Source organism: Falsiroseomonas sp. E2-1-a20, from assembly GCF_051433195.1.
In the GTDB taxonomy this organism is placed as follows: domain Bacteria; phylum Pseudomonadota; class Alphaproteobacteria; order Acetobacterales; family Acetobacteraceae; genus Falsiroseomonas.
Map to the genome: position 1 here is coordinate 1 of NZ_JBHMFT010000031.1, position 42,893 is coordinate 42,893.

41 protein-coding genes and 1 tRNA gene are annotated in these 42,893 nt (G+C 70.3%); 22 read left to right on the forward strand and 20 right to left on the reverse strand.

Annotation, left to right across the window (positions count from 1 at the left end):
• The first annotated feature begins 285 nt into the window (after positions 1-285).
• Both ACFHPP_RS24630 and ACFHPP_RS24635 read left to right on the forward strand, forming a co-directional pair.
• Positions 286-801, forward strand: a complete 516-nt coding sequence (locus ACFHPP_RS24630; protein WP_437165888.1) for a DUF4760 domain-containing protein — start codon at positions 286-288, stop codon at positions 799-801.
• Between the two features lie 147 nt (positions 802-948).
• The gene (locus ACFHPP_RS24635) at positions 949-1,767 is read left to right on the forward strand and encodes an IS5 family transposase (protein ID WP_437165889.1); all 819 of its coding nucleotides are present in this window, start codon (positions 949-951) and stop codon (positions 1,765-1,767) included.
• Positions 1,768-1,811: 44 nt separating this feature from the next.
• Here ACFHPP_RS24635 and ACFHPP_RS24640 read toward each other — a convergent pair whose 3' ends face one another.
• The gene (locus ACFHPP_RS24640; RefSeq protein ID WP_437165890.1) at positions 1,812-2,789 is read right to left on the reverse strand and encodes a Bug family tripartite tricarboxylate transporter substrate binding protein; all 978 of its coding nucleotides are present in this window, start codon (positions 2,787-2,789) and stop codon (positions 1,812-1,814) included.
• Between the two features lie 107 nt (positions 2,790-2,896).
• On the opposite strand from ACFHPP_RS24640, the gene ACFHPP_RS24645 reads away from it, so the two are divergent.
• On the forward strand, positions 2,897-3,844 hold the full coding sequence (locus ACFHPP_RS24645; RefSeq protein WP_437165891.1) for a LysR family transcriptional regulator: 948 nt from the start codon (positions 2,897-2,899) through the stop codon (positions 3,842-3,844).
• A gap of 130 nt (positions 3,845-3,974) precedes the next feature.
• Here ACFHPP_RS24645 and ACFHPP_RS24650 read toward each other — a convergent pair.
• Positions 3,975-4,064, reverse strand: a tRNA-Ser gene (locus ACFHPP_RS24650).
• Positions 4,065-4,256: 192 nt separating this feature from the next.
• Here ACFHPP_RS24650 and ACFHPP_RS24655 point away from each other — a divergent pair.
• The 3 genes from ACFHPP_RS24655 to ACFHPP_RS24665 are packed head-to-tail and all read left to right on the forward strand — an operon-like array spanning position 4,257 to position 8,016.
• Positions 4,257-5,009, forward strand: a complete 753-nt coding sequence (locus ACFHPP_RS24655; RefSeq protein WP_437165892.1) for an SDR family NAD(P)-dependent oxidoreductase — start codon at positions 4,257-4,259, stop codon at positions 5,007-5,009.
• The gene (locus ACFHPP_RS24660; protein WP_437165893.1) at positions 4,997-6,547 is read left to right on the forward strand and encodes a hypothetical protein; all 1,551 of its coding nucleotides are present in this window, start codon (positions 4,997-4,999) and stop codon (positions 6,545-6,547) included. Before ACFHPP_RS24655 ends, ACFHPP_RS24660 begins: the two co-directional genes overlap by 13 nt.
• 23 nt (positions 6,548-6,570) lie before the next feature.
• Positions 6,571-8,016: an amidase gene (locus ACFHPP_RS24665; protein ID WP_437165894.1), complete on the forward strand. Its 1,446-nt coding sequence runs from the start codon at positions 6,571-6,573 to the stop codon at positions 8,014-8,016.
• Positions 8,017-8,038: 22 nt separating this feature from the next.
• Here ACFHPP_RS24665 and ACFHPP_RS24670 read toward each other — a convergent pair whose 3' ends face one another.
• Together ACFHPP_RS24670 and ACFHPP_RS24675 are read right to left on the reverse strand one after the other, a co-directional pair.
• Positions 8,039-9,337, reverse strand: a complete 1,299-nt coding sequence (locus ACFHPP_RS24670; protein ID WP_437165895.1) for a glycosyltransferase family 4 protein — start codon at positions 9,335-9,337, stop codon at positions 8,039-8,041.
• A gap of 144 nt (positions 9,338-9,481) precedes the next feature.
• The gene (locus ACFHPP_RS24675) at positions 9,482-9,787 is read right to left on the reverse strand and encodes a hypothetical protein (RefSeq protein ID WP_437165896.1); all 306 of its coding nucleotides are present in this window, start codon (positions 9,785-9,787) and stop codon (positions 9,482-9,484) included.
• On the opposite strand from ACFHPP_RS24675, the gene ACFHPP_RS24680 reads away from it, so the two are divergent.
• From ACFHPP_RS24680 to mazG, 15 genes are all read left to right on the forward strand, one after another.
• Positions 9,767-10,924 carry a hypothetical protein gene (locus ACFHPP_RS24680; RefSeq protein WP_437165897.1) on the forward strand — a complete coding sequence of 386 codons (1,158 nt, stop codon included), beginning with the start codon at positions 9,767-9,769 and terminating at the stop codon, positions 10,922-10,924. The two genes, ACFHPP_RS24675 and ACFHPP_RS24680, sit on opposite strands and share 21 nt — an antisense overlap.
• Positions 10,925-10,939: 15 nt before the next feature.
• Positions 10,940-11,782, forward strand: a complete 843-nt coding sequence (locus ACFHPP_RS24685; RefSeq protein WP_437165898.1) for a hypothetical protein — start codon at positions 10,940-10,942, stop codon at positions 11,780-11,782.
• On the forward strand, positions 11,685-12,401 hold the full coding sequence (locus tag ACFHPP_RS24690; RefSeq protein ID WP_437165899.1) for an ABC transporter permease: 717 nt from the start codon (positions 11,685-11,687) through the stop codon (positions 12,399-12,401). Before ACFHPP_RS24685 ends, ACFHPP_RS24690 begins: the two co-directional genes overlap by 98 nt.
• Positions 12,401-13,069 carry an ABC transporter ATP-binding protein gene (locus tag ACFHPP_RS24695; protein WP_437165900.1) on the forward strand — a complete coding sequence of 223 codons (669 nt, stop codon included), beginning with the start codon at positions 12,401-12,403 and terminating at the stop codon, positions 13,067-13,069. The genes ACFHPP_RS24690 and ACFHPP_RS24695 overlap by 1 nt, the downstream gene beginning before the upstream one ends.
• A complete protein-coding gene (locus tag ACFHPP_RS24700; RefSeq protein ID WP_437165901.1) occupies positions 13,062-14,246 on the forward strand; it encodes a hypothetical protein in 1,185 nt (394 codons plus the stop codon). The genes ACFHPP_RS24695 and ACFHPP_RS24700 overlap by 8 nt, the downstream gene beginning before the upstream one ends.
• Before the next feature lie 54 nt (positions 14,247-14,300).
• Positions 14,301-15,350: a lipid A deacylase LpxR family protein gene (locus tag ACFHPP_RS24705; protein ID WP_437165902.1), complete on the forward strand. Its 1,050-nt coding sequence runs from the start codon at positions 14,301-14,303 to the stop codon at positions 15,348-15,350.
• Between the two features lie 61 nt (positions 15,351-15,411).
• Positions 15,412-16,368: a lytic murein transglycosylase gene (locus tag ACFHPP_RS24710; protein WP_437165903.1), complete on the forward strand. Its 957-nt coding sequence runs from the start codon at positions 15,412-15,414 to the stop codon at positions 16,366-16,368.
• Complete coding sequence (locus tag ACFHPP_RS24715) at positions 16,368-17,285, forward strand: RlpA-like double-psi beta-barrel domain-containing protein (protein WP_437165904.1); 918 nt, start codon at positions 16,368-16,370, stop codon at positions 17,283-17,285. The genes ACFHPP_RS24710 and ACFHPP_RS24715 overlap by 1 nt, the downstream gene beginning before the upstream one ends.
• A 27-nt stretch (positions 17,286-17,312) precedes the next feature.
• Positions 17,313-18,518, forward strand: coding sequence for a D-alanyl-D-alanine carboxypeptidase family protein (locus tag ACFHPP_RS24720; protein WP_437165905.1), 1,206 nt, complete (start codon positions 17,313-17,315; stop codon positions 18,516-18,518).
• A gap of 5 nt (positions 18,519-18,523) precedes the next feature.
• On the forward strand, positions 18,524-19,147 hold the full coding sequence (gene tmk, locus ACFHPP_RS24725; RefSeq protein ID WP_437165906.1) for a dTMP kinase: 624 nt from the start codon (positions 18,524-18,526) through the stop codon (positions 19,145-19,147).
• Positions 19,144-20,211: a DNA polymerase III subunit delta' gene (locus tag ACFHPP_RS24730; protein ID WP_437165907.1), complete on the forward strand. Its 1,068-nt coding sequence runs from the start codon at positions 19,144-19,146 to the stop codon at positions 20,209-20,211. Before tmk ends, ACFHPP_RS24730 begins: the two co-directional genes overlap by 4 nt.
• Before the next feature lie 24 nt (positions 20,212-20,235).
• The gene (gene metG, locus ACFHPP_RS24735) at positions 20,236-21,765 is read left to right on the forward strand and encodes a methionine--tRNA ligase (RefSeq protein ID WP_437165908.1); all 1,530 of its coding nucleotides are present in this window, start codon (positions 20,236-20,238) and stop codon (positions 21,763-21,765) included.
• The gene (locus ACFHPP_RS24740; RefSeq protein WP_437165909.1) at positions 21,762-22,535 is read left to right on the forward strand and encodes a TatD family hydrolase; all 774 of its coding nucleotides are present in this window, start codon (positions 21,762-21,764) and stop codon (positions 22,533-22,535) included. Before metG ends, ACFHPP_RS24740 begins: the two co-directional genes overlap by 4 nt.
• Positions 22,535-23,326: an MBL fold metallo-hydrolase gene (locus ACFHPP_RS24745; protein WP_437165910.1), complete on the forward strand. Its 792-nt coding sequence runs from the start codon at positions 22,535-22,537 to the stop codon at positions 23,324-23,326. Before ACFHPP_RS24740 ends, ACFHPP_RS24745 begins: the two co-directional genes overlap by 1 nt.
• A gap of 281 nt (positions 23,327-23,607) precedes the next feature.
• Positions 23,608-24,414 (forward strand): nucleoside triphosphate pyrophosphohydrolase, encoded by an 807-nt coding sequence (mazG, locus tag ACFHPP_RS24750; RefSeq protein WP_437165911.1) that lies wholly within the window; start codon positions 23,608-23,610, stop codon positions 24,412-24,414.
• Between the two features lie 110 nt (positions 24,415-24,524).
• Here mazG and ACFHPP_RS24755 read toward each other — a convergent pair whose 3' ends face one another.
• The 12 genes from ACFHPP_RS24755 to dusB form a co-directional block, all read right to left on the reverse strand.
• The gene (locus ACFHPP_RS24755) at positions 24,525-25,469 is read right to left on the reverse strand and encodes a pirin family protein (protein WP_437165912.1); all 945 of its coding nucleotides are present in this window, start codon (positions 25,467-25,469) and stop codon (positions 24,525-24,527) included.
• 57 nt (positions 25,470-25,526) lie between these two features.
• Entirely contained in the window at positions 25,527-26,057 is a 531-nt protein-coding gene (greB, locus tag ACFHPP_RS24760) for a transcription elongation factor GreB (protein ID WP_437165913.1), read from the reverse strand.
• Positions 26,050-26,880: an inositol monophosphatase family protein gene (locus ACFHPP_RS24765; RefSeq protein ID WP_437165914.1), complete on the reverse strand. Its 831-nt coding sequence runs from the start codon at positions 26,878-26,880 to the stop codon at positions 26,050-26,052. Before ACFHPP_RS24765 ends, greB begins: the two co-directional genes overlap by 8 nt.
• A complete protein-coding gene (gene hflX, locus ACFHPP_RS24770; RefSeq protein WP_437165926.1) occupies positions 26,880-28,190 on the reverse strand; it encodes a GTPase HflX in 1,311 nt (436 codons plus the stop codon). The genes ACFHPP_RS24765 and hflX overlap by 1 nt, the downstream gene beginning before the upstream one ends.
• 25 nt (positions 28,191-28,215) lie before the next feature.
• Positions 28,216-28,551 carry an RNA chaperone Hfq gene (hfq, locus tag ACFHPP_RS24775; protein WP_437165915.1) on the reverse strand — a complete coding sequence of 112 codons (336 nt, stop codon included), beginning with the start codon at positions 28,549-28,551 and terminating at the stop codon, positions 28,216-28,218.
• Positions 28,552-28,729: 178 nt separating this feature from the next.
• Positions 28,730-29,395 (reverse strand): HAD family hydrolase, encoded by a 666-nt coding sequence (locus ACFHPP_RS24780; RefSeq protein WP_437165916.1) that lies wholly within the window; start codon positions 29,393-29,395, stop codon positions 28,730-28,732.
• Positions 29,392-30,264, reverse strand: coding sequence for a D-amino-acid transaminase (locus tag ACFHPP_RS24785; protein ID WP_437165917.1), 873 nt, complete (start codon positions 30,262-30,264; stop codon positions 29,392-29,394). Before ACFHPP_RS24785 ends, ACFHPP_RS24780 begins: the two co-directional genes overlap by 4 nt.
• A gap of 64 nt (positions 30,265-30,328) precedes the next feature.
• Positions 30,329-31,738 (reverse strand): nitrogen assimilation response regulator NtrX, encoded by a 1,410-nt coding sequence (ntrX, locus tag ACFHPP_RS24790; protein WP_430667393.1) that lies wholly within the window; start codon positions 31,736-31,738, stop codon positions 30,329-30,331.
• Entirely contained in the window at positions 31,728-34,016 is a 2,289-nt protein-coding gene (locus ACFHPP_RS24795; RefSeq protein WP_437165918.1) for an ATP-binding protein, read from the reverse strand. The genes ntrX and ACFHPP_RS24795 overlap by 11 nt, the downstream gene beginning before the upstream one ends.
• A 37-nt stretch (positions 34,017-34,053) precedes the next feature.
• A complete protein-coding gene (gene ntrC, locus ACFHPP_RS24800; RefSeq protein WP_430667395.1) occupies positions 34,054-35,514 on the reverse strand; it encodes a nitrogen regulation protein NR(I) in 1,461 nt (486 codons plus the stop codon).
• Positions 35,511-36,677 carry a two-component system sensor histidine kinase NtrB gene (locus tag ACFHPP_RS24805; RefSeq protein ID WP_437165919.1) on the reverse strand — a complete coding sequence of 389 codons (1,167 nt, stop codon included), beginning with the start codon at positions 36,675-36,677 and terminating at the stop codon, positions 35,511-35,513. Before ACFHPP_RS24805 ends, ntrC begins: the two co-directional genes overlap by 4 nt.
• Positions 36,674-37,717 (reverse strand): tRNA dihydrouridine synthase DusB, encoded by a 1,044-nt coding sequence (gene dusB, locus ACFHPP_RS24810; RefSeq protein ID WP_437165920.1) that lies wholly within the window; start codon positions 37,715-37,717, stop codon positions 36,674-36,676. The genes ACFHPP_RS24805 and dusB overlap by 4 nt, the downstream gene beginning before the upstream one ends.
• A gap of 144 nt (positions 37,718-37,861) precedes the next feature.
• On the opposite strand from dusB, the gene ACFHPP_RS24815 reads away from it, so the two are divergent.
• Positions 37,862-39,019, forward strand: coding sequence for a bifunctional 2-C-methyl-D-erythritol 4-phosphate cytidylyltransferase/2-C-methyl-D-erythritol 2,4-cyclodiphosphate synthase (locus ACFHPP_RS24815; RefSeq protein ID WP_437165921.1), 1,158 nt, complete (start codon positions 37,862-37,864; stop codon positions 39,017-39,019).
• Between the two features lie 13 nt (positions 39,020-39,032).
• Here the strand turns inward: ACFHPP_RS24815 and ACFHPP_RS24820 are convergent, their stop codons facing one another.
• From ACFHPP_RS24820 to ACFHPP_RS24835, 4 genes are all read right to left on the reverse strand, one after another.
• Positions 39,033-39,563 (reverse strand): Uma2 family endonuclease, encoded by a 531-nt coding sequence (locus ACFHPP_RS24820; RefSeq protein WP_437165922.1) that lies wholly within the window; start codon positions 39,561-39,563, stop codon positions 39,033-39,035.
• Positions 39,560-40,726 carry an acetyl-CoA acetyltransferase gene (locus ACFHPP_RS24825; RefSeq protein WP_437165923.1) on the reverse strand — a complete coding sequence of 389 codons (1,167 nt, stop codon included), beginning with the start codon at positions 40,724-40,726 and terminating at the stop codon, positions 39,560-39,562. Before ACFHPP_RS24825 ends, ACFHPP_RS24820 begins: the two co-directional genes overlap by 4 nt.
• Positions 40,727-40,751: 25 nt before the next feature.
• A complete protein-coding gene (locus ACFHPP_RS24830) occupies positions 40,752-41,549 on the reverse strand; it encodes an enoyl-CoA hydratase/isomerase family protein (protein WP_437165924.1) in 798 nt (265 codons plus the stop codon).
• Between the two features lie 77 nt (positions 41,550-41,626).
• A partial coding sequence (locus ACFHPP_RS24835; protein ID WP_437165925.1) for a lipase family protein occupies positions 41,627-42,893 on the reverse strand: 1,267 nt, incomplete at its 5' end.

Sequence of the window (42,893 nt, forward strand, 5' to 3'; positions counted from 1 at the left end):
CTAGGACAAGTGCGGCTGATTTGTGGAGCCGATGCCAAGGCTCGGCGGACTGGCGAGGTGAGGCGGCCGGTGCGACGGCTTCTCCACCTTCCCGCACATTCCGACAGACGCCTCCGCGGCAGATTTGGCTGCATCGGGCGATGATGCCGTTGCCTGCGCGCTCGACAAACGCATATGATGTGATGCAGGACAAGAGGAGGCAGGTATGATCCGGAGTGGGCACCGCGACTGAGGCTAGCATCTCTTCGAACTTTCAATACCATGGCGCTACGACGGAGATCTGTCATGGCGCCATTGGCTTTTTGGTGGGTACAACCAGCCGTAGTCGCGGTTGGCATTTTTGTAGCAGGCGTAGCTATCTACTGGAACAGACGCGTTGCACGACTTAAGGCAACGCTCGATTTGATAGAAGGCACCGAGTCGAAGGAATATTACCAAAAACGGTATCGGGCATTTCGATCCTATCGGCGAGACCCAGAGACTAAAGCGACAGTCCTAAATACCAATCTTGAGAACAATACATGCAGGGACGAATGTTTGGATTTTCTTAATCACTACGAATTAGTTGCAATATCATGTAAGAAAGGAATAATAGACGCAGATTTTTACAAAATGTGGATGGGCCCAGTGTTCATCAGGGACTGGAACGAGGCTTGGCAACTAATAAATTCGGCGCGTATGCCGGAGCCACTTGGCGGCAAGGTTGACCACCGGGCTGCATACTGTGAGTTCGAGACGTTGGCGCTAAGTTGGGGCGGTAAGTTCATCTCCAATCGCAGCGTCCACGAGCATGTTACTTAGCTTTTTTAGAAATCCCTAAGGCAGTACTTGAGATCCGCGCCTCCAATTGCGTTAAAATACTGTCCGAAGCCGCAGGTAATCCAGCGCACTAGGCATCTTAGGCCTTTAGAACTGGGGACATAACCCCAACTGGGGCGTTGAGGCCGGATGGCAGCGCCTTTTGTTCCTGATGATCTCTGGGCGGTGGTTGAGCCGCTCTTGCCGCCCGATCCGTCCCGGGTGAAGGGTTGCCGCCCGCGGGTGCCGGACCGGGTCGCCTTGGCGGGCATCATCTTCGTGCTGCGGACCGGCATCCAGTGGCGGGACGTGCCCGCGGAGATGGGCTGCAGCGGCAAGACGTGCTGGCGGCGGCTGGTGGAATGGCATGCGGTCGGGGTCTGGGCGGCGCTGCACCGGGTGCTGCTGGAGCGATTGCGCGGGGCGGACCGCCTGGACTGGCACCGGGCCTCGCTCGACAGCGCCGCGGTGCGGGCCCCAAGGGGGGGTGCGGAGACCGGGCCCAATCCGACGGACCGCGGCAAGGCTGGCACCAAGCGGCACCTGGTCGTCGATGCCGAAGGCACGCCGCTCGGCCTGACGCTGAGCCCGGCCAACCGGCATGACAGTCGGATGCTTGCGCCTACCTTGGATGCGATCCCGCCCGTCCGAGGGCGCCGAGGCAGGCCGCGTCGCCGCCCGAACAAGCTCCACGCCGACAAAGCCTATGATCATCGCCGCTGCCGCCGCGAGTGCCGCGCTCGGGGCATCATCCCGCGCATCGCCCGGCGCGGGATTGACAGTAGCGAGCGGCTCGGGGGGCACCGCTGGAAAGTCGAGCGCACTCTGGCCTGGCTTGCCCAGTTCCGCCGCATCGCTGTTCGCCACGAGCGCCGGGCGGATGTCCACCTCGCCTTCACCACGCTCGCCTGCGCCATCGTCTGCATGAGGCAGATAAGAAGGCTCGGCCCATCGCTTCTGCTGGTGTGAGGTGCTACGCAAGGGCGAGGTTGTTGAGACCGCGGCTTCGCGTCTTACCCCCCCCGGATGCCGGCGAGGCGGATGATCTCGGCGTAGCGGGCGGTCTCCGCGGCGACGAAGCGGGCGAAGTCGGCCGCCGATCCCGGCATCGCGGTCGCGCCGAGCCCGGCGAGGTCGCGCCGGACCGCCCCCTCGGCGAGCGCCTCGTTCACCGCTGCGTTCAGCCGCGCGATGGCCTCGGCGGGTGTGTTCTGCGGCGCGCCGAGCCCGTACCAGGAGCCCCCCTCGTAGCCCGGCAGCGTCTCGGCAAGGGCCGGGACATCGGGCAGGGCTTCGGCGCGGGACGGCCCCGTGGTGGCGAGCGGGATCAGCCGCCCGGCCCGGACGTGCGACATCGAAGAGGACGCGGGGTCGAACATGGCATCGGCCCCGCCGCGCAGCAGGTCGGAGAGCGCCTGCGCCGAGCCGGGATAGGGCACGAGGGTCAGGCGCACGCCCGCCATGTGCTGGAACAGCTCGATCGCGACATGCTGGGGCGTGCCCGTGCCGGCATAGGCGATCCGGAGCCGCCCCGGGTTCGCCCGCGCAAAGGCGACGAGCTCGGGTATCGAGCGCACCGGCACCGAGGGGTGCACCTCCACGATGAGCGGCACGCGGGCGATGCCGGCCACGGGCGCGATGTCCCGCCCGAAGTCGAAGTCCAGATCGGAGAACAGTGTGGCGTTGATCGCGTTCACCGGCCCGCAGAGCAGCAGCGTGCCTCCGTCCGGGGTGGATCGGACCACCTGCCGCGTCGCGTCATTGCCGCTCGCCCCCACCCGGTTCTCGACCCGCACGGGCACGCCGAGGCGTGCCGCGAGCGGGGGCGCGATCAGCCGCGCGGCGATGTCGAGCGCGCCGCCCGCCGGGAAGCCGACGACGATGCGGATCTCCCCCGCGGGATACGGCTGCCCCCGGACACCGCGCGGCAGGGTCAAAGCCATACCGCCGCCCGCGAGTGACTTCAGCACTGAACGCCGTCCGATCCGCATCTCAGGCCTCCTCCGTCGCCGGTGCCGCGCCCGGTGGCACAAAGAATGGAAGAGCCGGCCGCCCCGGAGCTATGCGGCTGTCGCGGCAAAAGCGATATGCTGCGCATATGGCACTGGACCTCAGGCAGCTCCGCTACTTCGTGACCGTGGCCGAGGAGGGGCACGTCACCCGGGCCGCGGAGCGCCTGGGCATGCAGCAGCCGCCGCTCAGCCAGCAGATTAAGGCCATGGAGGAGCAGCTCGGGCTGCAGCTCTTCCGCCGGAAGCCGCGCGGGGTCGAGCTGACCGAGAGCGGGCAGGTGCTGTTCGAGGAGGCGCGAGTGATCCTCGCCCGGCTCGAGCAGGCGGAGCGCGCGGCGAAGAGCGCGGCCCGGGGCGAGCAGGGTAGACTGCGCGTCGGCGTCTCCCCGACCGTGCCCTTCCACCCCTTCGTCCCTCAGGTGATTAGGGCTTTCCGAGAGGCGTTCCCCGGCGTCCTCGTCACGCTCGACGAGTGCCTGAGCCGTCAGGCCGTCCGGGGATTGGGCGAGATGTCGCTCGACGTGGCGTTGCTACGCGCAGAACTCCCCGAGCTCGCCGAACTCACGGTCCATCGGCTGATGGAGGAGCACATGGTCGTGGCCCTGCCGGCAGCCCATCCCATGGCGCGGGAGGGCCGGGGGGAGCCCCGGTCCCTGAGCGACTTCGCCGGCGAGAGCTTCATCGCCTACGCCCGGGTGGAAGGCCCGTCGATGTTCGCGGCGACCATGGCAGCCTGCCTGAGGGCGGGCTTCACGCCCCGCGTGGGACAGGAGGCACCCCGCATCACCTCCACACTGGGGCTGGTCGCGGCGGGGTTCGGGGTCGCCCTCGTCCCGGCGTCCATGCGCCGCCTGCAGATGGATGGCGTTGCGTATTGCGATCTCGTCCCGGCCCACCGGCCCAGCTTGCCGCTCCTCCTCGCGACGCGCCGGGGAAGCCGTTCAGCGGTCCTGCGGAACTTCGTGGATCTCGTGCGCCGAGCGGCGCAATGCATCACGCGAGACGGAGCTGAGGCAGCAACATCGGGCAACTGAGAACGTATTGTCCCCAGCCCTTAGTTGCTGCCGAACCTGCCGCGAAGAGGAGCCCTCCACACTGTGGTTGTGGACCAGTTTGTGGACCACAAGTCTCAGCCCAAATAAAGGTAGCGGGCACAGAGCTTTTTGGCGGATGGGGTGGGATTCGAACCCACGGTGGGCTTGCACCCACGGCGGTTTTCAAGACCGCTGCCTTAAACCACTCGGCCACCCATCCTTCGGGCCGCGCCGAGGCACGACGCCAACGAGATGCTGTATAGCCGCAACGCCGTCCTGGAGAAATGTCCCGGCCCAGCCCGCCCGGGGCTGATCGCGCGGCGGAAGCGTGACAGGTTGGCGGAGAGACCGGCCGCAGCAGCGCCTGCAGCAAATCCATGCCACGCCGGATGCCACAGCGGGAGACCGAATGATGTCAGAGAGAAGGAAGGTCGCGGTCGTCACCGGCGGCGCCCGCGGCATTGGCCGCGGCTGCGTGCTCGCCCTGGCGGGGTGCGGCCATGACATCGTCATCGTCGACCTGCTGCGGCCCGAGATGGAGCGCACGCAGGCGGAGGTCGAGGCACTCGGCGGAAGCGTGCTGATCGAGGAGGCGGATGTCGCGGACCATGCGCGCGCGCGGCAGGTCGCCGCCGCCGTGCAGGCGCGGTTCGGCCGCTGCGACGTGCTGGTGAACAATGCCGGCCGCGGCAACCCGGCCGGCATCCTGGAGATCACGGAGGACGCCTTCGACCGCACCATCGCGGTGAACCTGAAATCCTGCTTCAACTACATCCAGGCCTTCGCGCCGATGATGCTGGACGGCGGCGGCGGGCGGATCGTCTCGATGTCCTCCCTGAATGCCCATACCGGCGGCGTCACCAGCGCCGTCTCGAAGTTTTCCTACGCCGCGGCCAAGGCCGGCATCATCGGGATGACCCGCGCGCTGGCCAAGGAACTGGGCCCGACCATCGCCATCAACGCGGTCTGCCCCGGCGTGATCGAAACCGAGGTCGGCAACAGCCTGACCAGGGCGCGCGGCCCGGAACTGGCCGCGAAGATCACGCTGGGTCGCCTCGGCACGCCGGCCGATGTCGCGCAGCTGGTTGTCTTCCTGGCCACGGCGGAGCCCTTCTTCATCACCGGCCAGGCCATCACCATCGATGGATTCCAGTGGGAGATCTGACGCCGAGGCCGGGCCGGATTCTCATCGCCCTGCTGCCGGCGATCTTCTTCCTCGCCGTGGTCCTGGCGCCGCCGCTGAACCAGGACGTCGCGGCGGTGCTCAGCTTCGCCGAGCGGATGGTCGCGGGCGAGGCGCTGTACGCGCATCTCATCGACGTCAATCCGCCCCTCATCTTCCTGCTCAACCTCCCGGCCGCGTGGCTCGGCGCCTGGACGCCGCTCTCGGCCGTGCGGGCGCTGCACCTGCTGCTGCTGGCCTTTTGCGCCGGCATTCTCCTGCTGTGCCTGCGGCTGCGCCGTCCCGGCACGGGGCCGGTCGAGGACGCCATGCTGCTGGCGCTGCTGCCGCTGGCGCTCCTGCTCGCCGGCTATGATTTCGGCCAGCGGGAGCACCTGATGGCCGCGGCCGCCCTGCCGTACCTGTTCCTGGCGGAGCGACGGGCGGAGGGGGTGCGCACCGGGCCTGGCCTGGTCGCCCTGGTCACGCTGGTCGCGGCCACCGGCTTCGCGCTCAAGCCGCATTTCCTGGCGGTTCCGGCACTGGTCGAGGTGCTCCTCCTCGGCGTCGCGCTGCGGCAGGGTCGCCTGCGGCAGGCCCTGCGGGATCCCGTGCCATGGGGCCTCGGGTTGCTGTGGCTGGCCTACCTGGCGCTCATCGGCTTCGGCTTCCCGGCGTATTCCGGGATCATCCTGCCGCTGGTGCGGAGCGACTATCTCGGCTTCGCCGGTCCGTCCCTCGGCCAGGCGCTGACGACGGTGCATCTGTTCACGGCGACGGTGGCGACCCTCGCCCTGCTGGCCTTCGCGGTCGCGGCGCGTTCCGGCACGCTGGGGTGGCTGCCCCGGCTGCTGGCGGCGGCGGCCCTTGGCGGACTGGCCGCGGCGCTGGTTCAGCTCAAGGGCTGGAGCTACCACGTCGTCCCGGTCTGGATGTTCGCCGGCCTGTTCGGCGGCATCGTCGCGGCGCGCGCGGCGGACCGTGTCCTGGGATCGCGCGCCGCGTTCCGTCTCGCGCCACTGCTCGCCGCCGGCTTCTGCCTGGCCCTGGCGCTGTTCGTCATCCGGGCCGGGGAGGCGCCCTGGCGCCAGTTCGGCTACGGCGATGCGCCGGTCGGCCGCCTGGCCGCGTGGCTGCGGGAACGGGCGCCGGGGGACGCCGTCATGGCGCTGTCGCCGGACATCCATCCCGCCTATCCCGCGATGAACTATGCCGGCAACCGTCCCGTCCTGCGCTTCATGAGCACCTGGCTGTTGCAGGCCGTCTACGCCACCTGCCCGGCGGATGGCAGCCGCTTCCGCGCGGTGGCGCAGATGGGGGCGGCGGAGCGCTTCCTGTTCGATGCCGTCGCGCAGGATCTGGCAGAAGGTCGCCCCAGGGTCGTCCTGGTGGCGCGCGATGCGCACATCGCCTGGTGCGGTGGCCAGGCCTTCGAGATGACGGCGTACTTCGCCCGCCATCCGGTCTTCGCTGAGGCCTGGCAGGCCTATCGCCAGGTGGGCGAGATCGACGGCACCCTGCTGTTCCTGCGACCGGACTGACCCATGATGTCGGAGACCTCGGGATGACCTCGCTCTGTGACCATACGGCCGTCGAACTGCGGCGGATGATCGGCACGCGGAGGATCTCCCCGGTGGAGCTGCTGCAGGACTGCATCCGGCGCATCGAGCAGGCGAACCCGGCGGTCAACGCCATCGTCGCCACCGATTACGACGGCGGCCTCGCCACCGCCCGCGCCGCGGAGGCGCAGGTGATGCGTGGCGAGAAGCTGGGCGCCCTGCACGGGCTGCCGGTGGGCATCAAGGACCTGAACGACACCGCCGGGCTGCGCACCACCTATGGCTCGCCGATGTTCCGCGACCATGTGCCGCAGCGTGATGAACGCGTGGTGGCGGCGCTGCGGCAGGCCGGCGCCATCATCCTGGCCAAGACCAACACGCCGGAATTCGGCACCGGCGGCAACACCATCAACGACGTCTACGGCGCCACCGGCAACGCCTTCGACCCGGCGCTGTCCTGCGCCGGCTCCAGCGGCGGGTCGGGCGTCGCGCTGGCGACCTCCATGCTGCCTCTCTGCACCGGCTCGGACACCGGCGGGTCGCTGCGCAAGCCGGCGGCCTGGTCCGGCGTGGTGGGGTTCCGCCCAAGCCCCGGCCTGGTCGCCTCGGAACGGCGGCGCCTGGGCTGGTCGGTGCTGTCGGTGCAGGGGCCGATGGGGCGCGACGTCGCGGATACCGCGCTGCTGCTGGGCGCCATGGCCAGCACGGACAGCCGCGACCCAATGGCCAATCCGCGGCCTGAGGCGACCGCGGCCCTGGCGGCGCGGCGGCCGCTGGACCTGTGCTCGCTGCGCGTCGCGATCTCCGCCGACCTCGGCTTCGCACCTGTGGCACCCAGCATCCGACGCGTCTTCCTGGCGCGCATGGCGGCGCTGGCGCCGGCGCTCGGGCGCTGCGAGGCGGAGGACCCGGACATGGCGGGGATCGACCGCGCCTACCGCGTCATCCGCTGCACCAACTTCCTGGCCGCCTTCCGCAAGTACCACGAGCGCGACCCGCAACTGCTCGGCGCCAACACCCGCGGCAACTACGAGGAAGGCCTGCGCTACAGCCTGTCCGACCTGGCGGAGGCGCATGCCGAGCAGACCCGGATCTACCGCGCCTTCCAGGACTTCTTCAGCCGCCACGACCTGCTGCTGCTGCCCTGCCAGGCGCTCACACCGTTTTCGAAGATGCTGCCTTACCCGACGGAGATGGAGGGCCTGCCGCTGTCAGGCTACTTCGCCACCTCCGGCATCACCTACGGCATCTCCATGACCGGCCATCCCGCCATCTGCATTCCCTGCGGCCGCGACGAGCAGGGGATGCCGTTCGGGCTGCAGGTCGTCGGGCCGCGTGGCGCCGACGGTTTCACGCTGGATGCAGCGCTGGCGCTGGAGACGCATTTCCAGGCGGCGCCGGACTTCGCACGGCCTCTGCCGGACCTGGCCCGGCTCCAGGCGACCGCATAGGCAGGGGCACGGCGTCCCGCGCTCACGGCCGGGCCGGAAGCTCGGCCAGGAAGTTCAGCACCGCATCGATATGCGCAGGCCAGCCAGGCGCCTCCCACCCCGCCAGCCGGCGCAGCTGCGCGAGCCGGCGCGGTGCGGCCGGCGCGGCGTAGTGCTGCACGGCCCGAAGCCAGGCGAGGGTGTTCAGCGGGTCCAGGTATTCGGCGACGGGGCCGGCGATTTCGCGGTGCGCCGCGATGTCGCTGCACAGCACCGGCGTGCCGCGCGCCAGCGCCTCCGCCACCGGCAGGCCGAAGCCCTCGGCGAAGGAGGGCATGAGCAGGGCGCGGGCGTTGTCGATCAGCGCCGCCACCACGCCGTCCGAGACGCGGCCGAGTTCCAGCACATGGGGCCGTAGCCGCGCGCAGCGTTCCAGCAGGTCCACCACCTGTTCATTGTCCCAGCCGCGATTGCCGACGATGACGAGGCGCGGAACCGGTTGCCCGGCAGGCGTCGCCACGACCAGTTGCCGCCACAGATGCAGCAGCATCAGGTGGTTCTTGCGCGGCTCGATCGTGCCGAGACAGAGGAAGTAGGGCGCGCCGGAGACCAGGGCGGGCGGCAGCGCCGCGGCGTGGCGCGGCACCACGCCCAGGGGCACCGACAGCAGGGGCAGGCCGGGCGGCAGCAGCGGTCGCAGCGCATCCGCCGTCGCCGCCGAATTGGCCAGCACGGCGCTGGCATGCGTCGCGATGGTGGTCATGCGCCGGCGGTGCCGGGCGGTCTCCGCCGCCCCGACATATTCCGGCCATTCGAGCGGGATCAGGTCGTGCACCAGCGGCACCAGCGCGGCGCCGGTGCGGGCCAGCAGGCGGGCCACGGCCTTGGTTTCCGCCAGCGGGTGGTGCGAGACGTTGAGGTAGATGGGGCGCGGCCCGCCCGAGCCGCGCGGCGGCAGGCGGCGCCAGTTGACAAGGCTGCCGGCGAAGGTCGCAAGCGCGCGCGGAGCCAGCCGCCCCAGCGTCCCCGCCTCCCAGGCCGGACCGACGGACCGGACCAGTGCCGCGGTTTGCGCATGCGGCAGCAGTCCGAACTGCCCCCGGTAATCATAGGCCACGAAGCGCAGCCGGTCGCCGGCCTCGGCGAGCAGGTGCTCGGCATAGGCGAGTTCGACCCGATCCACCCCGGTCAGCGTGCCGCGGAAGACCCGCCAGAGCAGGCGCGACAGGTCGAGCCAGAGAGGTGCGCCGCCGCGGCAATGCAGGGCCGGCGCAGCGGATGTGATGCGATTGGGCAGCCGTCGGGTCTCGGCCTGGAGGCGCGTGAGGATGGCGGCGCTCACGTCACCACACTCCAGGCGATGAGGCGGATTTTGAGACAGTCTCGGAAATCTGCCCGACATTTTGTCGCTCCGGTTCCCGTTTCGTCACCAACGCCGTTGCAATGCGCCGATGCTGCGGTATAGATTTCTACCGGAAGTTGCTAATCAAATGTAAACAGGAACCTCCAGGCTGTGAAAATCAAAGCCGAATCCCGTCCTGCGGGTCATATCATGGCGCAACGCCCGCGCCTCGCAATCGTCAGCACCTACGACGAATTGTGCGGAATAGCGGGCTATACCAGGGCCCTGGAGCAGCAGCTTCAGGTCGATATGCAGGTCCAGGTCTTCGATCTCGATCAGTATCTGCTGCGCAGTCCGCATCAGCGCGTGCAGAAGCTCGGCGATCGACACATTCTCGATATCGCAAAAAAACTTCAGAATTTCGACAGTGTGAACATCCAGCTCGAACACGGGACCCTGGGCCTGACGATGCCGCAGATCCTGCGGCGGTTCCGCTGGCTCGTACGGGCGGCGCCCGCGCTCTCGGTGACCTTCCACACCATCCTGGACGAGGCACGATCCTCCACCGGTCAGCTGTCGGCACAGCTTCGGAGCCTGAAGCTGGCCAGCGCGGCAATGACCATTGCCGACCATGCCCGCTCGGCCCTGCTGGCGCATGGCGTCTACCGGGAATTGCACCGGCAGCAGTCACGCAAGCCGGTGCGGATCATCACCCACACCAGGCGGGACATGCGCCTGCTGCGCGACGTGCGCGGACTGACGGAGGTGCATCACCATCCGCTGTCCTTCGTGGCGCCAGCCCAGGCCGCGGAAATCCGCGCCGCGGCGACACGGGAGGCCTTCCCGATCCTCAAGCTGCTGCCGCCCGGTGCGAAGCTGATCGGCACCTTCGGCTTCCTGTCGCCCTATAAGGGCTTCGAGACGGCGGTGGAGGCGCTGCGCTACCTGCCGGCGGATCATCACCTGCTGGTCTTCGGCGGCATCCACCCGCAGGCCATCGCCCGCGGCCTGGCGCGGGATCCCTACATCTCGAAGCTGCTGGCGCAGGGCCATATCGGCCAGACCGCGTTGGAGGCGCTGCGCGCCAACGGCGCGACCAGCCTTGCAGTGGATGGCTCGGCGCGGGAGCTGCTCGCGCCGCATCCGCAGGACCTGCACCAGCGGCTGCATTTCATGGGCGTGCTCGAGGACAGCCAGTTCATGTCCGCGATGGCGCTGTGCGACAGCGTCGTGGTGCCCTACCTCGAGGTCGGGCAATCCAGCAGCGGGCCGATTGCGATGGCGCTGGAAATGGGCTGCCGCGTCATCGCCTCGCGCACCCGGGCCTTCCTGCAATACGCCCGCTACCATCCGGACCGGATCGAGTTCTTCGACATCGGCAACTTCGCCGAACTCGCCCGGCGTATCGAGGCCGGGCCACCACCCGCGCCGGCGGATCGGCGCCTGACACACGACACCACCAGCAATGCCGCGCTCTACCTCAAGGTCAGCCTGCCGCCCGGCATGGCACCACCCGGCATGGCCCCATCGGCACAGCGCGCGGAACCGGCGGAGGCTGCACCACGCCAGCCCGTCGCGGTCGCCTAGCAGGAGGGGGCAGGGATGGCGGCAGGGCAGAAGGCTCTGGCGGCGGTCGTCGCGGCGATCGAGGCCGGCCGGCCGGAAGCGGCGGCGGCGCAGTACGACGCCGCGGGGGCGCACGGCCCGGCGGAGGCGCTGGTGGCGCTGCTGCTGCTGGACCGGCGGGCGGCGCTGGCGGCGGTGCTGGCGCCGGCACTCGCGGACGCGGCGACGCTGGGTGCTGTGCTGCGGGACCTGGGATTGCGGGCGGAGGGCAGCGGCCCCGACCCGGTGGCGGCGGTGCGCAAGCTGGCGGGCCTGCCGGACGCTGAGAACCCGCGCGCCCATCTCGCCTCCCTGTTTCTCGACGCCGGCCGGCCCCGCCTGGCGGAGGCGCTTCTGCTGCCGGCCTGGCAGCACGCCGCGACCAGCGCACTCATCGCCCGTGCCCTCTCCGGCACCTGGATGCTGCTGGGCCAGGACTCCCGCGCGCTGGAGGCGGCGCGCATCGCCGTCGATGCGGCCCCCGAAGCGCCGGAGCCGCTGGAGCACCTGGCCGGCCTGCTGCTGCGCGCCGGCCAGCCCGGCCCGGCCCTGCTGGCGGCCGGGCGCGCCTGGGCCGGCACCGGAGGCGGGAAGGGGCCAGGTCCTGCCGCCGACCGGGCGCGTGGCCGCCTGGGCGCAGCTTCCGACGGTGCGGCCGGCGCCGAGCCGGATGCCGCTCGGGCGCGCACTGGCCGTGCGGGCGCGCGTGATCGATGCGCTGCTGCTGCGGGAGACGCGGACGATGTTCAGCGCCAGCCGCCTTGGCTACGCCTGGGCGCTGGTGGAGCCGCTGTCGCATGTGCTGCTGCTGAGCGTGGTCTTCATGTTCCTGGGCCGTGACAGTCGGCCGCCGATCGGCGACAGCATGCTGACCTTCTACATGACCGGCGTGTTGGCCTTCCTGTTCTTCGCGCACCTGACCGAACGCGCGATGGACCTGCCGGCCGCCAACCGGTCCCTGCTGCTGGTGCCGGCGGTCGGCATCTTCGACATCCTGGCGGCGAAATCGGTGCTGTCGGCGGTGACGGACCTGGTGGTGGCGGCGGCGACTTTCGCGCTGCTGATCGGCTTCGGCGTCGGCGGGCTGCCGGCGGACCCGGCGCAGATGGTGGCCTGCTACCTGGTGCTGTTCCTGCTGGCCTTCGGCATCGCCTGCGTGAACCTGGTGGTGTCCAGCTACTCCTCCGCCTGGGACAAGCTGTGGCCCTCGGTCCTGCGCGTGCAGTACTTCACCTGCGGTGTCTTCTACCACCCGCTGGACATGCCGGAGGACATCCGGTCGCTGATCCTGCTGAACCCGCTGCTGCATGTCACCGAATGGATGCGGCAGGGCTATTTCCGCGGCTATGAGAGCCCGTTCCTGGACATCCCCTACCTGCTGCAATGGACCATCGGCAGCCTGCTCCTGGGCACCCTGTTCTTCGCCGCGGCCGCGCGGCAGATGCGGCAGCCGGCCTGATGGTGATCCTGGAGGGCGTCAGCAAAAGCTACCGCACCGCGGAGGGTGGCCGCCGCGCCATCCTGCGGGATTCGACGATCGCCTTCCCGGCCGGGCTCAAGGTCGGCGTGCTCGGCCCGAACGGCGCCGGCAAATCCACCCTGCTGCGGCTGATCGCGGGGACGGAGCCGCCAGATGCCGGCCGCATCCACCGCCATGGCCGCGTGTCCTTCCCGATGGGCTTCGCTGGCACCTTCCACCCGCAGCTCAGCGGGCGGGAGAACCTGCATTTCCTGGCGCGGGTCTATGGGCTGGACCCGGCGGCGATGGTCCGGTCCGTCGCGGAGTTCACCGAGATGGCGCGGGAGATGGACGCGCCGCTGGAGCACTATTCCTCCGGCATGGCGGCGAAGTTCGCCTTCGGCGCCTCGCTGGCGATCGATTTCGACGTCTACCTGGTGGACGAGATCACGGAGGTCGGCGACGCCCGCTTCCGCGCGCGCTCCGTCACGGCCTTCCGCGAGCGGCTGCAGCACGCCGCGCTGATCCTGGTGTCACACAACAGCCAGACCATCCGCAGCCTCTGCGACTGCTGCGCCATCCTGTCGGATGGCGCGCTGGTCGCCTTCGACACGGTGGATGAGGCGCTGGACCGCTACGCAGAGCTGATGGGAGTGGCCGATGCTTGAGACCGTGGCGCGGCCGGCGCCGGCCGGTGACTTCATGCGGGAGCCCCGACGCGCGCCGGCGGCCCGTCCGGCACCCCCACCGGTGCGCAAGCCCCGGCACGGCATGCTTCTCGGTTTCCTGCTGTTGGTGGTGCTGCCAACGCTCGCCTTCGGCGGCTGGCAGTTGCGCGGCGCGGCCGACCAGTTCGCGGTGGAACTGCGCTTCGTCGTGCGTCCGGCGGATCCCTCGCGGGCGGCTCTGCCGGCGGGCATGCTGGCCGGCGCGGCGGCGGGCAATACCGATGCCTATGCTGTCGTGCAGCATCTGCAAAGCCGCGACGGCATCCTGGCGGTGGCGCGCCACGCCGATGTGCGCGGCATCCTGGGTCACGAGGCCGCGGATTGGCTGGCGCGGCTCGACCCTGCCGCGCCGCTGGAGACGGCGCTGCGCGCCTGGCGTCGCCAGGTGCAGGCCTATTACGACCGGGCCAGCGGCATCGTCTCCGTCGAAGTGCGCGCCTTCACGCCAGCGGATGCGCTGGCCCTGGCGCTGGCGGTGGAGACGGCGTCGGAGGAGCTGGTCAACGCCATGTCGGCGCGCAGCCGGGCGGAACTGGTGGCGGCCGCGGTGCGCGACGTGGACCAGGCCGAAGGCCGCTTCGCCGCTGCCCGCGCCGCGGTGCAGACGTTTCGCGACGGCCGCCAGGTGGTGGACCCACGGCGCAACGCGCAGGCCTATTCGGAACATCTGGTGCGCCTGCAATCGGAGCTGATCGCGATGCGCGCGCAGCTTGCCAACCTGCGCCGCGTGATGAGCGACAGCACGACGCAGGTGATGCAGCTGCTGGGCAACATCCGCGGCACGGAGGACCAGATCGCGGCGGTACAGGCGCAGCTGACGGATTCCGCGCCGGGTGCCGCGACCCTGACCCACAGCATCGGCGGCTTCGAGGCGGTGGAGACGGAAGTCATCTTTGCCCAGCGGGCCTATGAAGCGGCGATGGCAGCCCTGGAACGGGCGCGCGGCGAGGCATCGCGCCAGCAGGTCTACCTCGCGCCGGTGGTGCGGCCGGTGGCACCGGAACATGCGCTGTACCCGATGCGGCTCGCCAATACGGGCACCGTGCTGGCCGCGACGCTGCTCGCCTGGTTCGTCGGCCTGGTCGCGTTGCGGGCGCTGCGGGAACATCTGGCATAAGCCGGACGGAAAGCCGTCATTTGCACGGACCGAAAGGGGCGGATAGATCGGGGCATGAACCGAAACACCCCGCTGCTGATCTGCCTGTCCCTTGCCGCGCCCGTCCTGATGCTACCGGCCCAGGCACAGCCGATCCCGGCCCAGGCGCCGCTGGTCTCGGTGGCGGAGGTTCCGCCGCCGCTGCCGGACCCCTTCGGCAGCATCACGCTGAATTATGAGAACGATACGCTGGGCGGCACCGACCGCTTCTACAGCAGCGGCGTCCAGATCGCCTGGCGCTCGCCCTCCGCCGAACTGCCGGGCCTGCTGCGCTTCCTGGACCAGCAGGCCAACCGGCTGCTCGGGCCGGGGTCGGTGCGCTGGGGCGCCGGGCTGGTGCACAGCATCTACACGCCCTCCGACACCCAGCGCCGCAGCCCGGACCCCACCGACCGGCCCTATGCCGGCCACCTGTACGGCGCGCTGGTCCTGCAGCGGGACACCGGCAGCGCGCTCAGCACGCTGGAATTGCAGGCCGGCATCGTGGGCCCGGGCGCGCTCGGCGAATTCGTGCAGAACAGTGTGCATGACGCGATCCGCGTCGACACCACCAATGGCTGGGACAGCCAGTTGAAGGACGAACTGGCGCTGAACATGGTGTTCGAGCGCACGCTGCGGACCCCGACGCTGCGGGTTGGCGGGATCGAGGCCGACCTGCTGCCCTCCATGACCCTCGCGCTGGGCAATGTCTCGACCTACGGCGCGGCCGGGGTGACGTTCCGGGTGGGGCAGGGGCTGGATGCGGATTACGGCGCACCGCGGCTGCGGCCGGCGCTGGTGGGCTCGGCCTTCTTCCAGCCGAGGCAGGAATTCGGCTGGTACGGCTTCGTCGGCGGGCAGGGGCGCGCGGTGGCGCGGGACATCTTCCTGGATGGGAACACCTGGCGCGACGGCGGGCCTTCGGTCGACAAGCGACCGCTTGTCGCGGATGTCACGGCGGGGCTGGTGGTGCATTGGCGCGGCTTCCGGGCCGCCTACAGCCATGTCTGGCGCACGGAGGAGTTCTACGGCCAGCGCGGCGGGTTGCAGAGCTTCGGCTCCATCGGGGTCACCGCGCGGTTCTGAATTTGCACATGGCACAACCTTGCGTTGCCCCGGGCGCCCTGCCTGTGGCATCCAGCGCAGCATGGTCCAGACTCGACGACTGCTTCTTTCGGCCGCGGCCGGCCTGTTCGCCTCGAAAGCCCAGGCGGCCAGCCAGGGGTTCGAGGCGTTCCTCGATGGCGTGCGGGCCGATGCGCGGCGGGCCGGCGTTTCCCCGGCCACGCTGAACCGCGCCTTCGCCGGGCTGCAGCCCAATGCGCGGGTGCTGGAGCTGGACCGGCGGCAGCCGGAATTCACCCAGACCTGGGAACAGTATCGTGACGCCCGCCTGTCGCAGCAGCGGATCGAGGCCGGCCGGCGCGCCTTCGCCGACAACCGCGCGACGCTGGAGGCGGTGCAGGCCCGGTTCTCCGTCTCGCCCCGCATCGTCACCGCGATCTGGGGGCTGGAGACGAACTACGGCGGCTTCATGGGCAACATGAACGTCATCCAGTCCCTGGCGACGCTCGCCTGGGATGGCCGACGCGCCAGCTATTTCCGCAATGAACTGGTGGCGGCGCTGAAGATCCTGGAAGCCGGCCATGTGGCGCCGGACCGGATGCGCGGCAGCTGGGCCGGCGCCATGGGCCATCCGCAATTCATGCCGAGCAACTTCGACCGCCTGGCGGTTGACATGGATGGCGATGGCCGCCGCGACATCTGGGACAACCGGGCGGACGCGCTGGGCTCGATCGGCAACTACCTCGCCCGCTCCGGCTGGCGCGACGACGAGTTGTGGGGGCGGGAGGTGGTGCTGCCGGCGGGCTTCGACCCGGACCAGGCCAGCCGCACCAACATGCGCCCGCTGCGGGACTGGGTGTGGATGGGCGTGCGCCGGCCGGACGGGGAGGCGATTCCGCCGCTCGACATGCAGGCGGCGGTGCTGATCATGGGTGGCCAGTCCTTCCTGGTCTACCACAACTTCAACGTCATCCGCCGCTACAACCCCTCCAACTTCTACGCGCTGGCGGTCGGCCTGCTGTCGGATCGCGTCGCCTGATGCGGCCTGTCCTGGCGGTCCTGGTGCTGGCGGCCCTCGCCGGCTGCGCGCCGCGTGCGCCGCAGCCGCAGGGCCAGCCGCGCTACCTGATCGGCCAGCCCTACCAGATGGGTGGCACCTGGTCCTATCCGCGCGAGAATTTCTCGCTGGTGGAGACGGGGATCGCGACCATCGCCGCGGATGCGCGGGCTGGGCGCCGCACGGCGAATGGCGAGGTCCACGATCCCTCGGCCCTCATGGCGGCGCACCGCACCCTGCAGATGCCGGCGCTGCTGGCGGTGACGAACCTGGAGACAGGGTTGCGGCTGGAGGTGCGGGTGAACGACCGGGGCCCGGCGCAGCCCGGTCGCGTCCTCGCCCTGTCCCGCCGCGCCGGCCAGCTTCTCGGCATGCGCGAGGGCGGCACGGCGCAGGTGCGGATCGAGGTGGTGGGGGAACCCAGCCGGGCGCTCGCGGCCGGCCTGCCGAATACCGAAACCCCGCCGCTCGAGATCGCCGCCGCGCCGCTGGCCGCGGTGGAGCGCGAGACGCTGGCCCCGCCGCCCGGGGCCATCCAGGCCGCGCGGCTGCGCCAGGCGCGGCAGTTCCCCGGCGCCACCGGCAGCACCACCGCCTCCGCCGGCACCACCTCCGCCCCGCCGCTGCGGCTGCCGGAACGGGTGACGCGGGTCGCGGCGACGCCGGGGCAGCTCTGGATCGAGACCGCCACCTTCTCCCGCCGCGACATGGCGAACCGCCAGGTCGCGCGGCTGGCGGGGCTGCGGGCGCGGGTGGACCAGCTGGGCGGGCAGGGGCGTGGGGCGCAGCCGAGTTTCCGCGTGCGGCTCGGCCCCTTCGCCAGCGTGGCGGAGGCGGACAGGGCGCTTGAGGGAACCCTGCGCGCCGGCGTATCGGAAGCACGGATCCTCGTCGACTAGGACGAGTCGCAGACAGGAGAGGCAGCCATGCGGCGCCGCGAGATGATGGGGGCCGCAGCCGGCCTCGCCACCGGCCTTGTGGCATCGGAGGCCGCCGCGCAGCGCAACGCGCCGGCGCGTCCCGCCGCCCGACCGGCACCGCCGCCGACGACACCCGCCACCACGCCGCTCGGGCCGCTGGACACCACGGCCCGGCACGCGCTGATCGTGGACTTCGACACCGGCGCGGTGCTGCTGGAGAAGGCGGCGGAGGACCGCATGCCGCCTTCCTCCATGTCCAAGCTGATGACCATGTACGTGGTGTTCGAGCTGCTGAAGAACGGCCGCCTGCGCATGGACCAGGAACTGCCGGTCAGCGAGCGCGCCTGGCGCATGGGCGGCAGCAAGATGTTCGTCGAGGTCGGCAATTCCATCAGCGTGGAGAACCTGGCCCGCGGCGTCATCGTGCAGTCCGGCAACGACGCCTGCATCGTTCTGGCCGAGGGCATCAGCGGCTCGGAGCAGCAATTCGCGGAGCTGATGAACGAGACGGCGCGCCGGATCGGCCTGACCGACAGCAACTTCCGCAATTCGACCGGCTGGCCGGACCCGGAACACCGCATGACCGCCCGTGACCTGGCGCATCTGGCGCGCCGGATCATCCACGACTTCCCGGAATACTACAGCTTCTACAACGAGCGCAGTTTCCGCTGGAACAACATCGCGCAGGAGAACCGCAACCCGGCCCTCAGCCGCGTTGCCGGCGCCGATGGCCTGAAGACCGGACATACCGAGGAAGCCGGCTATGGCCTGACGGCGTCGGCCATCCGCGGCGGCCGGCGGCTGATCCTGGTGGTGAACGGCCTGCCCTCCATGCGGGCGCGGGCGGAGGAAAGCGAGCGGCTGTTCGAATGGGCGTTCCGGGAATTCGAGAATGTCGTGGTGTTCCGCGCCGCCGACACGGTGGAGGAGGTGCCGGTCTATCTCGGCGAACGCGCGACGGTGCCGCTGGTCGCCGGGCGCGACCTGGTGCTGACCCTGCCGCGGCAGTGGCGCCGCAATCTTCAGGTGCGGGTGCGCTATGATGCGCCGGTGCCGGCGCCGGTCAGCAAGGGGCAAGGCCTCGGCACGCTGGTGATCAGCGGGCAGGGGGTGCCGGAGCAGAACGTGCCGCTGATCGCGGGTGCGGATGTCGACCGGCTCGGCCTGCTGCCGCGCATCCCGGCGGTGATCGGCCGCTGGTTCGCCAGCTGAGAGGCATGCCCGCCCAAGGCAAATTCATCACGCTGGAAGGCGGCGAGGGGGCGGGGAAATCCACCCAGGCCCGCCACCTCGCCGCGCATCTGGCCGCGCGCGGGCTGCCCGTGCTGCTGACGCGGGAGCCTGGCGGCGCACCGGGGGCGGAGGCGATGCGGCGCGTGCTGCTGTCCGGCACCGGGCTGGACCCGGTGGCGGAGGCGCTGCTGGTCTTCGCGGCACGGCGGGATCACTGGGTGGCGACCATCCGCCCGGCGCTGGCGGCCGGACTCTGGGTGGTCTCCGACCGCTTCGCCGACAGCAGCCGGGCCTACCAGGGCCATGCGCAGGGGGTGAAGTCCGCGACCATCGAGAGCCTGGCCTGGATCGCGCTGGAGGGGCAGGAGCCGGACCTGACCGTGGTGCTGGACCTGCCGGTGGAACTCGGCCTGGCCCGTGCCCGGCAGCGCGGCGTGGCGGCGGACCGGTATGAGCGCCTCGACGCCGGCTTTCATGCTCGGGTTCGCGAAGGGTTTCGCGCGCTCGCGGCGGCGGAACCTGGGCGCTGCGCCCTGCTCGATGCCGCCGGCGCGCCGGAACCGCTCGCCGCCCGCATCGCCGCCCTGGTGGATGAGCGCCTGCCATGAGCCGCGCGCCGCGCGCGCCGAAGGTGCAGGAGTTCGCGCCGGACCTGGACCTGCCGGTGCGGTCCATGCCGGACCTGTTCGGGCATCGCGGCGCGGCCGAGACCCTGCAACGCGCCGCACTGTCCGGCCGCCTGCCGCAGGCCTGGATGCTGGCCGGCCCCCCCGGCATCGGCAAGGCGACGCTCGCCTATCGCTTCGGCCGCTGGCTGCTGGCCGGCGGCGCGGAGGGCACGGTGCCGCCCCACGCCACGCCGCTGCATCTGGACCCGGCCAACCCGACCTTCCGTCGCATCGCCGCCGGCACGCATGCCGACCTCCGCACGCTGCGCCCCAACACCGGCGAGAAGGGCGGTGTGAAGTCGATCATCCGCGTCGAGGATTCGCGGGAGGCGACCCGCTTCCTCGGCATGACCCCCGCGGAGGGTGGCTGGCGCTTCGTGCTGGTGGATGGCGCGGAACACATGCGCGTCGAGGCGGCGAACGCGCTGCTGAAGACGCTGGAGGAACCGCCGCCGCGCTCCGTCCTGGTGCTGACCACCGCCGCGCCGGACCGGCTGCTCGCCACCATCCGCAGCCGCGTGCGCCGGCTGGATTTGGCGCCATTGGCGCCGGAGGACCTCGACCCGCTGCTGTCCCGCCTGCTGCCCGCGCTGACGGCGACCGAACGCGCAACGCTCGGCCGCATCGCGGAAGGCTCGGCCGGGCAGGCAGTGGCGCTGGCGGAAGGCGAGGGGCTCGCCTTGCAGGCCCTGGTCGAGGAAGCGCTCGAAGGATTGGCCAGCGGCAGCCGGCGGCGCTGGCATGCGCTGGCGGACAGTGTCGCGGCGAAGCGGGATGGCAGCAGCTTCCTGACCTTCATGGCCCTGCTGCGCCAGGCGATTTCGGCCGCGGTGCGGCAGGCGGCGCGCGGGCAGGCGGCGCCCGGGTGGCTCGCCGGCCGTCCGCTTGCCGAGTGGTCGACCCTGTGGGATAGGCTCGGGCGGCTGGCGGCCGAGACGGATGCGCTCAGCCTGGATCGCAAGCAGGCGGTCCTGACCGGGCTCCTGTGGCTCTCCAGAAGCTGACCGAGAACCTGGATGCCGGATACCGTGACAACAAGCTCCTACCTCACCACGCCGATCTACTACGTCAACGACCGGCCGCATATCGGGCACGCCTATACCTCGCTCGCCACGGATGTGCTGGCGCGCTGGCGGCGGTTGCAGGGACGGCGGGTGTTCTTCCTGACCGGGACGGACGAGCACGGGCAGAAGGTGGAGAAGGCGGCGCAGGATGCGGGGATGGACCCGCAGGCCTTCACCGACCGCGTCAGCCAGCATTTCCGCGACCTGACCGCCACCATGGGCTTCTCCAACGACGCCTTCATCCGCACCACGGAGGACCGCCATAAGCGCGCCTGCCAGGCGCTGTGGGAGAAGCTGGCGGCCAATGGCGAGATCTACCTCGGCGCCTATGAGGGCTGGTACGCGGTGCGCGACGAGGCCTTCTATGGCCCGGACGAACTGGTCGAGCGCGACGGCGTGAAATACGCGCCCTCCGGCGCGCCGGTGGAGTGGGTGCGGGAGCCGTCCTACTTCTTCCGCCTGTCCAACTGGGCCGAGCGCCTGCTGGCCTTCTACGACGCCAACCCCGACTTCATCCTGCCGGCCGGCCGGCGGAACGAGGTGGTGGCCTTCGTGAAGTCGGGACTGTCCGACCTGTCCATCTCCCGCACCTCCTTCCGCTGGGGCGTGAAGGTGCCGGGCGACGATGCGCATGTGATGTATGTCTGGCTGGATGCGCTGACCAACTACATCACCGCGCTGGGCTGGCCGGACGAGACTGCCGAGGCCTGGACGCTGTGGCCGGCGGAGGTGCATTTCGTCGGCAAGGATATTCTTCGGTTCCACGCCATCTACTGGCCGGCCTTCCTGATGGCGGCCGGCCTGCCGGCGCCGCAGCGCGTCTTCGCGCATGGCTGGTGGACGAATGAGGGCCAGAAGATCTCGAAGTCGCTCGGCAACGTCATCGACCCGGTGGCGCTGGTCGAGGAGTTCGGGCTGGACCCGGTGCGCTACTTCCTGCTGCGGGAGGTTCCGTTCGGGCAGGACGGCGACTTCTCCCGCGGCGCGCTGGTCAACCGGCTGAACGGCGAGCTGGCCAATGCGCTGGGCAACCTCGCCAACCGCACGCTGTCGCTGATCCAGCGCAATTGCGAGGCGACGCTGCCGGCGGCGACGGAGCCCGCCGAGGCCGATGCCGCGATGGTGGCGCAGCTTGCGGCGCTGCCGGGCGTGGTGGGCGCGCATCTGGACCGCCAGGAATTCCACCTGGCGCTGGAGGCGATCATGGCCGCGGTGCGCGACGCCAACGGCTACATCACCGTCGCCGCGCCCTGGGCCCTGAAGAAGACCGACCCGGCGCGGGGCCAGGCGGTGCTGCGCCACCTGCACGACGCGCTGCGCGTCTTCGCGACCGTGCTGCAGGCCTTCATGCCCGGGACGATGGCGAAGCTGCTGGACCAGCTTGGCGTGCCGGAGGCGGCGAGGGGGCTCGATGACCTCGCGACGCCGCTGCCCGCGGGCCTCGCGCTGCCAGCGCCGGAGCCGCTGTTCCGCAAGATCGAGGCCACCGCGTGATTGTCGACAGCCACTGCCACCTGGACCATTTCCAGGGCGAGGCACAGGCCGCCGCCGTGGCGCGTGCCAAGGCCGCGGGCGTGGGTGTGATGGTCACCATCGGCACCCGGCTCGGCGAGCAGGCGGCGACCGTGCGGGCGATCGCGGATCGGCATGCGGGCGTCTTCGCCACCGTCGGCATCCATCCGCACAATGCCGGCGAGGGCGAGCTTCCGACGGTCGAGGCGATCCTGGCCGAGGCCGATCATCCGCTCGTGGTGGGGATCGGCGAGAGCGGCCTCGACTACTTCTACGACAAGGCGCCGCGCGACCGGCAGCAGGCGAGCTTCCGGCGCCACATCGCGGCAGCCCGGCAATCCGGCCTGCCGCTGGTGGTGCATGCGCGCGACGCCGATGCGGACATGGCGGCGATCCTGGAAGATGAGGATGCGCGCGGAAAGTTTCCCTTCCTGCTGCATTGCTTCTCCTCCGGCGCGGACCTCGCGCGAACCGCGGTGCGGCTCGGCGGCACCATCTCCTTCAGCGGCATGCTGACCTTTCCGAAATCCGACGCGATCCGCGCCGTCGCCGCCGAGACGCCAGCCGACCGCCTGCTGGTGGAAACGGACAGCCCCTACCTGGCGCCGGTGCCGCTGCGCGGGAAGCCGTGCGAGCCGGCCTATGTCGTGCATACGGCCGCGAAGCTGGCGCAGGTGAGGGGCCTCGGCAGCGCCGAACTGGCCGACCTGACCACGGGCAATTTCCACCGCCTGTTCAGCCGGGCGCGTTGATGCGGGTGACGCTGCTGGGCTGCGGCGGCTCCGCCGGCGTGCCGCAACTGGGCGGGCCGGATGGGCGTGGCGAGTGGGGCGAATGCGATCCGGCCGAGCCGCGCAACCGCCGCAGCCGCACCGCCGCGCTGGTACAGGACAGCGCCGGCCAGCGGCTGCTGATCGACGCCGGGCCGGATCTGCGGCAGCAGTTGCTTGCCTGCGGTTTTGCAACGATCGATGCCGTGGCCTTCACGCATTCCCATGCGGACCATGTGCTCGGCATCGATGATCTGCGCGGCATCAACCGCCTGCGCGGCACGGCCCTCGACGCCTTCGCCAGCACCACGACCCTGTCCGAGGTCCAGCGGCGATTCGGCTATGCCTTCCAGCCTGCGACGCCTCCCAGCTTCTATCGCCCCGCGCTGTCGGCCCATACGGTCGCGCCCGGCGAAACCGTCGCGATGGCGGGCATGAAGGTGCAGGTGTTCCGGCAGGATCACCGGGTGATGGAGACGCTGGGCTTCCGGATCGGCGGCTTCGCCTATTCCACCGACGTGGTCAGCCTGCCGGAGGACAGCCTGGCGGCGCTGCAGGGACTGGACACCTGGGTGGTTGGCTGCCTGCAGCGCCAGCCGCATCCGGTCCATGCCGGGATCGCGCAGATGCTGGAATGGGTCGACCGGCTGCGGCCGCGGCGGACCGTCCTGACCCATATGGGCATCGACATGGATTTCGGCTTCCTGCGCCAGAGCCTGCCGGATGGCGTGGAGCCAGGGCATGACGGCATGGTGCTGGAGCTTCCCGGCTAAGGCGGTATGGCGCGTTTTCCGTGTCGTCCGGACACGCTCTGTTCCAGTGGTCCGGCTTCCAGCGCAGATCGGGGGGTCAAGTTCAGGCTCCGGCCTCATCCACAAAATCCCCGTCTTATCCCCAAGCCCGTTGCTTTCCATAATATTCATTATGCGGCAAATAGACTGGGGGATAAATCCGGGAGGAATTGTGGACGCGGTCGCCCGCCACCCTCGCCTTGACCAGCCTGCGCGACACAGGACGTATCTGTGTCGAGATCGTTCCTGGAGAGCCTGCCCCGATGCCCCATTCCGATGCCGAGCCCGGCGCCGCGCTGGCCCGCCTGCTGGAGATCATGGTCCGCCTGCGGGCGCCGGATGGCTGCCCCTGGGACCAGGTCCAGGATTTCGCCTCGATCGCGCCCTATACGGTCGAGGAAGCCTACGAAGTCGCGGACGCCATCGGCCGCGGCCCGGATTTCCCGGCGCTGCTCGATGAGTTGGGCGACCTGCTGTTCCAGGTCGTCTACCACGCCCGCATGGCCGAGGAGGCCGGGCATTTCGGCTTCGCCCAGGTGGCGGAGGCGATCTCCGCCAAGATGATCCGCCGCCATCCGCACGTCTTCGGCGACGCCGCCGCCCGGGACACGGCCGCGCAGACCCTGGCCTGGGAGGCGCAGAAAGCCACCGAACGCGCCGCCCGCGCCGAGACCGGCGCCCTGGCCGGGATCCCGCCCGGCCTCCCTGCCCTGACACGCGCCCTGAAGCTGACCCGCCGCGCCGCCCGCGTCGGCTTCGACTGGCCGGACGCACCCGCCGTGCTGGACAAGCTGGAGGAGGAAGCGGCGGAGCTTCGGGCCGAGCTTCCGGCGATGGACCGCGCCCGGCAGCAGGACGAGGTCGGCGACCTGTTCTTCGTGCTGGTGAACCTGACCCGCAAGCTGGACCTGGACCCGGAGACCTGCCTGGCCGCCGCCAACGCCAAGTTCGAGCGCCGGTTCTCGGGTGTCGAAGCCCGGCTGGCGAACCGCGGGCTGGCGCCTGCGGATGCCGGCCTGCCGGAGATGGAGGCGGAGTGGCAGGCGGTGAAGGCGGCGGAGCGGAGCTGAGTTGTAAATCTGATTTACAACCCGGCCCGCCGCCCGGCGGTTCATGTAGTATTACTACAACAGGCCCCGGGCTCTGGCACAAAGGGTGAACGGGCGATCTGCCCGTCCGCTCAGCTCGTCGGCGCCCCCTCCCCGGCCCGCACAACCTTCTTCTCCGGCAGCGGAATCCATTCAGATTCACCCGGCACCGGCGTGCCGAAGCGGTCGCGCGACCAATCCGCCTTCGCCTGCTCGATCCGCTCGCGGGAGGAGCTGACGAAGTTCCAGAACAGGTAGCGCGGCCCGTCCATGGCGGCGCCGCCGAGCAGCAGCAGGCGCGCGCCCGCCGGGCCGGCCTTCAGCGACATGCGGTCCCCGGCGCGGAACACCAGCATCCGCCCGGCCTCGAAGCCCTGGCCCGCGACCTCCACGCTGCCCTCGAAGACATAGGCCGCGCGTTCCTCCTGCTGGTCCGGCATCAGCACCTGGGCGCCCGGTGCCAGCACCGCATCGGCGTAGAACAGCTCCGACAGCGTGCTGACCGGCGAGCGCAGGCCCCAGCCATGGCCGGCCACCAGCCGCAGCTTCACCCCCGCATCCTCGATCACCGGCAGGGTGGCCCCGCCATGATGCACGAAGGCCGGCGCCGTCTCCTCATGCGCCTTGGGCAGCGCCACCCAGGACTGGATGCCGGACAGGCGGTGCGGCGCCACCCGGCGTTCGCCGGCGGTGCGTTCCGAATGCACGATGCCGCGGCCGGAGGTCATCCAGTTCACGTCGCCGGGCGCAATGGGCAATTCGGTGCCGAGGCTGTCCCGGTGCAGGATCTCGCCCTCGAACAGGTAGGTAACGGTGGACAGCCCGATATGCGGGTGCGGGCGCACGTCCACGCCGGTGCCGGTCAGGAATTCCCCGGGCCCCATCTGGTCGAAGAAGATGAAGGGCCCGACCATCTGCCGTTCCTTGGCCGGCAGCGCGCGCCGCACCTCGAAGCCGCCGATATCGTGGGTGCGCGGCAGCAGGACCGTCTCGAGGCCCTGGGGCAGCGGGTCGTTGGGGTCGAGAATCATGGACATGGCGGCGTCTCCTTCCGGGTTGCTCGGAAGATGGGCCGCGGCGCGCGGCGGCGCGAATCACGCCGGCGGATAAGCGATATCCACCACCTCGATCTCCTCCACCCCCGCCGGGGTCCGGACCCGCCGCACATCCCCCACCTGCGCGCCCAATAGCGCGCGCGCCATCGGCGCGACCCAGGAGATGCGGCCGGCGCTGCTGTCGGCCTCGTCCACGCCGACGATGGTGATGCGGATCTCGGCATCGTCGGAGGCGCGGGCGTAGGTCACGGTGGCGCCGAAGAACACCCGGTCCCGCCGGGTCTGCGCCGCCGGGTCCACCACCTGCACGCGTTCCAGGCGTTTCCGCAGGAAGCGCACGCGGCCGTCGATCTGGCGCAGGCGGCGCTTGCCGTACTGGTAGTCCGCATTCTCCGACCGGTCGCCGAGGCCGGCGGCCCAGGAGACCACCTCGACCACCTTCGGCCGCTCCTCGTCCCAAAGCCGGCGCAGTTCGGCGCGGAGCGCGTCGTGGCCCGCGGGCGTCATGTAGAAGGGCGTGCCAGGCGGCAGGCCGGGAGGACCCTCGTCCTCCCCGTCATCCTCAGCCAAGCAGCGCGTCCCGCGCTTCCTGCCAGGAGACCTGGTCCGGCGCGCAGATCAGCCCGCCGGTGACGTGGTGGCTGGCCTCATAGGCGCTGCCATCGAAGCGGGCGGAGTAGCCGCCGGCCTCACGGTGCAGCAGCCAGCCGGGCGCGTGATCCCAGGGCATCAGCTTGTTGTAGAACAGCAGATGTGCGTGGCCGCTGGCGGCCAGCCGGTATTCATGCGCGGCGCAGCGGAAATTCACGATGCCCGCCAGGCGCGGCAGACGCGACGCCACCTGGGTGCGCTGCGGCTCCTTGAGGAAGCCCCAGGAAATCGCGCCGACCATGCGGTCCACCGGCACCGGCGCCGCGACGCGCAGATCGGCGAAGCGGTGGCCCTCGGCATCCTCGAACCAGGCCCCCTCCCCGCGCAGCGCCACGGCGGTGTCGTCGCCGAGCGGGTCATGGATCCAGCCCGCCAACACCTCCCCCTTCACGAAGGCGGCCGCCATGCAGCCGAACAGCGGCATGCCGGCGGCGAAGTTGGCGGTGCCGTCCACCGGGTCCACCACGAAGGCGAGGTCGGCACCGGCCAGCGTCGACAGCAGCGTGGCGTCCGCCGCCGTGGCTTCCTCCCCCACCACGACGCAGCCCGGGAAGCGGGCGCGGAGCGCCGCCTCGATCATGCGCTCGGCAGCCTCGTCGGCCTCCGTCACCAGGTCGAGCGGGCTGGACTTGGTGCGGACATCGCCGGCGGCGAGGCGGCGGAAGCGCGGCAGGATCTCCTTGCGGGTGGCCGCGCGCAGCACTTCGGCGACGTCGCGCGCCGCCCTGGTATCGAAGCGCATCAATGCCCCCGCTGTTCGAATCGCGCCCGGTCGGCGGAGGTCAGGCGGACGGAGACGCGGATCATGTCCTCGGCATCCTCCCGCGCCAGCACCTCGCCATGCTCATACAGCCAGGCGAGGCTGGCGCCGTCGGCGGGCGCGATGCGGTAGTCGGCGGTTTCCATGCCGGCCACCATCCGCGCGTCCAGCGCCTCCCGCAGCGCATCCAGCCCGTCGCCGGTCAGTGCGGAGACGGCGATGGCACCGGGAATCTCGGGCACGGACTCCACGCCGCCCATCAGGTCAGCCTTGTTCAGCACCTCGATGACGCGCCGCGGCCAGCCCTCGTCCATCGGCGCGTCGTCGCCCTGGGCCATGTCGCCCAGCACGCCGAGCACGTCGGCCCGCTGCGCCGCGGTGTCGGGATGCGCGGCGTCGCGGACATGCAGGATGATGTCGGCCGCCGCCACCTCCTCCAGCGTCGCCCGGAAGGCTTCCACCAGTTGGGTCGGCAGATCGGAGATGAAGCCCACCGTGTCGGACAGGATGACGGTGCGGCCCGAGGGCAGCTTGATCGCCCGCATGGTGGGGTCCAGCGTCGCGAACAACTGGTCCTGCGCGAAGACGCCAGCGCCGGTCAGCGCGTTGAACAGCGTCGATTTGCCGGCATTGGTGTAGCCGACCAGCGCGACCACCGGGTAGGGCACGCGGGCGCGGGCGGACCGGTGCAGGCCGCGGGTGCGGCGCACCTGCTCCAGCTCCTTCTTCAGGCGCACCATGCGGTCGCCGATCAGGCGGCGGTCGAGTTCGATCTGGGATTCGCCGGGGCCGCCCAGGAAGCCGAAGCCGCCGCGCTGCCGCTCCAGGTGGGTCCAGGACCGCACCAGGCGGGTGCGCTGGTAGTCCAGATGCGCCAGTTCGACCTGCAGCGCGCCTTCCTTGGTGCGCGCACGCTCGCCGAAGATCTCCAGGATCAGGCCGGTGCGGTCGATCACCTTGGCGCCCCAGGCGCGTTCCAGGTTGCGCTGCTGCACCGGCGACAGCGCGGCATCCACCACCACCACGGTGACGCCGTGCCGCGCACACTCCTCCCGCACCATCTCCACCTGGCCCTCTCCGAGCAGGGAGGAGGAGCGCATGGCGCGCAGCGGGAAGATGGCAGAGTAGACGATGGTCAGGCCGATGGAGGCGGTCAGCCCCACCGCTTCCGCCAGCTTCGCCTCCGCGGCGCGATTCGCCCCGGCTTCGCCATGCGCCGTGCCGCCACGCTGGAAGCGGTCATGCGGCAGGATCACGGCGGCCCTGGTGGGGCCGTCGCGGGTGTCCTTCAGGCCCCTGGCGTCGCCGTCCGGGGACTCAGTCTCGCGATCCGACAGGTGTCACCTCACGCCCAAGGGTCAGTCGATTCTCCCGCGCCGGGGCCGAACCCTCGGCCGCCGGGGCCGCGCCCGCACCTTGGGCCGCAGCATCGAACAGCATGATCGGCGCGCCCGGCATCACAGTGCTGATGGCGTGCTTGTAGACCAGCTGGGTGTGTCCATCCCGCCGCAGCAGGACGGAGAAGTTGTCGAACCAGGTGATGATGCCCTGCAGCTTCACGCCATTGACCAGGAAGATCGTCACGGGGGTCTTGGACTTGCGGACGTGGTTCAGGAACACGTCCTGCACGTTCTGGGATTTCTCGGCGGCCACGGAGGGTCGTCCTTCTTGTTGGCGGCCTGGAGAACCAGGCCGAGGGCTTGTTGGCAGCCTGGCGCACCAGGCCGAGGGGTTGGGTAGGCGGCCGGGCCCAGGTGGCATTAAACCACCATCAAGGCCCTGCCCGAATCCGGCTCCGCCACGGCCTGCGCCGCCAGCATCACCGGCGCCCCTACAATCCCCCGCCAACCCCTGCCCTGGCAAGGCTCCACAGATGCCCGGCCAGCGCATGGCCGTCATCGAAGGCGATGTCGGGCCGCGCTGCGGCCACGCCCCCATCATGCGGCGCCCGACCGAGCAGCACCGCGGTGCAGCCCGCCGCGCGCGCCGCATCCATGTCCAAAACCGTGTCGCCGATGTACCAGACCGCCCGCCCCGCCGGCACGCCGCAGGCCTCAAGGGCCAGGAAAAGCGGTGCCGCGGCCGGCTTGTCCGCGCTGGCGTCGCCCGCGCCGACCAGCGCGGCGAAGCTCGGCGCCCATCCCAGATGCGCCGCCTCCGCCCGCAGCAGCGCCCCCTGCTTGTTGGAGACGACCCCCTGCGGGCCGAGCGCGGCGGCCGCGGCGATGGCCTCGGCCGCGCCAGGCATCGGGTTCAACACATCGAGATGGCAGGACCGGACCCCCGTGTAGAAGATATCCCGCGCCCTTTCCCACTCCGCCCCGAACATGCCGGGGAAGGTGTCGCGCAGCGACCCCCGGACATTGGCCAGCACCGTCTCCCGCGTCCAATGCGGCATGCCGAACGCGGTAAAGGTGGCATTCAGGCCGTGCTGGATGGCGGCCCAGCCATCCACCAGGGTGTTGTCCCAATCCCAGAGGATGCAGGCCGGCCTCATGCCGCGTTCTTCACGTCGCCCTTCACATGGCGTGCGAAGATCTCGAACAGGCGCCGCACCACCGGGCCGACCTTGCCATCGCCCACGGGTTGGCCATCGATCTTCGTGATCGGCTTCACGAAGGAGGTGGCGGAGGTGATGAAGGCCTCCCGTGCCCGCCGCATCTCCTCCAGCGAAAATGCGCGCTCGTCATACTCCATGCCGAGCGTCCGCAGTTCGGCCATCAGCGCGGCGCGGGTGCAGCCGGGCAGGATGACGTGGTCGAGGAAGCGGGTGCGGATGGCGCCGTTCTCATCGACGATCCAGAAGGTGGTGGCGGCCCCCTCGGTGACCATGCCGGTCGCCTCGTCGAACAGGATCGCCTCGATGGCGCCGGCCTCCCGCGCCTTCTGCCGGGCGAGCACGTTGGGCAGCAGGTTGACGGACTTGATGTCGCGGCGCGCCCAGCGCAGGTCGGGCATGGTGATGCAGGCGGCCTGCCACTTGTCGACATCGGTCGGGTAGGCCGGGACGCGGCGGATGGTGACGACCAGCGCCGGCGGCACCGGCTTCGACGGGAAGGCATGGTCGCGGCGGGACACGCCGCGCGTCACCTGCATATACAGCAGGCCCTCCCGCACCCGGTTCCGCTGCGCCACCTCCCGCAGCACCATGGACAGCGCGGCGCGGGACATCGGCATCGGCAGGTGGATCTCGCCCAGCGAGCGTTCCAGCCGCGCCAGGTGCAAATCCTCGTCCACGTAGCGGCCGTCATGCAGGTGGACGACCTCGTAGATGCCGTCGCCGAACTGGTAGCCGCGATCCTCGATGTTCACCGAGGCCTCGGGCTGCGGCAGGTAGCGCCCATTCACATACGCGATCTTCGACATGCGGTGTTCCCGTGGATCAGGCGGTCCCCCTCACCCAACCCTCTCCCCCGAGGGGGGAGAGGGCTTATCCGCCGGCGGCGGCGGGGGCGCGGTCCTCGGCCTGGACGCCGAGGAACTTCAGCTTACGATGCAACGCGCTGCGTTCCATCCCCACGAAGGCCGCGGTGCGGCTGATATTGCCGCCGAAGCGAAGAAGCTGGGCTTCCAGGTACTGCCGCTCGAACAGCTCCCGCGCGTCGCGCAGCGGCAGCGTCATGATTTCGGAGGACCGGTCCAGCTTCAGCACGGCAGGCGCCGAGGCGCCGACCTGGGGCGGCAGCATGTCCGGCCGGATCGGCTCCCGCGCCTCCCCCGGCGCCATGATCAGCAGCCAGTCGATCAGGTTGCGCAACTCGCGGACATTGCCCGGCCATTCATAGGCCTGCATCGCCGCCAGCGCGTCCTCCGACAATTCGCGCGGCGCCATGCCGGAGGTCTCGCCGGAGCGCGCCATGAAGTGCCGGGCGAGCGCCGGTATATCCTCCCGCCGGTCGCGCAGCGGCGGGATCTTCAGGGGCACCACGGCGAGCCGGTAGTACAGGTCCTCCCGGAACCGGCCGCCGGCGATCTCCGCCTGCAGATCCCGGTTGGTGGTCGCGATCACCCGCACATCGACGGTGACGCGCTGCGCGCCGCCGATACGAACGAAGCCCTGTTCCTGCAGGGCGCGGACGATCTTGCCCTGGGTTTCCAGCGGCATGTCCGCCACCTCGTCCAGCAGCAGCGTGCCGCCATGGGCGCGCTCCAGCACCCCGGCCCGGCGCGGCTGGCCGGTGGGATCGGCGCCGGCCTCGACGCCGAACAGCTCCTCCTCGAACCGTGCCGGGGCCAGCGTCGCGCAATTCAGGGCGACGAAGGGGCCATCGTTGCGCCGCGACCGCGCGTGCAGCATCCGCGCCGTGACTTCCTTGCCGGAGCCCGCCGGCCCGGTGATCAGCACGCGGGACCCGGTGGGCGCCACGCGGTCGATCGCCTGGCGCAGCTGGATGATGGGGGCGGAGACGCCCACCAGCTCCGTCTCCCCGCCGGCGCGCAGCCGCAGTTCGCTGTTCTCCCGCCGCAGGCGGGAGGCCTCCAGCGCGCGGGAGATGACCAGCAGCAGGCGGTCGGATTTGAACGGCTTCTCGATGAAGTCATAGGCGCCGTTCTGGATCGCCTGGACCGCAGTCTCGATGGTGCCGTGGCCGGAGATCATCACGCAGGGTACCCGCGGCTCCTCGCCATGCAGCGCGGCCAGGATACCCAGGCCATCGAGCCGGGAGTTCTGCAGCCAGATATCCAGGATCACCAGCGCCGGCCGCCGCGCCTTGAAGGCGGCGATGGCCTGGTCGGAATTGGCGGCCTGGCGCGTCTCGTAGCCCTCATCCGAAAGGATGCCCTCGATCAGGGCGCGGATGTCGGGCTCGTCGTCGACGATCAGGATTTCATGCGCCATGGTCGGAGACCCCCATCGCGGCGGGCTGGGGCGCCGAAGCTGCGGGCGCAGGAACCTCGGGCAGCGACGCCGGGGCGGCGCCCGTGTCCTTCGCGGGTTTCGGCTCGGCCAGCGGCAAGATCAACAGGGCGCGGGCTCCTGGGCCATCGGGGCGGTCCTCCAGATCGAGGCGACCATGATGGTCCTCCATGATCTTTTTGACGATGGCAAGGCCAAGCCCGGTTCCTTTCGCCTTGTGCGTCACATAGGGCTCGGTCAGCCGTGCCCGTTCCTCGCCGGCCGGCAGGCCGATGCCGTTGTCCTCGACCACCACGGCGAAGCCCTCCGGCACCTTCTCGATCCGCAATCCGATCCGGCCCTGGTCGCCTTCCTCCCGCGCCACGGTCGCCACCGCATCCGCCGCGTTCTGCAACAGGTTGGTCAGCGCCTGGCCGATCAGGCGGCGGTCCATGGGCAGCGGCGGCAGGCCCTCCGGGATGCCGGTCTCGTAGCGGATTTCCGGATGCGCGTGCTGCTGCAGGACCAGCGCCTCCCGCACCACCTGGTCCAGCCGGTCGGGGCGGATGACCGGCTGCGGCATGCGGGCGAAGGCGGAGAACTCATCCACCATGCGGCCGATATCGCCGACCTGGCGGACGATGGTGTCGGTCAGCATCCGGAAGGTGTCGGGATCGCTGGCGATCTCCTTCAGGTATTTCCGCTTCAGGCGCTCGGCCGAGAGCATGATGGGGGTCAGCGGGTTCTTGATCTCATGCGCGATTCGCCGCGCGACATCGGCCCAGGCGGCCTTGCGCTGGGCGGATTGCAGTTCGGTGATGTCGTCGAAGGTCAGCACGAAGCCGGTGACGCGGCCAGGCTGGGTCTCCGCGCCGATGCGGGCGATCAGCATCCGGCGATGCGCCGGCGGGCCGATCGGGATTTCCGCCATGTGCGGCCGGTCCGGCTGGTCCCGCGCGGCCGCCACCAGCTCCGCGAATTCCGGCGCCACGCGGGCCATGTTCAGGCCGATCGCGGCGTCGAGGTCGACGCCCAGCAATTCGCTCGCCGTGCGGTTCGGCAGGTTGATGCGGCCGATGGCGTCCAGGCCGATGACGCCGGCGGAAACGCCGGACAGCACGGTTTCCGTGAAGCGCCGCCGCTCGTCGATCTGCCGGTAGGCCTCCATCAGCTCGCCGCGCTGGGCCGACAACTGGCTGGTCATGCGGTTGAAGGCGCGGGACAGGCTGGCCAACTCGTCATCGGCGGTGCCTTCCTCCACCCGTGTCGACAGATCGCCGGCCCGCACCCGCTCGGCCGCGGTGATCAGGCGGGAGATCGGGCGGGCCATCTGGTTGGCGAAGACCAGCCCCACCAGCACCGCGGCCAGCAGCACCAGCAGGGCGGCACAGGCGAAGATCAGCGCGAAGGTGATCTGCAGGCTGCCGCGGTTGCGGTCGAGCTGGTCGTATTCCTGGAAGGCCAGTTCCGTGGTCCGCATGTGGTCCAGCACGCTGGCATCCAGCGGCCGGCCGATCAGCAGCAGCAGGCCGGGCGGGATGTCGAGGCTGGTCACCGCCCGCACCCGCGCATTGTTGTCGCCCGGCACTACCGCGACCTCGCCCTGGCGCACCTGCTCCAGCGCCCAACCTGGCGGCGGCTCGATCATCGCGCCGGGGGTGAAGCCGGCGGCGGCCATGACGCGGCCGAGCGTCGGTTCGAACACCACCGCCTCGGTCAGGCCGCGGATGGAGGTCTGGGTCGCCAGCAGCCGCTCGAAGGCCGGCATGTTGTCCGGCAGGAAGACCTGCGCGGCCCGGTTGAGGTCGGCCGCCATGGCCAGGGCATCGACCCGGATCTCGTCCCGGTGCTGGTCCATCCAGGCGCGGGAGGCGACGAGGGAGGCCTCCAGCGTGGAGCGCACGCGGTCGCTGAACCAGGCCTGGATGCCGAGGTTGAAGAACACCGCCGCGAAGGCCGCCACGATCAGCGCCGGCACCACGGCGACGCCGCCGAACAGCGTCACCAGCCGCACATGCAGCCGCGCGCCCGCGCTGCCGCGCCGCCGTTCCGCCCAGACGCGCACGAGGCGGGAGGCGAGCGAGGCCGCCAGCAGCAGCAGCACGCCGGCATTGCACAGCACCACGGCGACGATCTGCCCCGGGCTGGTCGGGCCGAAGGGGCTGCCGCCGGCCAGCAGCACGAAGGTGGCGATGCCGAGCAGCACGGCGGTGACCGCCAGGCCGAGTGTCGTGGCCCTGCCGAAGAACAGCTCGCCGATCCGCCGCCAGCTCAATCCCATGAGGTCAGCCTAGCCCAGCGCAGCCCCCTTCAAAAGCTCAGGGAAGGCCCCGCACCACCGGCAGGTCCAGCTCCCGCAGCTTCTTGCGCAGCGTGTTGCGGTTCAAGCCGAGCATGGCGGCGGCCTTGATCTGGTTGCCGCGGGTGGCGGACAGCGCCAGCTTCAGCAGCGGGCGCTCCACCTCCGCCAGCACGCGGTCATACAGGTCCCGGATCGGCATGCCGTCCTTGTGCGCCGACATGAAGCCGGCGAGGTGGCGTTCCACCGCCTGCTCCAGGGTTTCCGGGGCACGGGGCCCTTCCTCCGGCGGCGCGGCGGCCTCGGCGAGTTCGGCGCCAACCGCATCGGCGCCGATGATCTCCTGCGGGTATAGCGCCGCCATCCGGCGCATCAGGTTCTCAAGCTCACGCGCATTGCCGGGCCAGGCGTGCTGCTTGAGCCGGTCCATGGCGCCCTGGTCGAGCTGCTTCTGCGGCAGGCCGGCGGCGCGGGCGCGTTCCAGGAAGTGCCGCGCCAGCAGCGGAATATCCTCCAGCCGCTCACGCAAAGGTGGAAGACGGATCGGTACCACGTTCAATCGGTAGAAAAGATCCTCGCGGAACATGCCGCCGCGGATCGACTGCCGCAGGTCGCGGTGGGTGGCGGCGACGATGCGGACATTGGCCTTGATCGGCTGGCGGCCGCCGACGGTGGTGAACTCGCCTTCCTGCAGGACGCGCAGCAGGCGGGTCTGCGCTTCCGAGGGCATGTCGCCGATCTCGTCCAGGAACAGCGTGCCGCCGGCCGCCTGTTCGAAGCGCCCGACGCCGCGGTTCAGCGCGCCGGTGAAGGCGCCGCGCTCATGGCCGAACAACTCCGATTCGATCAACTCGCGCGGGATGGCGGCCATGTTGATGGCAACAAAGGGCCCGGCGCGGCGGCGGCCATAGTCGTGCAGGGCACGCGCGACCAGTTCCTTGCCGGTGCCGGATTCGCCCGTGATCATCACCGTGAGGTCGGTGGTGGTGAGGCGGGCGACCGTCCGGTAGATCTCCTGCATGGCGGCGGACCGGCCGACCAGCGGCAGCCTTTCCTCCGGCTCCTCCGCATCGGCGATGGCCGGCGTGCTGGGTGCGGCCAGGGCGCGGCCGACGACCGCCAGCAATTCCTTCAGATCGAAGGGCTTGGGCAGGTAGTCGAAGGCGCCACGTTGGGTGGCCTTCAGCGCGGTCGAGAAGGTGGATTGCGCCGACATCACGACCACCCTCAGGTCCGGCCGCACCCGGCGGATGCGCGGCACCAGGTCCAGTCCGTTCTCATCCGGCATGATGACGTCCGTGATCACCAGGTCGCCCTCCCCATCCTCCACCCAGCGCCACAAAGTGGCGGCGGAGGAGGTTGCGCGGACATGGTAGCCGGACCTGCCAAGTGCCTGGGAAAGCACGGTTCTTATCGCCCGGTCGTCATCGGCGATCAGGATGGTCCGGGTGGTGGCGGAGACCGCGGCCGTGTCGCTCATGCGGAAACTCCGGTGGGGGGGCGGCGGGGCGGCGTGGGCGAGGTTGGCAGGGAAATGCGGAAGGACGTGCGGCCCGGGCGGCTGTCGCACTCGATCAGCGCCCCCTGGTCCGCCACCAGCTTGGCGACCAGCGCTAGGCCCAGCCCCTGCCCGCCCCGCTTCGTCGAGACGAAGGGCTCGAACAACGTGGCGCGGACGCTTTCAGGGATTCCAGGGCCGTTGTCGCGGACGATGACCTGCAAGGGCAGGTCCACACGCTCCTGGCTGCCGGGCACGGCGATGCGGACGCCGTGGTGGTAGGCGGTGGCCAGCGAGATCTCGCCTTCACGCGGATCAACGGCTTCCGCGGCGTTCTTCACCAGGTTCAGCAGGATCTGCACCAGCAGGTCCCGGTTGCCCCAGACCGGCGGCAGGGACGGGTCGTAGTCCTGGTTGATCCTGAGATGCGCCGCGAAGCCGGACAGCGCGATGCGGCGGACATGGTCCAGCACCTCATGGATGTTGACCTCCGCCTGCTCCACCGGGCGTTCGGAGAACATGTCCATCCGCTCCACCAGGTTGCGGATGCGGTCGACCTCGTCCTGGATCAGCTGGCACAGCTCGCGGTCGCCCTCGCTGGCGCCCTGTTCCAGAAGCTGGGCGGCGCCGCGGATGCCCGAGAGCGGGTTCTTGACCTCATGCGCCAGCATCTCCGCCATGGCGGAGGCGCTGCGGGCGGCGCCGCGGAAATTCAGCTGCCGGTCCAGCATCTGCGCCGTGGAGCCATCCTGCAGCGTCAGCACCACGCCGCCCGGCATCTCGGGCAGGGGTGCGCCATGCGCGGCAACCCCAAGCCGCCGCATGCGCGGGCTTTCCAGAGCCAGGTCGTGGTCGGAGACCGGCGCATCATGCAGCCGGACCTGCGCCAGGACCGAGAACAGCCGGTTGTCCGGCGGCAGCAGGTCGCGCAGCGTGTAGGATTGCAGGGATGCGGCGGAGTGCTGGAAGAACAGCTCCGCGGCCGGGTTGGCGAAGCGGAAGCGATCCTGCGCATCCAGCACCACTGCCGCGATCGGCAGGGCGCCCAGCACCGCCACCGAATCCGGCACCGGCGGCGGGCTGGTCGGCAGCGGAACCGGCAGGCGCAGGGCGCGTGCGGCGCGCGTCAGGGCAGAAGGCCTCATGCCGCCAGGCGCTCCTCAGGCACGAAGCCGCGGTCGATCAGGGGCAGGTACAGCCGGTCGATCAGCGTCAGGACCGCGTCCACATTGTCCGTGCGCATGACTTCCGATCGGAACTCAGCCGAGCCGGGCAGACCCTTGGAATACCAGGAGACATGCTTGCGGGCGAGCCGCAGGCCAGGGTCGCGGCCGTGGTGTTCCAACATGGCGTGGTAATGCGCCAGCAAGGTCGCGTGCTGCTCCGCCAGCGTCGGGTCCGGCGGCAGCACGCCGGTCTCCAGGTACTGCGCCACCTGCCCCGGCAGCCAGGGGCGGCCGTAGCAGCCGCGGCCGATCATCACGCCATCGGCGCCGGATTGCCGCAGGGCTTCCGCGGCATCCAGGGGGTTCAGGATATCGCCGTTGACGATCACGGGCAGGCCAACGGCGGCCTTCACGGTGGCGACGAAGGCCCAGTCGGCGGTGCCGTTGTAGAACATCTGCCGGGTGCGGCCATGCACGGTGACCATACGGATGCCGCACGCCTCGGCAATCTGCGCCAGGCGCGGTGCGTTGAGCGATTGATGGTCCCAGCCCATCCGCATCTTCAGCGTCACCGGCACCGGCACGGCGCGCACCACCGCCTCCAGGATGCGCGCGGCGCCGATCTCGTCCCGCATCAGCGCGGAGCCTGCCGCCTGGCCGACCGCCACCTTCTTCACCGGGCAGCCGAAATTGATGTCGACGATCCCGGCGCCATGCTGCACCACCAGCTTCGCCGCTTCCGCCATCACCAGGGGGTCGCAGCCGGCGAGTTGGACGGAGGCGCCCTGCCCGTCCACCTCCACCATCTTCAAGGTGGTCCGGTTTTCCCGCACCATGGCGTTGGAGGCGATCATCTCGCTGACCACCAGGCCGGTGCCCTGGGCGCGGGCGAGGCGGCGGAACGGCAGGTCCGTCACGCCGGACATCGGCGCGAGAATCACGGGGGTCTCGATCCGCGCGCCGCCGAGATCGATCGGGCGCAGCCGGGGCGGCGGTGCAGATGCGTTGGTCATGCTCATGATTTGGGCAAGCTAGTGGCCACGGCGCCTTTCGGCAATGCGAACCATCATCCCGTATCGAAAGACTGCCGCTTAATCCGGCATTGGGACGGATTTGCACGTATCACCCTGGGAGGAAGCAGGGTCCTGCGGTAAGCCGGGCGCATGCGATGCGTGGCCCTCCTCATGGCGGCCGGCAGCGGCAGCCGGTTCGGCGCCGCCCGGCCGAAGCAATTCTCCCGCCTCGGCGGCATGACGGTGCTGCGCCATGCGGCGGAGGCGCTGCTGCGCGATGGCGGTGTGGACGCGCTGCTGCCGGTCTGCGCGCCGGAGGATGCGGCGGAGGTCGCGGCGATCCTGGCCGGCCTGCCCACCCTGCCCCCGGTCCCCGGCGGCGCAACGCGCCAGGCCAGTGTGCAGGCGGGGCTGGAGGCCTTGGCAGCCGCGCCGCCCGCCTTTGTCCTGGTGCATGACGCCGCACGGCCCTTCATCCCACCGGGCACGGTTCCTGCGCTGTTCACGGCGCTGTCGGACCACCTCGGCGCCATTCCCGCGCAGCCGGTGACGGATACGCTGAAGCGCGCGGAGGCCGGGCGCATCATCGCCACCGTCCCACGCGCCGGCCTGTTCCGCGCCCAGACGCCGCAGGCCTTCCGCTTCGCCACCCTGCTCGCCGCCCACCGCGCCGCGACGGTCGAGGCGACCGACGACGCGCAGCTGCTGGAAGCCGCCGGGCACGCGGTGGCCCTGGTGGCGGGCGACGACCGCAACATCAAGATCACCTGGCCGGAGGATCTCGCCCGGATGGAGGCCGCCATGACCCCGCCCCTGATCCCCCCCCTGGTCCCGCGCATCGGCACCGGCTTCGACGTGCACCGCCTGGTCGCCGGCCGCCCCATGGTCCTGTGCGGCATCACCATCCCCGGGCCGATGGGGCTCGACGGCCATTCCGATGCCGATGTCGGGCTGCACGCGCTGTGCGATGCGATCTACGGTGCGCTGGCGGAAGGCGATATCGGCCGCTGGTTCCCACCCTCCGAGGCGCAGTGGAAGGATGCCGACAGCGCCCGCTTCCTGACCCACGCCGCCGGACGCATCGCGGCGCGCGGCGGCGTGCTGGCGAATGCCGACGTCACGCTGATCTGCGAGCGCCCCAAGATCACGCCGCACGCGACCGCGATGCGCGAAAGGCTGGCGGCGCTGCTGGCGGTGCCGGTGGACCGCATTTCCGTGAAGGCGACCACCACGGAGAGGCTGGGCTTCCCCGGCCGCGGCGAGGGCATCGCGGCGCAGGCGGCAGTCTGCCTGCTGGTGCCGGCCTAGGCCGGGTAGCGGCCTAAGCCTGGTACAGGTCGCGGAGCGGCAGGCCGCCCTCGACCTCCGGCAGGTCGGGCGCGGCGTCGAGGCCTTCGAAGACCTCCTCCTGCCACCCGGCTTCCCGCCGGCAGATGACGATGCGCGGGCTGTCCTGTTCCAGCGTGACATAGGCGAGCACGGAGGGGTGCCGCGCATATTCGGCCGGCTTCACCCGCATGTCGGTCAGCGAGGTTGAGGGCGACAGCACCTCGATCACCAGGCTCGGCGAGACCCGGTCGGCATTGGCGGCGACCGGGCCGCAGACCACGACCAGGTCGGGGTAGCGCACCCGACCCTCGGTCACGACCTTCATGTCGTGCGCCAGCACCTCGCAGCCGGGGCGCAGGCGCGAGGACAGTGCCAGGATGACGCGGGTGACCAGCCGGGCATGTTCCAGCGAGGCGCCGGTCATGGCGACCGGCTGCGTGCCATCAAACTCGAAGCGTTCCTCCTGCGCCGCTTCCCAGGCGAGGAACTCCTCCAGCGTCAGCGGCTTCAGGTGGGCGCTCAATCCACCCGCTCCAGGATCGAGCAGTAGTTCGCCACCGCCGCGCCGCCCATGTTGAAGACGCCGGCGCGGTCCGCCTTCGGCAGCTGCATGTCGCCGGCCGTGCCGGTCAACTGCATCGCCGTCAGCACATGCATCGAAACGCCGGTGGCCCCGATCGGGTGGCCCTTGGACTTCAGCCCGCCGGAGGGGTTCACCGGCAGGCGGCCATCCTTGGCCGTCCAGCCCTCCAGCGCCGCCCGCGCCCCCTGCCCATCCGGCGTCAGGCCCATCGCCTCGTACTCGATGAGTTCGGCGACGGTGAAGCAGTCATGCGTCTCGACGAAGTTGAGGTCGGAGAGCGACAGGCCGGTTTCCCGGAAGGCCTGGCCCCACGCGGCGCGGGCGCCTTCGAAGCGGATCACGTCGCGGGCGGCGATCGGCATCAGGTCGGTCGCCTGCACCGCGGCGCGGAAGCGCACGGCCTTCGACATGGACCGTGCCGTTTCCTCATCCGTCAGGATCAGCGCCGCGGCGCCATCCGAGACCAGGGAGCAATCGGTGCGCTTCAGCGGCGGCGCGACGAAGGGGTTCTTCTCGCTCTCGGCGCGGCAGAAGGCGAAGCCGAGGTCCTTGCGCATCTGCGCGTAGGGGTTGGCCACGCCATTCCTGTGGTTCTTCGCCGCGATGGCCGCCAGCGCGTCGGACTGGTCGCCATGGCGCTGGAAGTAGCTTTCGGCGATGCGGCCGAAGACGCCGGCGAAGCCCGCCGGGATCTCGCCCTCGTCCTTCCGGTAGCTGGCGCCGAGCAGGATATCGCCGATCTGCGCGTTGGAGGTGGCCGTCATCTTCTCCGCCCCCACCACCAGCGCGAAGCGGCCGCGTTTCGCCGCGATGAAGTCGAGCGCGCCATGGATGGCGGCGGTGCCGGTGGCGCAGGCATTCTCGTACCGGGTGGTCGGCTTGAAGCGCAGTTCCGGCACATGGCCGAGCAACAGGCTCGCGAAGAAGTCCTGCTTCGAGAAGCCGCCGTTGAAGACGCCGACGAAGGCGGCATCCACCTCCGCCGCGCCGATCCCGGCATCCTCGATCGCGGCGCGGGCGACACGGCCGAACAGGCTCTCGATATCCGGGTCTTCCAGCTTGCCGAAGGGCGTATGGGCCCAGCCGACGATGCAGGCGGTCATGGCGTGTCCTCCGTTCCGGTCCGGGTCAGCTTAGCATCCAGGACGGCTTGCGGCGCGCCTTGAAGCTGGCGATGCCTTCCTCGGCCTCCGGGTCCGCGGCGCGGCGGGCGAAGCTGCGGGCCCCGGCCTCGGCATATGCCGGCGTTGCCACCGGTCCAAGCGCGGCCAGCAGCGCCTTGGTTTCGGCCAGCGCGCCGGGGGCGCCCTGGAGGATATCGCCGACGGTCGCCGCCACCGCGCGCTCCAGCGCCGCCGCATCAGGCAGCACCTGGTGGACCAGGCCTGTGCGGGCGGCTTCCTCGGCGTCCATCACATGCCCCTGCAGGCACAGCCGCGCCGCCTCGGACCTCCCCATGCGCCGCACCAGCCAGGGCAGGATCTGCGCGGGAACCAGCCCACGCCGGACCTCGGGGGCGGAAAACCGCGCATCGGCCGAAGCCAGGCAGATGTCGGCGGAGGCGACGAAGCCGAGCCCACCCGCATAGGCGGCGCCTTCCACCGCGGCGATGACCACCTGCGGCAGTTCGGCAATGGCGTTGAACCGGGCGCCGGTGCGCTGGTTGCGCAGGTGCTGGCGCTCCAGCTTCTGTTCACGGGTTTCCACGGCGCCGACCTCCGTCAGGTCCAGCCCGGCGCAGAAATGGCCACCGGCGCCGGACAGCACCAGGACGCGGGCGGTGGTGTCCGTCTTCAACTCCGCCAGAAGCAGGTCCAGCGCCTCGACCAGCGCCTGGCTCATCGCGTTGCGCCGGTGCGGTCGGTTCAGCACGGCGCGCACCACCGGCCCGTCTCGGGTGACCAGAACCGGGGTCTCGTCGGTCATGCGCGCTTTTCCTCCTGGTGTCCTGGAAGCCGAAATTCGGCCCGGCCCGGCGGGGCGTCAAGCGCGCGGGTTGTTCGTCAGGTCCGGTAGAGCGCCTTGCCGATGAAGTATTCCTGCATCTTGGAATACTGGTGGATATTCCACAGCGCGTACCAGCCCACGTCGTACAGGTTGGGCGTCTGGTAGAAGATGATCAGCTTGTTCTCCGATTTCCGCAGGCCGTACATGATCTTGCCGCTGAAGGACTGGTTCGCCGCATCGGTGCCCTGGCTGCGCAGATCGTCGGACCGATCATGCTTGTAGCCATAGTCGCCCTTGGTCGAGACCGGGTCGTTGTGCATGGAAAAGTTCATGCCGCGGATATAGAGGCGGGAGGAATTGGCCTCCCCGGGCATGGCGTGGCTCTTCTCACCCAGCTGGACCTTGAAGTCGCGGCAGAAGGCGAGGTTGCCGACCTTCGGCGTGCAGAACGGGAAACAGAAGGGGCCGCCGCCATCGATCGTGGCGCCCAGATGGTATTGCAGGTGATGCGCGCAGGTCACAGCCAGCGCGGCCCCCAGGCTGTGGCCCGTGACGATGACCCGGGCCTTGGGATACAGCCCGAGCAGGCGGCGCAACTCCACCACGATCTCGATGCTCATGCTCTTGTAGAGTTCGAGGAAGCCGCGGCGGATGCGGATGTGCTTCGGCGCCCACCAGGTCGGATCCTGCCGGCCGGTGAAATTGGCGGCGTAGTCGACGTTCCGGCCGCCTTCCGTGTAGCCCGCCTGCTCCGGATTGGAGACCCCCACATTGCTGCGGGAGCCGCGGAAGATGACGTAGATCTGGACGAAGTCGTTGCCCTTGGCGCGCGCCGCCCGGTCCCCCTTGACCAGCACCACCAGGAAGCCGGTTCGCTGATCGTCCAGCTTGCGCAAACGCAGCCCGCGGCCCTCGATCCCGTCATTCACCAGCGACGCCTCGCCGGTGGCGGCGGTGCCGTGGCGCTGCTGGCTGCGGAAATGATCCTCGATCAGTTCGGGGTGGAATTCCTCGCCATGCGTCGCCATGCCGTAGATGGCCGACGCGTAGCCGATGGCACGGGCCACGGCGTGGGGCGGGTACTCGATCCGGCCCTTCACGTTCTTCTCGATGACGGTGCGGATGTCCGACTCATAGCCGGTCGCGAAGTCGGTCTGGCATCTCGCACAAGTTGCGATGTCGTCATGAACCGTGAAGCTGACGCCGGCTTTGCAATTCGGGCAGGGCGTGGGTGACTTTTTCTTGCTGTCGAATAGTCCCACGGTGGCACCCTCCCGGCGAATTTCAGCCGCGAGTCGATATTCCACCATCAAATCCATTCGG

Excerpts from the sequence above, each read along its gene's own strand:
- ACFHPP_RS24630 (WP_437165888.1), top strand. The coding sequence starts at position 286 with ATGGCGCCATTGGCTTTTTGGTGGGTACAACCAGCCGTAGTCGCGGTT.
- ACFHPP_RS24635 (WP_437165889.1), top strand. The coding sequence starts at position 949 with ATGGCAGCGCCTTTTGTTCCTGATGATCTCTGGGCGGTGGTTGAGCCG.
- ACFHPP_RS24640 (WP_437165890.1), bottom strand. The coding sequence starts at position 2,789 with ATGCGGATCGGACGGCGTTCAGTGCTGAAGTCACTCGCGGGCGGCGGT.
- ACFHPP_RS24645 (WP_437165891.1), top strand. The coding sequence starts at position 2,897 with ATGGCACTGGACCTCAGGCAGCTCCGCTACTTCGTGACCGTGGCCGAG.
- ACFHPP_RS24655 (WP_437165892.1), top strand. The coding sequence starts at position 4,257 with ATGTCAGAGAGAAGGAAGGTCGCGGTCGTCACCGGCGGCGCCCGCGGC.
- ACFHPP_RS24665 (WP_437165894.1), top strand. The coding sequence starts at position 6,571 with ATGACCTCGCTCTGTGACCATACGGCCGTCGAACTGCGGCGGATGATC.
- ACFHPP_RS24685 (WP_437165898.1), top strand. The coding sequence starts at position 10,940 with ATGGCGGCAGGGCAGAAGGCTCTGGCGGCGGTCGTCGCGGCGATCGAG.
- ACFHPP_RS24690 (WP_437165899.1), top strand. The coding sequence starts at position 11,685 with ATGTTCAGCGCCAGCCGCCTTGGCTACGCCTGGGCGCTGGTGGAGCCG.
- ACFHPP_RS24695 (WP_437165900.1), top strand. The coding sequence starts at position 12,401 with ATGGTGATCCTGGAGGGCGTCAGCAAAAGCTACCGCACCGCGGAGGGT.
- ACFHPP_RS24700 (WP_437165901.1), top strand. The coding sequence starts at position 13,062 with ATGCTTGAGACCGTGGCGCGGCCGGCGCCGGCCGGTGACTTCATGCGG.
- ACFHPP_RS24705 (WP_437165902.1), top strand. The coding sequence starts at position 14,301 with ATGAACCGAAACACCCCGCTGCTGATCTGCCTGTCCCTTGCCGCGCCC.
- ACFHPP_RS24710 (WP_437165903.1), top strand. The coding sequence starts at position 15,412 with ATGGTCCAGACTCGACGACTGCTTCTTTCGGCCGCGGCCGGCCTGTTC.
- ACFHPP_RS24715 (WP_437165904.1), top strand. The coding sequence starts at position 16,368 with ATGCGGCCTGTCCTGGCGGTCCTGGTGCTGGCGGCCCTCGCCGGCTGC.
- ACFHPP_RS24720 (WP_437165905.1), top strand. The coding sequence starts at position 17,313 with ATGCGGCGCCGCGAGATGATGGGGGCCGCAGCCGGCCTCGCCACCGGC.
- tmk (WP_437165906.1), top strand. The coding sequence starts at position 18,524 with ATGCCCGCCCAAGGCAAATTCATCACGCTGGAAGGCGGCGAGGGGGCG.
- ACFHPP_RS24730 (WP_437165907.1), top strand. The coding sequence starts at position 19,144 with ATGAGCCGCGCGCCGCGCGCGCCGAAGGTGCAGGAGTTCGCGCCGGAC.
- ACFHPP_RS24745 (WP_437165910.1), top strand. The coding sequence starts at position 22,535 with ATGCGGGTGACGCTGCTGGGCTGCGGCGGCTCCGCCGGCGTGCCGCAA.
- mazG (WP_437165911.1), top strand. The coding sequence starts at position 23,608 with ATGCCCCATTCCGATGCCGAGCCCGGCGCCGCGCTGGCCCGCCTGCTG.
- ACFHPP_RS24755 (WP_437165912.1), bottom strand. The coding sequence starts at position 25,469 with ATGTCCATGATTCTCGACCCCAACGACCCGCTGCCCCAGGGCCTCGAG.
- ACFHPP_RS24765 (WP_437165914.1), bottom strand. The coding sequence starts at position 26,880 with ATGCGCTTCGATACCAGGGCGGCGCGCGACGTCGCCGAAGTGCTGCGC.
- ACFHPP_RS24780 (WP_437165916.1), bottom strand. The coding sequence starts at position 29,395 with ATGAGGCCGGCCTGCATCCTCTGGGATTGGGACAACACCCTGGTGGAT.
- ACFHPP_RS24785 (WP_437165917.1), bottom strand. The coding sequence starts at position 30,264 with ATGTCGAAGATCGCGTATGTGAATGGGCGCTACCTGCCGCAGCCCGAG.
- ntrX (WP_430667393.1), bottom strand. The coding sequence starts at position 31,738 with ATGGCGCATGAAATCCTGATCGTCGACGACGAGCCCGACATCCGCGCC.
- ACFHPP_RS24795 (WP_437165918.1), bottom strand. The coding sequence starts at position 34,016 with ATGGGATTGAGCTGGCGGCGGATCGGCGAGCTGTTCTTCGGCAGGGCC.
- ntrC (WP_430667395.1), bottom strand. The coding sequence starts at position 35,514 with ATGAGCGACACGGCCGCGGTCTCCGCCACCACCCGGACCATCCTGATC.
- ACFHPP_RS24805 (WP_437165919.1), bottom strand. The coding sequence starts at position 36,677 with ATGAGGCCTTCTGCCCTGACGCGCGCCGCACGCGCCCTGCGCCTGCCG.
- dusB (WP_437165920.1), bottom strand. The coding sequence starts at position 37,717 with ATGAGCATGACCAACGCATCTGCACCGCCGCCCCGGCTGCGCCCGATC.
- ACFHPP_RS24815 (WP_437165921.1), top strand. The coding sequence starts at position 37,862 with ATGCGATGCGTGGCCCTCCTCATGGCGGCCGGCAGCGGCAGCCGGTTC.
- ACFHPP_RS24825 (WP_437165923.1), bottom strand. The coding sequence starts at position 40,726 with ATGACCGCCTGCATCGTCGGCTGGGCCCATACGCCCTTCGGCAAGCTG.
- ACFHPP_RS24830 (WP_437165924.1), bottom strand. The coding sequence starts at position 41,549 with ATGACCGACGAGACCCCGGTTCTGGTCACCCGAGACGGGCCGGTGGTG.